General features: G+C 51.2%; 64 protein-coding genes, 1 other RNA gene, 1 pseudogene and 1 other annotated feature (1 of these 67 only partly in view). Of the genes and pseudogenes, 22 read left to right on the forward strand and 44 right to left on the reverse strand.

Translation table 11 applies throughout. The features are described from left to right. Positions 1-190: 190 nt before the first annotated feature. The 3 genes from clpB to rluD form a co-directional block, all read right to left on the reverse strand. Entirely contained in the window at positions 191-2,764 is a 2,574-nt protein-coding gene (clpB, locus tag FQ015_RS15235; protein ID WP_002431841.1) for an ATP-dependent chaperone ClpB, read from the reverse strand. Between the two features lie 129 nt (positions 2,765-2,893). After that, the gene (gene yfiH / locus FQ015_RS15240; RefSeq protein ID WP_000040132.1) at positions 2,894-3,625 is read right to left on the reverse strand and encodes a purine nucleoside phosphorylase YfiH; all 732 of its coding nucleotides are present in this window, start codon (positions 3,623-3,625) and stop codon (positions 2,894-2,896) included. Next, on the reverse strand, positions 3,622-4,602 hold the full coding sequence (rluD, locus tag FQ015_RS15245) for a 23S rRNA pseudouridine(1911/1915/1917) synthase RluD (RefSeq protein WP_000079112.1): 981 nt from the start codon (positions 4,600-4,602) through the stop codon (positions 3,622-3,624). The genes yfiH and rluD overlap by 4 nt, the downstream gene beginning before the upstream one ends. A gap of 134 nt (positions 4,603-4,736) precedes the next feature. Here rluD and bamD point away from each other — a divergent pair, with 134 nt between their 5' ends. The 5 genes and pseudogenes from bamD to pheA all read left to right on the forward strand — a co-directional run bounded on the left by bamD (position 4,737) and on the right by pheA (position 8,315). Then, positions 4,737-5,474 carry an outer membrane protein assembly factor BamD gene (gene bamD, locus FQ015_RS15250; protein WP_000197686.1) on the forward strand — a complete coding sequence of 246 codons (738 nt, stop codon included), beginning with the start codon at positions 4,737-4,739 and terminating at the stop codon, positions 5,472-5,474. Positions 5,475-5,595: 121 nt separating this feature from the next. Continuing rightward, a pseudogene (locus FQ015_RS15255) lies at positions 5,596-6,309 on the forward strand (IS4 family transposase). A 254-nt stretch (positions 6,310-6,563) separates the two neighbouring features. Further along, complete coding sequence (raiA, locus tag FQ015_RS15260) at positions 6,564-6,905, forward strand: ribosome-associated translation inhibitor RaiA (protein WP_000178456.1); 342 nt, start codon at positions 6,564-6,566, stop codon at positions 6,903-6,905. A gap of 102 nt (positions 6,906-7,007) precedes the next feature. Beyond that, positions 7,008-7,133, forward strand: a sequence feature (Phe leader region). Continuing rightward, the gene (pheL, locus tag FQ015_RS15265; protein ID WP_001386991.1) at positions 7,009-7,056 is read left to right on the forward strand and encodes a pheA operon leader peptide PheL; all 48 of its coding nucleotides are present in this window, start codon (positions 7,009-7,011) and stop codon (positions 7,054-7,056) included. (Overlaps the previous feature by 48 nt.) 21 nt (positions 7,134-7,154) lie before the next feature. Beyond that, positions 7,155-8,315, forward strand: coding sequence for a bifunctional chorismate mutase/prephenate dehydratase (gene pheA / locus FQ015_RS15270; protein ID WP_160524235.1), 1,161 nt, complete (start codon positions 7,155-7,157; stop codon positions 8,313-8,315). A gap of 42 nt (positions 8,316-8,357) precedes the next feature. Here the strand turns inward: pheA and tyrA are convergent, their stop codons facing one another. After that, entirely contained in the window at positions 8,358-9,479 is a 1,122-nt protein-coding gene (gene tyrA, locus FQ015_RS15275) for a bifunctional chorismate mutase/prephenate dehydrogenase (protein WP_160524236.1), read from the reverse strand. A gap of 10 nt (positions 9,480-9,489) precedes the next feature. Continuing rightward, the gene (gene aroF / locus FQ015_RS15280) at positions 9,490-10,560 is read right to left on the reverse strand and encodes a 3-deoxy-7-phosphoheptulonate synthase AroF (RefSeq protein ID WP_074517646.1); all 1,071 of its coding nucleotides are present in this window, start codon (positions 10,558-10,560) and stop codon (positions 9,490-9,492) included. Positions 10,561-10,769: 209 nt separating this feature from the next. Between aroF and FQ015_RS15285 the strand changes: the two genes are divergently transcribed. The 4 genes from FQ015_RS15285 to FQ015_RS15300 all read left to right on the forward strand — a co-directional run bounded on the left by FQ015_RS15285 (position 10,770) and on the right by FQ015_RS15300 (position 13,517). After that, positions 10,770-11,135 carry a DUF2799 domain-containing protein gene (locus tag FQ015_RS15285; protein ID WP_001353010.1) on the forward strand — a complete coding sequence of 122 codons (366 nt, stop codon included), beginning with the start codon at positions 10,770-10,772 and terminating at the stop codon, positions 11,133-11,135. A gap of 149 nt (positions 11,136-11,284) precedes the next feature. Further along, positions 11,285-11,803, forward strand: a complete 519-nt coding sequence (locus FQ015_RS15290; protein WP_001212403.1) for a YfiR family protein — start codon at positions 11,285-11,287, stop codon at positions 11,801-11,803. Continuing rightward, positions 11,793-13,019, forward strand: coding sequence for a diguanylate cyclase DgcN (dgcN, locus tag FQ015_RS15295; RefSeq protein ID WP_000969055.1), 1,227 nt, complete (start codon positions 11,793-11,795; stop codon positions 13,017-13,019). Before FQ015_RS15290 ends, dgcN begins: the two co-directional genes overlap by 11 nt. Positions 13,020-13,034: 15 nt before the next feature. Beyond that, on the forward strand, positions 13,035-13,517 hold the full coding sequence (locus FQ015_RS15300; protein WP_039021299.1) for an OmpA family protein: 483 nt from the start codon (positions 13,035-13,037) through the stop codon (positions 13,515-13,517). A gap of 76 nt (positions 13,518-13,593) precedes the next feature. On the opposite strand, the gene rplS is transcribed toward FQ015_RS15300, so the two are convergent. The 5 genes from rplS to ffh all read right to left on the reverse strand — a co-directional run bounded on the left by rplS (position 13,594) and on the right by ffh (position 17,094). After that, positions 13,594-13,941 carry a 50S ribosomal protein L19 gene (gene rplS, locus FQ015_RS15305; RefSeq protein WP_000065253.1) on the reverse strand — a complete coding sequence of 116 codons (348 nt, stop codon included), beginning with the start codon at positions 13,939-13,941 and terminating at the stop codon, positions 13,594-13,596. Positions 13,942-13,982: 41 nt separating this feature from the next. Next, complete coding sequence (trmD, locus tag FQ015_RS15310; protein WP_000264781.1) at positions 13,983-14,750, reverse strand: tRNA (guanosine(37)-N1)-methyltransferase TrmD; 768 nt, start codon at positions 14,748-14,750, stop codon at positions 13,983-13,985. 30 nt (positions 14,751-14,780) lie between these two features. Further along, the gene (gene rimM, locus FQ015_RS15315) at positions 14,781-15,329 is read right to left on the reverse strand and encodes a ribosome maturation factor RimM (RefSeq protein WP_000043335.1); all 549 of its coding nucleotides are present in this window, start codon (positions 15,327-15,329) and stop codon (positions 14,781-14,783) included. 18 nt (positions 15,330-15,347) lie between these two features. Then, the gene (gene rpsP, locus FQ015_RS15320) at positions 15,348-15,596 is read right to left on the reverse strand and encodes a 30S ribosomal protein S16 (protein ID WP_000256450.1); all 249 of its coding nucleotides are present in this window, start codon (positions 15,594-15,596) and stop codon (positions 15,348-15,350) included. Positions 15,597-15,732: 136 nt separating this feature from the next. Beyond that, positions 15,733-17,094, reverse strand: coding sequence for a signal recognition particle protein (ffh, locus tag FQ015_RS15325; RefSeq protein WP_000460035.1), 1,362 nt, complete (start codon positions 17,092-17,094; stop codon positions 15,733-15,735). Between the two features lie 166 nt (positions 17,095-17,260). On the opposite strand from ffh, the gene FQ015_RS15330 reads away from it, so the two are divergent. Further along, positions 17,261-18,052, forward strand: coding sequence for a cytochrome C assembly family protein (locus FQ015_RS15330; protein ID WP_001338897.1), 792 nt, complete (start codon positions 17,261-17,263; stop codon positions 18,050-18,052). A 20-nt stretch (positions 18,053-18,072) separates the two neighbouring features. After that, the gene (locus FQ015_RS15335) at positions 18,073-19,359 is read left to right on the forward strand and encodes an HlyC/CorC family transporter (protein WP_010723175.1); all 1,287 of its coding nucleotides are present in this window, start codon (positions 18,073-18,075) and stop codon (positions 19,357-19,359) included. A 54-nt stretch (positions 19,360-19,413) separates the two neighbouring features. Here FQ015_RS15335 and grpE read toward each other — a convergent pair whose 3' ends face one another. After that, entirely contained in the window at positions 19,414-20,007 is a 594-nt protein-coding gene (gene grpE / locus FQ015_RS15340; protein ID WP_001296310.1) for a nucleotide exchange factor GrpE, read from the reverse strand. A 123-nt stretch (positions 20,008-20,130) separates the two neighbouring features. On the opposite strand from grpE, the gene nadK reads away from it, so the two are divergent. The 3 genes from nadK (at position 20,131) to bamE (ending at position 23,246) form a co-directional block, all read left to right on the forward strand. Next, positions 20,131-21,009: an NAD(+) kinase gene (gene nadK, locus FQ015_RS15345; protein ID WP_001059169.1), complete on the forward strand. Its 879-nt coding sequence runs from the start codon at positions 20,131-20,133 to the stop codon at positions 21,007-21,009. 85 nt (positions 21,010-21,094) lie between these two features. Next, a complete protein-coding gene (recN, locus tag FQ015_RS15350; RefSeq protein ID WP_032184939.1) occupies positions 21,095-22,756 on the forward strand; it encodes a DNA repair protein RecN in 1,662 nt (553 codons plus the stop codon). 148 nt (positions 22,757-22,904) lie between these two features. Continuing rightward, on the forward strand, positions 22,905-23,246 hold the full coding sequence (bamE, locus tag FQ015_RS15355; RefSeq protein WP_001203437.1) for an outer membrane protein assembly factor BamE: 342 nt from the start codon (positions 22,905-22,907) through the stop codon (positions 23,244-23,246). A gap of 61 nt (positions 23,247-23,307) precedes the next feature. Here bamE and FQ015_RS15360 read toward each other — a convergent pair whose 3' ends face one another. Both FQ015_RS15360 and ratA read right to left on the reverse strand, forming a co-directional pair. Continuing rightward, positions 23,308-23,598 carry an RnfH family protein gene (locus FQ015_RS15360; protein ID WP_001117842.1) on the reverse strand — a complete coding sequence of 97 codons (291 nt, stop codon included), beginning with the start codon at positions 23,596-23,598 and terminating at the stop codon, positions 23,308-23,310. Continuing rightward, positions 23,588-24,025 carry a type II toxin-antitoxin system toxin RatA gene (gene ratA / locus FQ015_RS15365; protein ID WP_001300750.1) on the reverse strand — a complete coding sequence of 146 codons (438 nt, stop codon included), beginning with the start codon at positions 24,023-24,025 and terminating at the stop codon, positions 23,588-23,590. The genes FQ015_RS15360 and ratA overlap by 11 nt, the downstream gene beginning before the upstream one ends. 170 nt (positions 24,026-24,195) lie before the next feature. Here ratA and smpB point away from each other — a divergent pair, with 170 nt between their 5' ends. From smpB to FQ015_RS15380, 3 genes are all read left to right on the forward strand, one after another. Further along, entirely contained in the window at positions 24,196-24,678 is a 483-nt protein-coding gene (gene smpB / locus FQ015_RS15370; protein ID WP_000162574.1) for an SsrA-binding protein SmpB, read from the forward strand. Positions 24,679-24,892: 214 nt separating this feature from the next. Further along, positions 24,893-25,255, forward strand: a transfer-messenger RNA (tmRNA) gene (gene ssrA / locus FQ015_RS15375). Between the two features lie 123 nt (positions 25,256-25,378). Next, a complete protein-coding gene (locus FQ015_RS15380; protein WP_089560393.1) occupies positions 25,379-25,861 on the forward strand; it encodes a hypothetical protein in 483 nt (160 codons plus the stop codon). Between the two features lie 26 nt (positions 25,862-25,887). Here FQ015_RS15380 and FQ015_RS15385 read toward each other — a convergent pair whose 3' ends face one another. The 9 genes from FQ015_RS15385 to FQ015_RS15425 all read right to left on the reverse strand — a co-directional run bounded on the left by FQ015_RS15385 (position 25,888) and on the right by FQ015_RS15425 (position 33,721). After that, positions 25,888-26,106: an ogr/Delta-like zinc finger family protein gene (locus FQ015_RS15385; RefSeq protein ID WP_000980501.1), complete on the reverse strand. Its 219-nt coding sequence runs from the start codon at positions 26,104-26,106 to the stop codon at positions 25,888-25,890. Between the two features lie 68 nt (positions 26,107-26,174). Further along, positions 26,175-27,275 carry a phage late control D family protein gene (locus FQ015_RS15390; protein ID WP_089560394.1) on the reverse strand — a complete coding sequence of 367 codons (1,101 nt, stop codon included), beginning with the start codon at positions 27,273-27,275 and terminating at the stop codon, positions 26,175-26,177. Continuing rightward, entirely contained in the window at positions 27,272-27,757 is a 486-nt protein-coding gene (locus FQ015_RS15395) for a phage tail protein (RefSeq protein ID WP_089560395.1), read from the reverse strand. Before FQ015_RS15395 ends, FQ015_RS15390 begins: the two co-directional genes overlap by 4 nt. Then, positions 27,754-30,831 (reverse strand): phage tail tape measure protein, encoded by a 3,078-nt coding sequence (locus FQ015_RS15400; RefSeq protein WP_089560396.1) that lies wholly within the window; start codon positions 30,829-30,831, stop codon positions 27,754-27,756. The genes FQ015_RS15395 and FQ015_RS15400 overlap by 4 nt, the downstream gene beginning before the upstream one ends. After that, a complete protein-coding gene (locus FQ015_RS15405; protein WP_000763311.1) occupies positions 30,824-30,943 on the reverse strand; it encodes a GpE family phage tail protein in 120 nt (39 codons plus the stop codon). Before FQ015_RS15405 ends, FQ015_RS15400 begins: the two co-directional genes overlap by 8 nt. Before the next feature lie 14 nt (positions 30,944-30,957). Next, positions 30,958-31,260 (reverse strand): phage tail assembly protein, encoded by a 303-nt coding sequence (locus tag FQ015_RS15410; protein ID WP_001281009.1) that lies wholly within the window; start codon positions 31,258-31,260, stop codon positions 30,958-30,960. A gap of 54 nt (positions 31,261-31,314) precedes the next feature. Continuing rightward, the gene (locus tag FQ015_RS15415) at positions 31,315-31,830 is read right to left on the reverse strand and encodes a phage major tail tube protein (protein WP_023150386.1); all 516 of its coding nucleotides are present in this window, start codon (positions 31,828-31,830) and stop codon (positions 31,315-31,317) included. A 9-nt stretch (positions 31,831-31,839) separates the two neighbouring features. Next, complete coding sequence (locus tag FQ015_RS15420; protein ID WP_023150387.1) at positions 31,840-33,012, reverse strand: phage tail sheath protein; 1,173 nt, start codon at positions 33,010-33,012, stop codon at positions 31,840-31,842. A gap of 142 nt (positions 33,013-33,154) precedes the next feature. Continuing rightward, complete coding sequence (locus FQ015_RS15425) at positions 33,155-33,721, reverse strand: recombinase family protein (protein WP_000905033.1); 567 nt, start codon at positions 33,719-33,721, stop codon at positions 33,155-33,157. A 30-nt stretch (positions 33,722-33,751) separates the two neighbouring features. Here FQ015_RS15425 and FQ015_RS15430 point away from each other — a divergent pair, with 30 nt between their 5' ends. Together FQ015_RS15430 and FQ015_RS15435 are read left to right on the forward strand one after the other, a co-directional pair. After that, complete coding sequence (locus tag FQ015_RS15430; protein ID WP_089560397.1) at positions 33,752-34,162, forward strand: gp53-like domain-containing protein; 411 nt, start codon at positions 33,752-33,754, stop codon at positions 34,160-34,162. Positions 34,163-34,182: 20 nt separating this feature from the next. Beyond that, the gene (locus FQ015_RS15435; RefSeq protein WP_053891113.1) at positions 34,183-34,626 is read left to right on the forward strand and encodes a tail fiber assembly protein; all 444 of its coding nucleotides are present in this window, start codon (positions 34,183-34,185) and stop codon (positions 34,624-34,626) included. Here FQ015_RS15435 and FQ015_RS15440 read toward each other — a convergent pair. From FQ015_RS15440 to FQ015_RS15465, 6 genes are read right to left on the reverse strand one after another with little or no spacing between them, the layout of a single operon-like run. Beyond that, positions 34,598-35,200: a tail fiber assembly protein gene (locus FQ015_RS15440; protein WP_021542074.1), complete on the reverse strand. Its 603-nt coding sequence runs from the start codon at positions 35,198-35,200 to the stop codon at positions 34,598-34,600. The genes FQ015_RS15435 and FQ015_RS15440 overlap by 29 nt on opposite strands. Then, complete coding sequence (locus FQ015_RS15445; RefSeq protein ID WP_089560398.1) at positions 35,200-36,729, reverse strand: phage tail-collar fiber domain-containing protein; 1,530 nt, start codon at positions 36,727-36,729, stop codon at positions 35,200-35,202. Before FQ015_RS15445 ends, FQ015_RS15440 begins: the two co-directional genes overlap by 1 nt. After that, positions 36,726-37,331, reverse strand: a complete 606-nt coding sequence (locus FQ015_RS15450; protein ID WP_089560399.1) for a phage tail protein I — start codon at positions 37,329-37,331, stop codon at positions 36,726-36,728. The genes FQ015_RS15445 and FQ015_RS15450 overlap by 4 nt, the downstream gene beginning before the upstream one ends. Beyond that, on the reverse strand, positions 37,324-38,232 hold the full coding sequence (locus FQ015_RS15455) for a baseplate assembly protein (protein ID WP_160524237.1): 909 nt from the start codon (positions 38,230-38,232) through the stop codon (positions 37,324-37,326). The genes FQ015_RS15450 and FQ015_RS15455 overlap by 8 nt, the downstream gene beginning before the upstream one ends. Beyond that, positions 38,219-38,578, reverse strand: a complete 360-nt coding sequence (locus FQ015_RS15460) for a GPW/gp25 family protein (protein WP_000177591.1) — start codon at positions 38,576-38,578, stop codon at positions 38,219-38,221. Before FQ015_RS15460 ends, FQ015_RS15455 begins: the two co-directional genes overlap by 14 nt. Continuing rightward, complete coding sequence (locus FQ015_RS15465; RefSeq protein ID WP_001552634.1) at positions 38,575-39,153, reverse strand: phage baseplate assembly protein V; 579 nt, start codon at positions 39,151-39,153, stop codon at positions 38,575-38,577. The genes FQ015_RS15460 and FQ015_RS15465 overlap by 4 nt, the downstream gene beginning before the upstream one ends. Positions 39,154-39,253: 100 nt before the next feature. Between FQ015_RS15465 and FQ015_RS15470 the strand changes: the two genes are divergently transcribed. After that, positions 39,254-39,949 carry a DUF6216 family protein gene (locus tag FQ015_RS15470; RefSeq protein ID WP_001554842.1) on the forward strand — a complete coding sequence of 232 codons (696 nt, stop codon included), beginning with the start codon at positions 39,254-39,256 and terminating at the stop codon, positions 39,947-39,949. A 1-nt stretch (position 39,950) separates the two neighbouring features. Here the strand turns inward: FQ015_RS15470 and FQ015_RS15475 are convergent, their stop codons facing one another. The 11 genes from FQ015_RS15475 to FQ015_RS15520 all read right to left on the reverse strand — a co-directional run bounded on the left by FQ015_RS15475 (position 39,951) and on the right by FQ015_RS15520 (position 45,385). Then, positions 39,951-40,400, reverse strand: a complete 450-nt coding sequence (locus FQ015_RS15475) for a phage virion morphogenesis protein (RefSeq protein ID WP_001554841.1) — start codon at positions 40,398-40,400, stop codon at positions 39,951-39,953. Next, a complete protein-coding gene (locus FQ015_RS15480) occupies positions 40,393-40,824 on the reverse strand; it encodes a phage tail protein (RefSeq protein WP_089560401.1) in 432 nt (143 codons plus the stop codon). The genes FQ015_RS15475 and FQ015_RS15480 overlap by 8 nt, the downstream gene beginning before the upstream one ends. Further along, positions 40,787-41,035, reverse strand: coding sequence for an Rz1-like lysis system protein LysC (gene lysC / locus FQ015_RS24255; RefSeq protein ID WP_226094538.1), 249 nt, complete (start codon positions 41,033-41,035; stop codon positions 40,787-40,789). Before lysC ends, FQ015_RS15480 begins: the two co-directional genes overlap by 38 nt. Then, positions 40,920-41,348, reverse strand: a complete 429-nt coding sequence (gene lysB, locus FQ015_RS15485) for an Rz-like lysis system protein LysB (protein ID WP_097329850.1) — start codon at positions 41,346-41,348, stop codon at positions 40,920-40,922. The genes lysC and lysB overlap by 116 nt, the downstream gene beginning before the upstream one ends. Further along, positions 41,345-41,860: a lysozyme gene (locus FQ015_RS15490; protein WP_001069904.1), complete on the reverse strand. Its 516-nt coding sequence runs from the start codon at positions 41,858-41,860 to the stop codon at positions 41,345-41,347. Before FQ015_RS15490 ends, lysB begins: the two co-directional genes overlap by 4 nt. After that, positions 41,841-42,056: an HP1 family phage holin gene (locus tag FQ015_RS15495; protein WP_000171568.1), complete on the reverse strand. Its 216-nt coding sequence runs from the start codon at positions 42,054-42,056 to the stop codon at positions 41,841-41,843. Before FQ015_RS15495 ends, FQ015_RS15490 begins: the two co-directional genes overlap by 20 nt. Positions 42,057-42,059: 3 nt before the next feature. Beyond that, positions 42,060-42,263, reverse strand: coding sequence for a tail protein X (locus FQ015_RS15500; RefSeq protein WP_000868175.1), 204 nt, complete (start codon positions 42,261-42,263; stop codon positions 42,060-42,062). After that, complete coding sequence (locus FQ015_RS15505) at positions 42,263-42,727, reverse strand: head completion/stabilization protein (protein WP_000673499.1); 465 nt, start codon at positions 42,725-42,727, stop codon at positions 42,263-42,265. Before FQ015_RS15505 ends, FQ015_RS15500 begins: the two co-directional genes overlap by 1 nt. Before the next feature lie 95 nt (positions 42,728-42,822). Further along, positions 42,823-43,473, reverse strand: a complete 651-nt coding sequence (locus tag FQ015_RS15510) for a phage terminase small subunit (RefSeq protein ID WP_000059207.1) — start codon at positions 43,471-43,473, stop codon at positions 42,823-42,825. A 3-nt stretch (positions 43,474-43,476) separates the two neighbouring features. Beyond that, the gene (locus FQ015_RS15515) at positions 43,477-44,535 is read right to left on the reverse strand and encodes a phage major capsid protein, P2 family (RefSeq protein ID WP_000742495.1); all 1,059 of its coding nucleotides are present in this window, start codon (positions 44,533-44,535) and stop codon (positions 43,477-43,479) included. A gap of 16 nt (positions 44,536-44,551) precedes the next feature. Beyond that, positions 44,552-45,385 (reverse strand): GPO family capsid scaffolding protein, encoded by an 834-nt coding sequence (locus tag FQ015_RS15520; protein ID WP_000216247.1) that lies wholly within the window; start codon positions 45,383-45,385, stop codon positions 44,552-44,554. Positions 45,386-45,527: 142 nt separating this feature from the next. Between FQ015_RS15520 and FQ015_RS15525 the strand changes: the two genes are divergently transcribed. Both FQ015_RS15525 and FQ015_RS15530 read left to right on the forward strand, forming a co-directional pair. Beyond that, complete coding sequence (locus FQ015_RS15525; RefSeq protein WP_001098406.1) at positions 45,528-47,294, forward strand: terminase ATPase subunit family protein; 1,767 nt, start codon at positions 45,528-45,530, stop codon at positions 47,292-47,294. Further along, positions 47,294-48,322, forward strand: a complete 1,029-nt coding sequence (locus tag FQ015_RS15530; RefSeq protein ID WP_089560403.1) for a phage portal protein — start codon at positions 47,294-47,296, stop codon at positions 48,320-48,322. Before FQ015_RS15525 ends, FQ015_RS15530 begins: the two co-directional genes overlap by 1 nt. A 30-nt stretch (positions 48,323-48,352) precedes the next feature. On the opposite strand, the gene FQ015_RS15535 is transcribed toward FQ015_RS15530, so the two are convergent. The 5 genes from FQ015_RS15535 to FQ015_RS15555 all read right to left on the reverse strand — a co-directional run. After that, on the reverse strand, positions 48,353-50,005 hold the full coding sequence (locus FQ015_RS15535) for a P-loop NTPase fold protein (protein ID WP_089560415.1): 1,653 nt from the start codon (positions 50,003-50,005) through the stop codon (positions 48,353-48,355). A gap of 288 nt (positions 50,006-50,293) precedes the next feature. Beyond that, complete coding sequence (locus tag FQ015_RS15540) at positions 50,294-50,527, reverse strand: DinI-like family protein (RefSeq protein ID WP_001217575.1); 234 nt, start codon at positions 50,525-50,527, stop codon at positions 50,294-50,296. 10 nt (positions 50,528-50,537) lie between these two features. Beyond that, positions 50,538-50,726 carry a hypothetical protein gene (locus FQ015_RS15545; RefSeq protein WP_001154434.1) on the reverse strand — a complete coding sequence of 63 codons (189 nt, stop codon included), beginning with the start codon at positions 50,724-50,726 and terminating at the stop codon, positions 50,538-50,540. Between the two features lie 153 nt (positions 50,727-50,879). Next, positions 50,880-53,294, reverse strand: a complete 2,415-nt coding sequence (locus FQ015_RS15550) for a replication endonuclease (RefSeq protein WP_097329849.1) — start codon at positions 53,292-53,294, stop codon at positions 50,880-50,882. Further along, a protein-coding gene (locus tag FQ015_RS15555; RefSeq protein WP_089560405.1) for a DNA adenine methylase crosses the window boundary here: on the reverse strand, positions 53,291-53,823 show its 3' portion. 325 nt of this gene lie beyond the right edge of the window; 533 of the gene's 858 nt are visible here — the last part of the coding sequence; the start codon falls outside the window, past its right edge — the gene reads right to left on this strand; the stop codon is at positions 53,291-53,293. The genes FQ015_RS15550 and FQ015_RS15555 overlap by 4 nt, the downstream gene beginning before the upstream one ends.

Consider the following 53,823-nt stretch of genomic DNA (forward strand, 5'->3'; position numbering starts at 1 on the left):
CGCTGACCCGGCGGCGTGTTTGCCGTTGTTCCGTGTCAGTGGTGGCGCATTATAGGGAGTTATTCCGGCCTGACAAGCGAAAAATATAAAAACTTTATCGTTCGCTCATTTTTCAGGCAAAACATCTTGAACATAGTCTTTTCCGTCTAATTTATAGACAAAAACGAGCCCCGAAGGACTCGTTTTATCATTACTGGACGGCGACAATCCTGTCTTCATTAACTTCCAGGCGAATAACTTTACCCGGAACCAATTCACCAGACAGTATTTGCTGTGCCAGCGGGTTTTCGATCTGCTGCTGGATAGCACGTTTCAGAGGACGTGCACCATAGACCGGATCGTAACCGTTCTCGCTCAGCAGTTTCAGCGCCTCGTCAGAAATGTGGATTTCATAACCACGTTCTTCCAGACGTTTGTACAGACGTTTCAACTGAATCTGCGCAATCGACGCAATGTGCTGTTCACCCAGCGGATGGAAGACCACCACTTCATCGATACGGTTAATGAATTCCGGACGGAAGTTATGGCTTACCACACCGAGTACCAGCTCTTTCATGTGCGCATAATCCAGTTCACCGAAGCGTTCCTGAATCAAATCGGAACCGAGGTTAGAGGTCATAATGACAACCGTATTACGGAAGTCGACCGTTCTCCCCTGCCCGTCAGTCAGACGCCCATCATCCAGTACCTGCAACAGAATGTTGAAGACATCCGGATGCGCTTTTTCCACTTCATCCAGCAGGATGACGGAATACGGACGACGACGCACCGCTTCGGTCAGGTAGCCACCTTCTTCATAACCGACATATCCCGGAGGCGCACCAACCAGACGAGACACCGAGTGTTTCTCCATAAACTCGGACATATCGATACGGACCATCGCCTCGTCGCTATCAAACATAAAGTTCGCCAGCGCCTTACAAAGCTCAGTTTTACCCACACCAGTTGGGCCAAGGAACAGGAATGAACCAATCGGGCGATTTGGATCCGCAAGCCCCGCACGGCTACGACGAATAGCGTTAGATACCGCATCAACCGCTTCGTTCTGACCAATAACGCGATGGTGCAGTTCTTGCTCCATACGCAGCAGTTTTTCGCGCTCGCTTTCCATCATGCGAGAAACCGGAATCCCCGTCCAACGCGCCAGCACTTCAGCAATTTCGGCGTCGGTCACTTTATTACGCAAGAGACGCATAGTTTTGCCTTCGAGCTGCGTTGCGGCTTCCAGTTGCTTTTCCAGTTCTGGAATTTTGCCATATTGCAGTTCAGACATCCGCGCCAGATCACCCACACGGCGAGCCTGTTCAATGGCGATTTTCGCCTGTTCCAGTTCCGCTTTAATGGTCTGCGTACCAGAAAGCGACGCTTTCTCAGCTTTCCACTCTTCTTCTAACTCGGAATACTGACGTTCTTTGTCACTCAGTTCTTCGTTGAGCATATCCAGGCGTTTTTTACTGGCTTCATCAGACTCTTTCATTAACGCCTGTTGTTCCAGTTTGAGCTGGATGATACGACGATCGAGTCGGTCGAGTTCCTCTGGTTTTGAGTCAATCTGCATACGAATGCTGGATGCTGCTTCATCGATCAGGTCGATGGCTTTATCCGGCAGCTGACGGTCCGCAATGTAGCGATGAGACAACGTCGCCGCTGCAACAATTGCCGGGTCAGTAATTTGCACATGGTGGTGCAGCTCGTAACGTTCTTTCAGGCCACGCAGAATAGCAATGGTGTCTTCCACGGTTGGCTCGGCAACAAACACTTTCTGGAAACGACGTTCCAGCGCAGCATCTTTTTCGATGTACTGGCGATATTCGTCCAGTGTCGTGGCACCTACGCAGTGCAATTCACCACGCGCCAGCGCCGGTTTCAGCATGTTGCCGGCGTCCATTGCGCCATCGGCTTTACCCGCACCGACCATGGTATGTAATTCGTCGATAAACAGGATGACGTTGCCTTCCTGTTTGGCGAGATCGTTAAGCACGCCTTTTAAACGTTCTTCAAACTCACCGCGATATTTCGCCCCAGCCACCAGCGCGCCCATATCCAGCGCCAGTACGCGGCGGCCTTTCAACCCTTCCGGCACTTCGCCATTGATAATACGCTGAGCCAGACCTTCAACGATGGCTGTTTTACCAACGCCTGGTTCACCAATCAGCACCGGGTTATTTTTAGTACGACGTTGCAGTACCTGAATGGTACGGCGAATTTCTTCATCACGGCCAATCACCGGATCGAGTTTGCCTTGTTCGGCTCGTTCGGTGAGGTCGATAGTGTATTTTTTCAAAGCCTGACGTTGGTCTTCAGCTCCTTGATCGTTCACGCTTTCACCTCCACGCATTTGTTCAATCGCTTGAGTAATGTTGGCGGTGGTCGCCCCTGCTGCTTTCAGGATGTCGGCCAGCGTGCCGCGAGACTCAAGTGCCGCCAGAACGAACAGTTCTGACGAGATAAAGTTATCACCACGTTTTTGCGCCAGCTTGTCGCAAAGATTAAGAACGCGCACCAGATCCTGTGAGGGCTGGACATCGCCACCAGTGCCTTCAACCTGCGGTAAACGATTTAATGCCTGATTGATATCTGTGCGCAACTGACCAGCATTGATGCCGGCGGATGTTAATAAAGGACTAACCGAACCCCCTTCCTGATTCAGCAGGGCGCTCATTAAATGAAGTGGTTCGATGAATTGGTTGTCGTGCCCGAGTGCAAGTGATTGGGCATCGGCAAGAGCAAGCTGGAATTTATTAGTAAGACGATCCAGACGCATAACTCCTCCCATAACGGATCAAAGTTGCTACTGGAGATTAAATGAGGTCATCCCTCAATTATTCAAGGTTATTGACCAGATTAATGTGAAAAGAAAATCACGCGTACCGGATCGTCTTGATTCTTTAGGTTATATCAGCCAAATGAAACTTGCCATACGACCAGTGGTCTTGTCGCGACGATAAGAGAAGAATGTCTCATTTTCCGTATATGTACAACGGTCGCCGCCGAAAATTTGCTCAACACCAACGTTCGCCAGACGCTGCCGGGCAAGCTGATAAATATCCGCCAAATATTTATCTCCATGCTGAATGAAAGCTGCACTCGCTTTGGCGTCTACTGCCATAAACGCCTCGCGAACCTCCGCTCCCACTTCAAACGCGCGTGGACCAATTGCCGGCCCTAACCAGGCGAGAATGTTTTCGGGATTATCAGCAAAACAGGAAACCGTCTCTTCCAGCACGCCTGCGCACAGTCCACGCCAGCCAGCATGAGCGGCGGCGACTTCCGTTCCCGCTCGATTGCAAAACAGCACAGGGAGGCAGTCAGCCGTCATCACGGCGCAAACCGTGCCGGGCGTATTGCTATAAGAGGCATCCGCTCGTTTTGAGGCATAAGGTTCGCCAGTAAGCTTAAGCACATCTTTGCCGTGTACCTGCTCAAGCCAGACCGGTTTTGAAGGCAAATTGCCCGCAGCAAAAAGTCGCTTACGATTTTCCTCGACGTGATCCGGGTTATCGCCACAATGGGCACCGAGGTTGAGCGAGTCATACGGCGGCAAGCTCACGCCGCCGATACGGGTAGAGCTACAGGCCGCAACACCTTTTGGCAGCGGCCACTGCGGGACAATCAGCTTACTCATAACCAGTCCACTTCATCCTTATGCTCTTCGAAATCGGCGCGCATCACCTCAATCAGCTCCACCATATCTTGTGGAATAGGCGCATGCCATTCCATTTCGATGCCGGAGATCGGGTGATAAAGACGCAGCATGGTTGCATGAAGCGCCTGGCGGTCAAACTTACGCAGCGTGGAGATAAACGCTTCCGAAGCACCTTTTGGCGGACGCGGACGGCCGCCATAAACCGGATCGCCCACCAGCGGATGAGTGATATGGGCCATATGCACGCGGATCTGGTGCGTACGTCCGGTTTCCAGACGCAACCGCAGACGCGTGTGCACACGGAAGTGTTCCATGATGCGATAGTGAGTGACCGCCGGTTTACCCATCGGATGCACCGCCATGTGAGTACGTTTGGTCGGGTGACGGCTGATTGGTTCATCTACTGTACCGCCAGCGGTCATATGACCAATTGCCACCGCTTCATACTCACGAGTAATTTCACGCCGTTGCAAAGATTCGACTAAACGCGTCTGAGCCGGAACGGTTTTTGCCACAACCATCAGGCCGGTGGTGTCTTTATCCAGACGATGGACGATGCCCGCACGCGGTACATCGGCAATGGGCGGATAATAATGAAGCAACGCATTCAGTACCGTGCCATCCGGGTTACCCGCGCCAGGATGTACCACCAGGTCGCGTGGTTTATTAATGACGATGATATCTTCATCTTCATAGACGATATCCAGCGGGATATCCTGCGGTTCAAAACGCGCTTCTTCTTCAATCTCAGCGTTGATGGCCACCTGCTCGCCACCCAATACTTTTTCTTTCGGCTTATCACAAACTTTGCCGTTAACCAGCACGCGCTGGTCGAGGATCCATTCTTTTATTCGCGAACGTGAATAATCCGGGAACATTTCGGCCAAAGCCTGATCTAAGCGTTGACCGAGTTGGTTTTCGGACACCGTTGCAGTGAGCTGTACTCGTTGTGCCATATATACTGCTTCTTCGTTTATCGTTGGGGTTTTACGGCTTTGCCGTTTAATATAGTGTGCTATTGTAGCTGGTCTTAACCGGGAGCAGGAACAGAGAATCTCCCGTATTACATTTTGAGGAAAGTCAAAACGTCATGACGCGCATGAAATATCTGGTGGCAGCCGCCACACTAAGCCTGTTTTTGGCGGGTTGCTCGGGGTCAAAGGAAGAAGTACCTGATAATCCGCCAAATGAAATTTACGCGACTGCACAACAAAAGCTGCAGGACGGTAACTGGAGACAGGCAATAACGCAACTGGAAGCGTTAGATAATCGCTATCCGTTTGGTCCGTATTCGCAGCAGGTGCAGCTGGATCTCATCTACGCCTACTATAAAAACGCCGATTTGCCGTTAGCACAGGCTGCCATCGATCGTTTTATTCGCCTTAACCCGACCCATCCGAATATCGATTATGTCATGTACATGCGTGGCCTGACCAATATGGCGCTGGATGACAGTGCGCTGCAAGGGTTCTTTGGCGTTGACCGTAGCGATCGCGATCCTCAACATGCACGAGCTGCGTTTAGTGACTTTTCCAAACTGGTGCGCGGCTATCCGAACAGTCAGTACACCACCGATGCCACCAAACGTCTGGTATTCCTGAAAGATCGTCTGGCGAAATATGAATACTCCGTTGCCGAGTATTATACAGAACGTGGTGCATGGGTTGCTGTCGTTAACCGCGTAGAAGGCATGTTGCGCGACTATCCGGATACCCAGGCTACGCGTGATGCGCTGCCGCTGATGGAAAATGCATACCGTCAGATGCAGATGAATGCGCAAGCTGAAAAAGTAGCGAAAATCATCGCCGCAAACAGCAGCAATACATAACAGAAACCTGAAACACAAAACGGCAGCCTTGAGCTGTAATGCCGATCAGTTAAGGATCAGTTGACCGATCCAGTGCCTGTGTAAGAATCCGGAAACGCTCACTCGTTTCCGGATTTTTTTTATGCTCATTGGACAGGCCCTTGATTTGGTATCCCGTTACGATTCTCTGCGTAACCCACTGACTTCTCTGGGGGGTTACCTCGACCCCGAACTCATCTCTCGTTGCCTTGCCGAATCAGGTACTGTAACGCTACGCAAGCGCCGTCTTCCCCTCGAAATGATGGTCTGGTGTATTGTTGGCATGGCGCTTGAGCGTAAAGAACCTCTTCACCAGATTGTGAATCGCCTGGACATCATGCTGCCGGGCAATCGCCCCTTCGTTGCCCCCAGTGCCGTTATTCAGGCCCGCCAGCGCCTGGGAAGTGAGGCTGTCCGCGCGTGTTCACGAAAACAGCGCAGCTCTGGCATAACGCCACGCCGCATCCGCACTGGTGCGGCCTGACCCTGCAGGCCATCGATGGTGTGTTCTGGCGCACACCGGATACACCAGAGAACGATGCAGACTTCCCCCGCCAGACACATGCCGGGAACCCGGCGCTCTACCCGCAGGTCAAAATGGTCTGCCAGATGGAACTGACCAGCCATCTGCTGACGTCGATGACGGACGCCATGCGCTTCACCGGGACGTATACCGGAGCTGATGCGCGATCTTGCAAGTATGGGACAACTTGTGAAATTACCGACAAGAAGGGAAAGGGCCTTCCCGAGAGTGGTAAAGGAGAGGCCCTGGAAATACCCCACAGCCCCGAAAAGAGCCAGTCAGTTGCTTAACTGACTGGCATTACAGCCTTGAGCTGCCGTTTTTTTATTCTGTTAGTTGTGAAACTGAAGCGATTTAGTCACTATCGATCTCATCAAATATGGCTCGCTTTGAGATATTCCTCAAGTAAAAAACACCTCTTCCTGCGATTTCTCACAAAAAAGATTCGTTGACAAAAAGTGACAAAATTATGAGATTTCCATCACACATTTTGACATCAGGAACGGTATGCTGAATTCACCAAGACGGGAAGACAAGAGGTAAAATTTATGACAATGAACATTACCAGCAAACAAATGGAAATTACTCCGGCCATCCGCCAACATGTCGCAGACCGTCTCGCCAAACTGGAAAAATGGCAAACACATCTGATTAATCCACATATCATTCTGTCCAAAGAGCCACAAGGTTTTGTTGCTGACGCCACAATCAATACTCCTAACGGCGTTCTGGTTGCCAGTGGTAAACATGAAGATATGTACACCGCAATTAACGAATTGATCAACAAGCTGGAACGGCAGCTCAATAAACTGCAGCACAAAGGCGAAGCTCGTCGTGCCGCAACATCGGTGAAAGACGCCAACTTCGTCGAAGAAGTTGAAGAAGAGTAGTCCTTTATATTGAGTGTATCGCCAACGCGCCTTCGGGCGCGTTTTTTGTTGACAGCGAGAAAACAGTACGGGTACTGTACTGAAGTCACCTAAGGAAACAAACATGAAACACACGCCGTTTTTCTTCGCATTCTTTTTTACCTTCCCCTGAATGGGAGGCGTTTCGTCGTGTGAAACAGAATGCGAAGACGAACAATAAGGCCTCCCAAACCGGGGGGCCTTTTTTATTGATAACAAAAAGGCAACACTATGACATCGGAAAACCCGTTACTGGCGCTGCGAGAGAAAATCAGCGCGCTGGATGAAAAATTATTAGCATTACTGGCAGAGCGGCGCAAACTGGCCGTCGAGGTGGGAAAAGCCAAACTGCTCTCTCATCGCCCGGTACGTGATATTGATCGCGAACGCGATTTGCTGGAAAGATTAATTACGCTCGGTAAAGCGCACCATCTGGACGCCCATTACATTACTCGCCTGTTCCAGCTCATCATTGAAGATTCCGTATTAACTCAGCAGGCACTGCTCCAGCAACATCTCAATAAAATTAATCCGCACTCAGCACGCATCGCTTTTCTCGGCCCCAAAGGCTCCTATTCACATCTTGCCGCTCGTCAGTACGCTGCGCGTCACTTTGAGCAATTCATTGAAAGTGGCTGCGCCAAATTTGCCGATATTTTTAATCAGGTGGAAACCGGCCAGGCCGACTATGCCGTCGTACCGATTGAAAATACCAGCTCCGGTGCCATAAACGACGTTTACGATCTGCTGCAACATACCAGTTTGTCGATTGTTGGCGAGATGACGTTAACTATCGATCATTGTTTGTTGGTCTCCGGCACTACTGATTTATCCACCATTAATACGGTCTACAGCCATCCGCAGCCATTCCAGCAATGCAGCAAATTCCTTAATCGTTATCCGCACTGGAAGATTGAATATACCGAAAGTACGTCTGCGGCAATGGAAAAGGTTGCACAGGCAAAATCACCGCATGTTGCTGCGTTGGGAAGCGAAGCTGGCGGCACTTTGTACGGTTTGCAGGTACTGGAGCATATTGAAGCGAATCAGCGCCAAAACTTCACCCGATTTGTGGTGTTGGCACGTAAAGCCATTAACGTTTCTGACCAGGTTCCGGCGAAAACGACGTTGTTAATGGCGACCGGACAACAAGCTGGTGCGCTGGTTGAAGCGTTGCTGGTACTGCGCAACCACAATCTGATTATGACCCGTCTGGAATCACGCCCGATTCACGGAAACCCGTGGGAAGAGATGTTTTATCTGGATATTCAGGCCAATCTGGAATCAGCGGAAATGCAACAGGCGTTGAAAGAGCTAGGTGAAATCACTCGCTCGATGAAAGTCCTGGGCTGTTACCCAAGCGAGAATGTGGTACCAGTCGATCCGGCATAATGAAATCGTGCCGGGTGAAACACGCCACCCGGCACTGGATTATTACTGGCGACTGTCATTCGCCTGACGCAATAACACGCGGCTTTCACTCTGAAAACGCTGTGCATAATCGCCGAACCAGTGCTCCACCTTGCGGAAACTGTCAATAAACGCCTGCTTATCGCCCTGCTCCAGCAACTCAATCGCCTCGCCGAAACGCTTATAGTAACGTTTGATTAACGCCAGATTACGCTCTGACGACATAATAATGTCGGCATACAGTTGCGGATCCTGGGCAAACAGTCGCCCAACCATCGCCAGCTCAAGGCGGTAAATCGGCGAAGAAAGCGCCAGAAGTTGATCAAGCTGAACATTTTCTTCTGCCAGGTGCAGCCCATAAGCAAAAGTAGCAAAGTGGCGCAGTGCCTGAATAAACGCCATATTCTGATCGTGCTCGACAGCGCTAATACGATGCAACCGAGCGCCCCAGACCTGAATTTGCTCCAGAAACCATTGGTATGCTTCCGGCTTACGTCCATCACACCAGACCACAACTTGTTTTGCCAGGCTACCGCTGTCCGGGCCGAACATCGGGTGTAACCCCAGCACCGGACCATCATGCGCCGCCAGCATGGCCTGTAATGGTCCATTTTTCACCGATGCCAGATCGACCAGAATACAATCTTTCGGTAAAGGCGGTAATTTGCCAATAACTTGTTCAGTAACGTGGATGGGCACACTAACAATCACCATTCCGGCATCGGCAACAATATCAGCCGCTCGATCCCAGTCATGTTGCTCCAGAATCCGCACATGATAACCCGAGAGTGCCAGCATCTTCTCGAACAGACGTCCCATCTGACCGCCACCACCGACGATAACCACCGGACGAAGAGACGGACAAAGCGTTTTAAATCCTTTGTCGTTTTCACTGGAGTAAGATTCACGCATCACCCGACGCAAAACATCCTCAATCAGATCTGGCGGTACACCCAGAGCTTCCGCCTCTGCACGCCGCGAGGCCAGCATAGATGCCTCGCGCTCCGGAACATAAATAGGCAGTCCAAAGCGGCTTTTCACCTCGCCAACTTCAGCAACCAGTTCCAGACGCTTCGCTAATAAATTCAGCAGCGCTTTATCGACTTCATCAATTTGATCGCGTAATGCGGTCAATTCAGCAACCATAATAAACCTCTTAAGCCACGCGAGCCGTCAGCTGCCCGTTCAGATCCTGATGAATTTCACGCAGCAAGGCATCGGTCATTTCCCAACTAATGCAGGCATCGGTTACGGATACACCGTATTTCATTTCACTGCGCGGTTGCTCGGAAGACTGATTGCCCTCGTGGATATTACTTTCGATCATCAGACCAATAATTGAGCGATTGCCATCTTTGATTTGAGCAACCACGGATTCTGCCACCGCAGGCTGACGGCGATAATCTTTATTGGAATTACCGTGGCTGCAATCTACCATCAGAGACGGGCGCAGTCCCGCCTGTTCCATCTCTTTTTCACATTGCGCAACATCCGCAGGGCTATAGTTCGGCGCTTTACCACCGCGCAGGATCACATGCCCGTCCGGATTCCCCTGAGTTTGTAGCAACGCAACCTGCCCTGCCTGGTTAATGCCAACAAAACGGTGCGGCTGGGCGGCGGCACGCATAGCGTTAATAGCCGTTGCAAGGCTGCCGTCGGTGCCGTTTTTAAAACCAACCGGCATGGAAAGCCCGGAGGCCATTTCACGGTGTGTCTGCGATTCCGTTGTACGAGCACCAATTGCTGACCAGCTAAACAGATCGCCCAGGTATTGCGGGCTATTAGGATCTAACGCTTCCGTCGCCAGTGGCAGTCCCATATTCACCAGCTCAAGCAGCAATTTACGCGCGATCTGCAGCCCGGCTTCTACATCAAAAGAGCCATCCATATGGGGATCGTTAATCAACCCTTTCCAACCGACAGTGGTACGGGGTTTTTCAAAATAGACGCGCATTACCAGATAGAGGCTATCGCTGACCTCTGCGGCAAGGGCTTTAAATCGACGAGCATATTCCAGAGCAGTTTCCGGATCATGAATGGAACAAGGACCACATACTACCAACAGACGAGGATCGCGCCCGGCGATAATATCTGAAATGGTTTTACGCGAGTCAGCAATCTGGGCTTCCTGTTGCAAGCTTAATGGAAAAGCGGCCTTCAGTTGTTCCGGAGTCATTAAAATTTGTTCGTCGGTAATATGTACGTTATTCAGCGCGTCTTTTTGCATGATGGCGATCCTGTTTATGCTCGTTTGCGATAGTTGATCCTCAGCGAGGATGACGTAACGATAACACATAAAGTAAAGTTTTCAATCCATATTTCGTACATTTTTCTTTACACAAGCAATTTGTTCGCGCTTTTAACCCTTGTTTGTGTATAAATAAATTTACACCGCCTTTGAAAACAATCCGCTATGCTTTGAAAAAGGAGAAAGAAATGATGAAAAAGTTTATCGCCCCCTTGTTGGCTTTACTGGTTAGCGGATGTCAGATTGATCCTTATACTCACGCGCCAACCTTGACCAGCACCGACTGGTATGATGTTGGTATGGAAGATGCGATATCGGGCAACGCCATAAAAGATGACGATGCATTTAGCGATTCACAGGCGGATCGCGGTCTATACCTTAAAGGATATGCCGAAGGACAAAAGAAAACTTGCCAGACCGATTTTACTTATGCCCGAGGACTTTCCGGTAAAAGCTTTCCTGCCAGCTGCAACAATGTTGAAAATGCCAGCCAACTGCATGAAGTATGGCAAAAAGGGGCTGATGAAAATGCCAGCACAATACGATTAAATTAATTAAACCCCCACAAATAAATTAAACATGAGATTCTACTCATTGTGTTTTATTTCTCAAATTGATGACGACCGCATGAAAGAATGATATTTTAATGAGCATTCTGAAAAAATATCGATGCATTTCGAGCGAAGATGGTGAGGATCCCTGAATGCGTTTTTCTCACCGACTGTTCTTACTGCTGATTCTCCTGCTGACGGGAGCACCAATACTCGCTCAGGAACCTTCTGACGTTGCGAAAAACGTGCGTATGATGGTTTCCGGTATTGTCAGTTACACCCGCTGGCCCGTGCTATCAGGGCCACCAAAGTTATGTATCTTTTCATCTTCACGTTTTAGTACCGCCCTACAAGAGAATGCCGCGACATCTTTGCCTTATTTGCCTGTCATCATTCACACTCAACAAGAGGCGATGATTTCAGGCTGCAATGGTTTTTATTTTGGCAAGGAGTCACCGACATTCCAGATGGAATTAACCGAACAATATCCGTCAAAGGCGTTATTATTGATTGCCGAACAAAATACCGATTGCATTATTGGTAGCGCCTTTTGTCTGATCATCCACAATAATGACGTCAGATTTGCCGTAAACCTGGATGCCTTATCGCGTAGCGGTGTAAAGGTCAACCCGGATGTCTTAATGCTCGCACGGAAGAAAAATGATGGATAACGATAATTCTCTTAATAAGCGCCCCACGTTTAAAAGAGCATTACGCAACATCAGCATGACCAGCATATTTATCACTATGATGCTGATCTGGTTGCTGCTTTCCGTGACCTCGGTGCTGACCCTGAAACAGTACGCGCAAAAAAACCTGGCACTGACAGCAGCAACAATGACTTACAGTCTGGAAGCAGCGGTCGTTTTTGCCGATGGCCCTGCAGCAACTCAAACACTGGCAGCGCTGGGGAAGCAAGGGCAATTTTCAACTGCAGAAGTGCGTGATAAGCAGCAAAATATTCTGGCATCCTGGCATTACACCCGTAAGGATCCAGGCGATACTTTCAGCAATTTCATAAGCCACTGGCTCTTCCCTGCCCCCATCACTCAGCCGATTCGTCACAATGGTGAAACCATTGGCGAAGTACGCTTAACCGCTCGCGACAGCTCGATCAGCCATTTTATCTGGTTTTCGCTCGCTGTCCTGACCGGTTGTATTCTGCTGGCATCAGGCATCGCAATTACCCTCACCCGCCATTTGCACAATGGCCTGGTGGAAGCGCTGAAAAATATCACCGATGTCGTACATGATGTGCGTTCCAACCGCAATTTTTCCCGACGAGTTTCGGAAGAACGTATCGCTGAGTTTCACCGCTTCGCTCTCGACTTCAACAGTCTGCTGGATGAAATGGAAGAGTGGCAGCTTCGCTTACAGGCTAAAAATGCGCAGCTGCTACGTACCGCGCTACATGACCCATTAACCGGGCTGGCGAACCGGGCTGCGTTTCGTAGCGGCATCAACACGTTGATGAGCAGTTCCGACGCCCGAAAAACGTCGGCGTTACTATTTCTTGATGGCGATAATTTCAAATATATCAATGATACCTGGGGTCATGCGACGGGCGATCGTGTCTTGATTGAGGTAGCAAAACGGTTAGCTGAATTTGGCGGGCTGCAACATAAAGCATACCGCATAGGCGGCGATGAATTTGCGATGGTCCTCTTTGGTGTACAATCGGAATCCGAAGTACAGCGGATTTGCTCAGCACTGACACAAATCTTTAATCGCCCGTTTGATCTTCATAATGGTCATCAGACCACCATGACATTAAGCATTGGTTACGCGATGACCATTGAGCATGCCTCTGCGGAAAAATTACAAGAGCTGGCCGATCACAATATGTATCAGGCCAAACACCAGCGTGCCGAAAAGCTGGTGAGATAACAAGGATATATCGATATGATAAAGCACCTGGTAGCACCCCTGATTTTCACCTCGCTAGTACTGACTGGCTGCCAGTCCCCTCAGGGAAAGTTTACTCCTGAGCAAGTTGCCGCTATGCAATCTTATGGATTTACTGAATCCGCCGGCGACTGGTCGCTGGGATTATCAGATGCCATTCTGTTCGCAAAAAATGACTACAAATTGCTCCCGGAAAGCCAGCAACAGATCCAAACCATGGCAGCCAAATTGGCCTCGACAGGGCTAACGCATGCCCGTATGGATGGACACACCGACAACTATGGTGAAGACAGTTACAACGAAGCCTTATCATTGAAACGGGCGAATGTTGTGGCCGATGCATGGGCTATAGGTGGACAAATTCCGCGCAGCAACCTCACCACACAGGGTTTAGGAAAAAAATATCCCATCGCCAGTAACAAGACCGCTCAGGGCAGAGCCGAGAACCGCCGCGTCGCAGTGGTGATTACTACACCTTAAAACACGATCAAACAGATAAAAAAAGGGCCAGCCAATTGGCCAGCCCTTCTTAACAGGATGTCGCTTAAGCGAAATCTTAGTTAAGACGCTCTTTGATACGAGCAGCCTTACCAGTACGCTCACGCAGGTAGTACAGTTTAGCTTTACGAACAGCACCACGACGTTTGACAGAAATGCTGTCAACTACCGGAGAGTGAGTCTGGAAGACACGCTCAACGCCTTCGCCGTTGGAAATTTTACGAACAGTGAATGCAGAGTGCAGACCGCGGTTACGAATAGCGATAACCACGCCCTCGAATGCCTGCAGACGTTTTTTGGAACCTTCAACAACCCATACTTTCACTTCCACGGTATCACCCGGACGGAAGGAAGGTACGTCCTGCTTCATCTGCTCTTGTTCAAGTTGCTTAATAATGTTGCTCATAATTTAATCTCTTATCCTGGGTAAACTGATATCTCGGGGGCTTACGCCATCCCATCATGTTTATGTTGCTGTTGTGCGTGTTCCGTTTTGAACTCCGCCAGCAACCTTGCTTGCTCTTCAGTCAGAGCCAGGTTTTCCAGAAGTTCAGGTCTTCTAAGCCAGGTACGGCCCAGCGACTGTTTCAAACGCCAGCGACGTATCTCAGCATGGTTGCCCGACAGTAACACTGACGGAACCTCCATCCCTTCTAACACCTCAGGCCGCGTATAGTGCGGGCAATCCAGCAATCCTTCAGCAAAGGAGTCTTCCGTTGCCGAAGCTTCATGTCCCAGTACTCCCGGAATAAACCGGGAAACAGAGTCAATCAGCGTCATTGCTGGTAACTCACCACCACTGAGAACGTAATCGCCGATTGACCATTCTTCGTCAATTTCGGTTTGGATCACGCGCTCATCTATACCTTCGTAGCGACCGCACACCAGAATCAATTTTTGATTCGTTGCCAGTTCGCTGACGCCTGCTTGATCAAGCTTGCGCCCCTGCGGTGACAGATAAATCACCTTTGCGCCTTCACCCGCCGCGGCTTTTGCTGCATGAATGGCGTCCCGTAAAGGTTGCACCATCATTAACATCCCCGGTCCGCCGCCGTAAGGACGATCGTCCACGGTACGGTGCCGGTCATGCGTGAAGTCACGAGGACTCCAGCTCTGGATGCTCAGCAGGCCATTTTTAACTGCCCGGCCAGTTACCCCGTAATCGGTAATTGCGCGGAACATTTCAGGAAACAGGCTAATTATGCCAATCCACATAGCGCCGTCTTTTACCGTTTATCCGGTGGTTTAAAAACCAGGATCCCAATCTACTTCGATTGAACGAGTAGTGAGATCGACTTTCTTGATAACCTGCCCATCGAGGAACGGTACGAGACGTTCCTTGATACCAAACGCATCTTTCAGGTTTGCCTTAATGACGAGAACGTCATTAGATCCGGTTTCCATCATATCGACGACTTTACCGAGATCGTAGCCTTCAGTGGTTACTACCTGGCAGCCCATCAGGTCTTTCCAGTAGTAGTCACCCTCTTCAAGCTGAGGCAGCTGCGATGAATCCACGACAATTTCACAATTCGTCAGCAGGTTCGCCGCATCACGATCGTCAACGCCTTTCAGCTTGATGATCATGTCCTGATTGTGGTGCTTCCAGCTTTCCAGCTGGACTTGCTGCCACTGACCCGCCTTCTGGATAAACCAGGGCTGATAGTCAAAAATGCTTTCGGCGTCTTCGGTGGAAGAAAACACTCTGAGCCACCCACGAATACCGTAAGACGAACCCATTTTTCCCAAAACGATGGGATCAACAGGTGCTTGCGCGGTGAGTTGTTTGCTCATCATGACCACCGTGACAGATTAAGCTGCTTTGTTTACTTCTTTGATCAGCGCAGCAACGCGATCAGAAATAGTTGCGCCCTGGCCAACCCAGTGAGCGATGCGATCCAGATCCAGGCGAGTGCCTTCTTCTTTTTCGCTAGCGATTGGGTTGAAGAAACCAACGCGCTCAATGAAGCGACCGTTGCGTGCATTACGGCTGTCAGCGACAACAACCTGGTAGAACGGACGCTTTTTAGCGCCGTGACGTGCTAAACGAATAGTTACCATAACATCCTCTTGTGTGAATAAAACAACCGGACCCCATCGAGGAACGGAGTCCGGTGTCATATTAAAAGCCCGAAAATTTTACTGATTTCTGGAGAAAATGCAATCAGCAGTTAATAACTCTGTCGAATAAGGTCATTTAGCGACCAGGAAATCCCGGCGGCATCATCCCCTTCATACTTCTCATCATCTTCGCCATTCCGCCCTTCTTCATTTTCTTCATCATGCGCTGCATGTCGTCGAACTGCTTCAGAAGGCGGTTAACATCCTGCACCTGCATACCGCAACCGGCAGCGATACGACGTTTACGCGAACCTTTGATGATTTCTGGCTTAGCGCGCTCTTTCATCGTCATCGAGTTGATGATGGCTTCCATACGCACCAGCACTTTATCGTCCATCTGCGACTTGACGTTATCCGGGATCTGCCCCATGCCCGGCAGTTTGCCCATCAGGCTGGCCATGCCGCCCATATTTTTCATCTGGCGCAGTTGCTCAAGGAAGTCGTTGAGATCGAAGCCGTCGCCTTTTTTCAGCTTGCTGGCTAATTTCTCTGCCTGCGCGCGGTCAACTTTGCTTTCGATATCTTCGATCAGCGACAGTACGTCGCCCATGCCGAGAATACGGGAAGCGATGCGGTCCGGATGGAACGGCTCCAGCGCCTCGGTTTTCTCGCCAACACCGAGGAACTTGATCGGTTTGCCCGTAATGTGGCGAATAGAGAGCGCCGCACCGCCACGAGCATCGCCGTCGACTTTAGTCAGTACCACACCGGTCAGCGGTAGCGCTTCATTGAATGCTTTTGCCGTATTGGCCGCATCCTGACCAGTCATGGCATCAACCACAAACAGGGTTTCAACCGGATTAATCGACGCATGGACTTGTTTGATCTCGTCCATCATCGCTTCGTCAACATGCAGACGACCGGCGGTATCCACCAGCAACACGTCGTAGAATTTCAGTTTGGCTTCTTTCAGCGCCGCGTTAACGATATCTACCGGCTTCTGACCAACATCAGAAGGGAAGAAATCAACGCCCACCTGCTCTGCCAGCGTCTCAAGCTGTTTGATTGCCGCCGGACGATAAACGTCGGCAGAAACCACCAGCACTTTCTTCTTGTGCTTCTCGCGCAGGAACTTACCGAGTTTACCCACGCTGGTTGTTTTACCGGCACCTTGCAGGCCCGCCATCAGCACCACCGCAGGCGGTTGCGCAGCCAGGTTCAGGGTCTGGTTCTCTTCGCCCATCGCCGCAACCAGTTCGTTACGGACGATTTTGACGAACTCCTGCCCCGGCGTCAGGCTCTTATTAACTTCATGACCAACCGCTTTCTCTTTTACGCGATTGATAAACTCACGCACTACCGGCAGGGCGACGTCCGCCTCCAGCAGCGCCATGCGCACTTCGCGCAGCGTATCTTTTACGTTGTCTTCAGTGAGGCGTCCACGGCCACTGATATTGCGCAGCGTGCGCGACAAACGATCGGTTAAATTATCAAACATTGTCTCTCGCCTGGGGTGGAAACGGTTGGCCGCAATCGCGACACATCATCAGTATTTTGCCGCAGTATAACATGAAGGCGTCTTTGTTGTTATGCAACGGTTGGAGCAGCGTTCACCTGACGCTATACTGCTTCTCTTTCTTATTGCTCAAACTGTCGACATTACTATGCCCGTTTTTGCTCTGCTCGCGCTTGTCGCCTACTCCGTCAGTCTTGCGCTGATTGTTCCCGGTCTGCTGCAAAAAAACGGCGGCTGGCGGCGCATGGCTATTATTTCTGCGGTCATCGCGCTGGTCTGCCACGCAATCGCTCTGGAAGCCCGCATCTTGCCCGACGGTGATAGCGGACAAAACCTCAGCCTGCTGAACGTTGGTTCGCTGGTCAGTTTGATGATCTGTACGGTAATGACCATCGTGGCTTCCCGCAATCGTGGCTGGTTGCTGCTACCCATTGTCTATGCCTTTGCGCTTATCAACCTGGCGCTGGCAACCTTTATGCCCAATGAATACATCACCCATCTGGAAGCAACGCCTGGGATGCTGGTGCACATTGGCTTATCGCTCTTTTCCTATGCCACGCTGATTATCGCCGCTCTGTATGCATTACAACTGGCGTGGATTGATTACCAACTGAAGAACAAGAAGCTGGCGTTTAACCAGGAAATGCCGCCGTTGATGAGTATCGAGCGTAAAATGTTCCACATCACGCAGATTGGCGTGGTGCTGTTAACGCTCACTCTTTGCACTGGCCTGTTCTACATGCACAACTTATTTAGCATGGAAAATATCGACAAGGCCGTGCTCTCTATCGTGGCGTGGTTTGTCTATATTGTGCTGCTGTGGGGACATTATCATGAAGGATGGCGTGGACGCCGCGTCGTCTGGTTTAACGTTGCGGGTGCGGTCATTCTGACACTGGCCTACTTCGGTAGCCGAATTGTCCAGCAGTTAATCAGCTAACCCCAGAAAAGGAGTTTCCCCTGGAACACATATCTACTACCACGTTGATCATTATTCTGATCATCATGGTGGTCATTTCAGCCTATTTTTCCGGGTCCGAAACCGGAATGATGACCCTCAACCGCTATCGTCTGCGGCATATGGCGAAACAGGGTAATCGCTCGGCCAAACGTGTCGAAAAATTGCTGCGTAAGCCAGACCGCCTGATAAGCCTGGTGTTAATCGGCAATAACCTGGTCAATATTCTTGCCTCCGCGCTCGGCACTATTGTGGGGATGCGTTTGTACGGGGATGCGGGCGTGGCAATTGCGACTGGTGTGCTTACTTTTGTCGTACTGGTTTTTGCTGAAGTATTGCCGAAAACCATTGCCGCGCTGTACCCGGAAAAAGTCGCCTATCCAAGTAGTTTTCTGCTGGCACCGCTGCAAATTTTGATGATGCCGCTGGTCTGGTTGCTGAACGCTATTACCCGCATGTTAATGCGCATGATGGGCATCAAAACCGATATTGTGGTCAGTGGCTCTTTAAGCAAAGAAGAATTACGCACCATTGTGCACGAATCGAGGTCACAAATTTCCCGTCGCAATCAGGATATGCTGTTGTCGGTACTCGATCTGGAAAAAATGACTGTCGATGACATCATGGTGCCGCGCAGTGAAATTATCGGTATTGATATCAACGATGACTGGAAATCGATTCTCCGCCAACTCTCCCACTCACCTCACGGACGCATCGTGCTCTACCGTGACTCGCTTGACGACGCCATCAGTATGCTGCGAGTGCGTGAAGCCTGGCGGTTGATGTCGGAGAAAAAAGAGTTCACCAAAGAAACCATGCTACGCGCCGCGGACGAAATCTATTTTGTCCCGGAAGGTACGCCGCTCAGCACGCAGCTGGTGAAGTTTCAGCGCAACAAAAAGAAAGTCGGCCTGGTCGTCAACGAGTATGGAGATATTCAGGGTCTGGTGACGGTCGAAGATATTCTCGAAGAGATTGTTGGTGATTTCACCACGTCGATGTCGCCAACGCTCGCCGAAGAGGTCACGCCGCAAAACGACGGTTCGGTGATTATCGATGGCACTGCCAACGTGCGGGAAATCAACAAAGCCTTTAACTGGCATCTACCGGAAGATGATGCTCGTACTGTTAACGGCGTCATTCTGGAAGCGCTGGAGGAGATCCCGGTAGCAGGCACCCGCGTGCGTATTGGCGAGTACGATATCGATATTCTCGACGTACAGGACAATATGATTAAGCAGGTAAAAGTTTTTCCTGTGAAACCGCTGCGTGAGAGTGTGGCGGAGTAACGAAAACGGCCCGGCATTCGCATGCAGGGCCGTGACTTATGACGAAAACAGAAATTAAGCTTTTGCCTTCGCTACAGTAACCATCGCCGCACGAATCGTACGACCGTTCAGCGTATAACCCTTCTGCATAATGCCCAGTACGTTACCTGGCGCAACGTCATCAGATTCCACCATTGCGATGGCCTGATGCACATTCGGGTCCAGCGGCACGTTAGTTTCGGCGATCACTTCAACGCCAAACTTACGCACAACATCCAGCATCGACTTCAGCGTCAGCTCAATACCTTCAACCATCGCGGACATATCCGGGTTAGCTTTATCAGCCACTTCCAGCGCACGATCCAGGCTATCAATCACCGGCAGCAATTCGTTGATGAATTTCTCCAGCGCGAATTTATGTGCTTTTTCGATATCCAGTTCAGTACGGCGACGCAGGTTTTCCATTTCGGCTTTTACGCGCAAAATGCCGTCACGTTCACGGGTCTGGGCTTCAGCCAGCTGAGCTTCGAGATTCGCAATTTTTTCATCGCGCGGATCCACCTGCTCAGCAGAAGCTTCTGGCTCAACTGCCTCAATCTCTTCGTGCTGATCCATGATAATTTCTTCCGGGGCTTGCCCCTCAGGCGTTTTCTGTTCTTTACTACTCATGAATTTCTCCGCGTTTTTTTTCGCATTCATCTCGCTAACTTCGCTTATTATGGGGATCAGTTTCAGGGTTTCAAGGGAAGCACTCACATTGTCATCAATCTTCGCAACAAGGACCTCGGAAAAATGAATAATCATTTCAAGTGTATTGGCATTGTGGGACACCCACGGCACCCTACTGCACTGACAACACATGAAATGCTCTACCGTTGGCTGTGCACAAAAGGTTACGAGGTCATCGTCGAGCAACAAATCGCTCACGAACTGCAACTGAAGAATGTGAAAACTGGCACGCTCGCGGAGATTGGGCAACTGGCTGATCTCGCGGTAGTCGTTGGTGGCGACGGTAATATGCTGGGCGCGGCGCGCACACTCGCCCGTTACGATATTAAAGTTATTGGAATCAACCGTGGCAACCTGGGTTTCCTGACCGACCTTGACCCCGATAACGCTCAGCAACAATTAGCCGATGTGCTGGAAGGTCACTACATCAGCGAGAAACGTTTTTTGCTGGAAGCGCAAGTCTGTCAGCAAGATTGCCAAAAGCGCATCAGCACCGCGATAAATGAAGTGGTGCTTCACCCAGGAAAAGTGGCGCATATGATTGAATTCGAAGTATATATCGACGAGATCTTTGCGTTTTCGCAGCGTTCCGATGGCCTGATTATTTCGACACCAACAGGCTCTACTGCCTATTCTCTCTCGGCAGGCGGTCCAATCCTGACGCCTTCTCTGGATGCAATTACCCTGGTGCCCATGTTCCCGCATACGTTGTCAGCACGACCACTGGTCATAAACAGCAGCAGCACGATCCGTCTGCGTTTTTCACATCGCCGTAACGACCTGGAAATCAGTTGCGACAGCCAGATAGCACTACCGATTCAGGAAGGAGAAGATGTCCTGATTCGTCGCTGTGATTACCATCTGAATCTGATTCATCCGAAAGATTACAGCTATTTCAATACATTAAGCACCAAGCTCGGCTGGTCAAAAAAATTATTCTAATTTTACGCCAGCCTCTTTACTGTATATAAAACCAGTTTATACTGTACACAATAACAGTAATGGTTTTTCATACAGGAAAACAACTATGTTGGCACAACTGACCATCAGCAACTTTGCTATCGTTCGTGAGCTTGAGATTGATTTTCACAGCGGCATGACCGTAATCACCGGCGAGACCGGCGCGGGTAAATCTATTGCAATAGATGCCCTGGGCCTTTGTCTCGGCGGTCGCGCTGAAGCCGACATGGTGCGTACCGGAGCTGCTCGCGCAGATCTGTGCGCCCGTTTTTCTCTGAAAGATACACCCGCAGCACTGCGCTGGCTGGAAGAAAACCAACTGGAAGATGGCCGTGAATGCCTGCTTCGTCGCGTAATCAGTAGCGATGGTCGCTCTCGTGGTTTTATCAACGGTACAGCTGTTCCACTGTCACAACTGCGCGAACTGGGCCAGTTGCTCATTCAGATCCATGGTCAGCACGCCCATCAATTACTCACCAAACCCGAGCACCAAAAATTCCTGCTTGATGGCTATGCTAATGAAACCTCTCTGCTTCAGGAAATGACCGCACGTTATCAGTTGTGGCATCAAAGCTGCCGCGACCTCGCGCATCATCAACAGTTAAGTCAGGAACGCGCCGCTCGTGCGGAGCTGCTGCAATACCAATTAAAAGAACTGAACGAATTTAATCCGCAGCCCGGAGAGTTTGAGCAAATCGACGAAGAGTACAAACGTCTGGCGAACAGCGGTCAATTGCTGACCACCAGCCAGAATGCATTGGCATTAATGGCCGACGGCGAAGACGCAAACCTGCAAAGCCAGCTTTACACGGCTAAACAACTGGTGAGCGAATTGATTGGCATGGACAGCAAACTGTCCGGCGTACTTGATATGCTGGAAGAGGCTACCATCCAGATTGCTGAAGCCAGCGACGAACTGCGCCACTACTGCGATCGTCTGGATCTTGATCCCAACCGACTGTTTGAACTTGAACAGCGCATCTCAAAACAGATTTCGCTGGCACGTAAACATCACGTCAGCCCGGAAGCATTGCCACAGTATTATCAATCACTACTGGAAGAGCAGCAGCAACTGGACGATCAGGCCGACTCACAAGAAACGCTCGCGCTGGCGGTAACGAAACATCATCAGCAGGCACTGGAAACGGCGCGCGCGTTACACCAGCAACGCCAGCATTATGCAAATGAGTTGGCACAGCTGATCACCGACAGTATGCATGCACTCTCTATGCCGCATGGGCAGTTTACGATTGATGTTAAATTTGACGAGCATCACCTGGGCGCTGACGGCGCTGATCGTATTGAGTTTCGGGTAACCACCAACCCAGGTCAGCCAATGCAGCCTATTGCCAAAGTCGCATCTGGTGGTGAATTGTCCCGCATCGCATTGGCAATTCAGGTCATCACAGCGCGTAAAATGGAAACCCCGGCACTGATTTTTGATGAAGTGGATGTAGGGATTAGCGGTCCAACAGCGGCAGTTGTCGGCAAACTGCTGCGTCAACTCGGCGAATCAACTCAGGTGATGTGTGTTACCCACCTGCCACAAGTCGCGGGATGTGGTCATCAACACTATTTTGTCAGCAAAGAAACCGATGGTGCGATGACAGAAACGCATATGGAGTCGCTGGACAAAAAAGCGCGGTTACAAGAGCTGGCGCGCCTGCTTGGTGGCAGTGAAGTCACACGTAACACACTGGCGAATGCGAAAGAACTGCTTGCGGCGTAAACTTTTTTCCTGCTTCACGGTCAGAGTAAACAGCAAAACGCCGTAAGACCGGAAAGCAAAAGGTTTTAAAGTGATGAAAGGTCTATTATCATCGGCATATTACAGATGAGCCACGTACTGCTCGGGCCCGAAAAGGAATCAAATCACTATGCGCTGTAAAACGCTGACTGCTGCAGCAGCAGTACTATTGATGTTGACCGCAGGCTGTTCCACTCTGGAGCGAGTGGTTTACCGTCCTGACATCAACCAGGGGAACTATCTGACCGCTAACGACGTATCCAAAATACGTGTTGGCATGACGCAACAACAAGTTGCGTACGCATTGGGTACACCGCTGATGTCCGATCCATTTGGTACGAATACCTGGTTCTATGTCTTCCGCCAGCAACCAGGTCATGAAGGTGTAACGCAGCAAACGCTGACGCTGACCTTTAACAGTAGCGGGGTGTTGACCAACATTGATAACAAACCTGCGCTGAGTGGTAACTAATAATAAAGTTGCTCTCAAAGACGTTAAAAAAGGTGCTCAATGAGCACCTTTTTTCTGTCTGTTATTTATTCGCTGATTTTTCTGCTCGTTGCCTGCGAAGCTCTTTCGGATCGGCAATGAGAGGACGATAAATCTCCACCCGATCGCCATCATGCACGGTATCGCTCAGTTTTGCCGGACGGCTGTAAATGCCGACTTTGTTTTTAGTTAAATCGATATCGGTACGCAATTCCAGCAAGCCACTGGTGCGAATAGCTTCTTCAACCGTCGCGCCCTCCTGCAGCGTCACGCGCTGCAGGTACTGCTTCTCAGGTAGAGCATAAGCCACCTCAACGGCAATTTTACCTGGCACTGTAAACCTCTTTCGCACGAACCGTAAAAGCCTGGACCATATTAGCCGCCAGCTCTTTAAACACGCGGCCAAAGGCGAGTTCAATCAACTTATTGGTAAACTCAAAGTCGAGATGAAACTCGATACGACACGCCTCCTGGCTCAGCGGCGTAAACTTCCATCCACCGATCAATTTCTTGAACGGCCCATCCACCAAATTCATAAGAATACTTTGGTTACTGGTCAACTGGTTGCGGGTAGTAAACGTTTTGCTGATCCCAGCCTTAGAGACATCTACCGCCGCGGTCATCTGCCCAGGAGTGGACTCCAGAATCCGACTTCCGGTACAACCCGGCAAAAACTGAGGATAAGACTGAACGTCATTCACTAACTGATACATTTGCTCCGCGCTGTAGGGTACCAGTGCGGTCCGGCTAATCTGAGGCATAACAATTTCCATCAACAAAAATCCAACAAATAATATCATTTATCCTGCTGTAAAAAAAACGCTATCCCGGCGCTGGGTAACATCGGGTTCATGCTAAGATAGAGCCTTGTCCCCCGCAGGATTGATATGGGGTGTTTTCGATTTCAGATTACCGATGATTCACGACGCTTATGACGAAGAAAAAAGCACATAAACCTGGTTCAGCGACCATCGCGCTTAACAAGCGCGCCCGTCACGAATACTTTATCGAAGAAGAGTTCGAAGCGGGACTTGCCCTGCAAGGCTGGGAGGTTAAATCCCTGCGCGCAGGAAAAGCCAATATCAGCGACAGCTACGTCCTTCTACGTGATGGAGAAGCATTTCTGTTTGGCGCTAACATCACGCCAATGGCAGTGGCATCCACGCATGTGGTGTGCGATCCTACCCGTACCCGCAAGTTACTTCTCAACCAGCGCGAACTGGACTCATTGTACGGTCGCGTCAATCGAGAAGGCTATACCGTAGTGGCGCTCTCCCTGTACTGGAAAAATGCCTGGTGCAAAGTGAAAATCGGCGTCGCTAAAGGTAAGAAACAGCACGATAAACGTTCAGACATCAAAGAACGCGAATGGCAGGTGGATAAAGCGCGTATCATGAAAAACGCCCACCGTTAAATCTGCACTCCAATTATTGACCAGTTCCTCACCGCGCCACCCTCTCCGGCGGCGCGAATGAACATCTTATTGGCTATCACATCCGACCCAAATGTTGCCATCCCATTGCTTAATCGAATAAAAATCAGGCTACATGGGTGCTAAATCTTTAACGATAACGCCATTGAGGCTGGTCATGGCGCTCATAAATCTGGTATACTTGCCGTTACACATTGGGGCTGATTCTGGATTCGACGGGATTTGCGAAACCCAAGGTGCATGCCGAGGGGCGGTTGGCCTCGTAAAAAGCCGCAAAAAATAGTCGCAAACGACGAAAATTACGCTTTAGCAGCTTAATAACCTGCTTAGAGCCCTCTCTCCCTAGCCTCCGCTCTTAGGACGGGGATCAAGAGAGGTCAAACCCAAAAGAGATCGCGTGGAAGCCCTGCCTGGGGTTGAAGCGTTAAAACTTAATCAGGCTAGTTTGTTAGTGGCGTGTCCGTCCGCAGCTGGCAAGCGAATGTAAAGACTGACTAAGCATGTAGTACCGAGGATGTAGGAATTTCGGACGCGGGTTCAACTCCCGCCAGCTCCACCAAATAAATCAAGGGGTTACGTGAAAGCGTAGCCCCTTTTTCTTTGGTAGTGGCGGCAAAATGGCGACAGACTTTTGCGTCCATCTTGCCTGTCGCCATCTTGAAATCATGCAAAGAGGTTTCACATGGAAGAACTTCACTTTGTTTACATCAATGCAAATGGTCGTATCGGTGTTCACTCTATACAGAGCATCAGTTATAGCGAAAATCATATACAGGGCATTTGTAAGAACACCGATCGAATAAAAACCTTCCGAAAAGACCGCATTCTTAAACAGTACGATTCTCCAGAACAAGCCATTCAGGAATGCGCGTCATTCCTCCCCGAAAACTACTCACATCTCACCAAGCAGTCTGGTCCGAAAAAAAATACATTCGATGTGTGTTTCACCGGATTTAAGAAAGCAGATAAAGAAAGATTGGTTGATAAGGCGAATGAACAAGGATTAACGGTAAGAACCTCTGTAACCCAAAGCCTTCAGATGCTCTGTTGCGGTTACAATGCAGGCCCATCAAAAGTATCGGCAGCCAGGATGAAAGGCACAATCATCATAGATGAGACTGGCTTTATACATTTTCTTGAAACGGGTGAGATCCCAGATGAATAAAAACCTGCCGTAGCAGGTTCTCTTTCTCAAAAATTCATATGCCCCTGACCACCTGGCAATGGATGTGGAGGAGCAGTAGCAATCAGTGCGGGTGTCACAATAAACCGGACCACTGTTTCATGGGTAACAAAAGTGCTCCCGCAGTTAATATTTTGGCACTGGCAGTAACGCTCTTTGGTGCTTTCAGTTACTTGAAAACTGCTCCTTGTGTGTGCCGCATGACCACACTTTGGACAATTCATCATATCCAGATCCCTACCTTTGCTATCAGAATCATTGTAATGATACACAAAATATCAATATTGAGAACACTTTATTTCATTTCAAGATCATCAATCTTCACTTCGAGTTCAATACTGGTTGTAAAACCGTTATCCGGGCTGACGGTATGTGTCAGAGTCGTAATGGTCCATTCCGCATCATCTATCGGCTGTTTAAAACCACTGACCTTCACAGGCATTTCCGTGTAGAGATCTGCCCGCCCTTCCGCCAGTTGTAGCGAGAATGACGCAACGCCACGTTGCAGGCGTTCCCACTGCATTTTCGCTGCCCGTTCAGCGTTGCTCCGGTTGGCATAAGTGCGATTAAGTAACAGCACGTTTTCATCCGTCCCCACCAGGTAATCGCCCTGCTTCGCTTCCGGCTCTTTCTTCTGCTTCTTAGTCCTGCGCTTACGCTTCACCGTAGTGCTTTCTTTCTTCGCGGGTTCGCGGGTATGCAACCAGCTGGCAATTACCCCCGTGTAAGCTCCGCGATCTGCCAGGGTAAAGCGGTGACTGTCGCCGTCCTTACGTGTGATAGTAATCACCGGCAGTGGTTTACCGCTGGCGCTTTTGCCCTGTCCCTGCCGGATGAATAACAGATTGCCATTTTTCACCGATGCAATGGCACCGTACTGGCGCGCCAGCCGCATCAAAAAACTGCCGTCACTCTCATTAGTCTGGTCTATATGCTCCACGGGCTTATCCGACAGGTCTTTACCCAGTGCCATCTTCAGCTTGTGCCGCGCGGCTATTTCCTTCACCACTTCCCCGATGGTGGTGTTATGCCACGATTTTTCACGGCGGGTATTCAGCGTTTCCCGAAAATCAGCACTTCGCGCCCGGATAGTCAGGCGGTCCGGTGCGCCAGTGTGTTCAATCTCGTCCACCGTGAATGCCCCTTTTGGGAAAAGCGGCTGCCCCTTCCAGCCCAGCGCCAGCGTAATGACCGCACCACGGCGCGGCAGCACGATTTTTCCGTCGGCGTCGTCCAGCTCCAGATCAAGCTGGTCCGCTTCAAAGCCCCGGTTATCCGTCAGCGTAAGCCCCATCAGGCGTTTGTCCAGCACAGTGGTGATATCCTTCCCCTCAATACTGATGCTGAATGCGGGAGTTTTGTTGCCTTTGTTAAGCAGTTCAGAGCTGAAATTCACGACAGCAGCCCTCCCACCGTTTTACTGATATCGCTTAAGGCAGACGTTGCCGTATCCTGCAGATTATTCAGCTGCGCACTGAGATCACCGAACATATCGGACAGGGATTCATCCACCCGTTTGAGCGACAGGGTGAACTCAATCCGGCGCGGCATACCGTCGCGGAAAAACTCCGTTTTAGTCAGATTCAGTCCCTCAATCACATACATGCCGTAAATCGTGCCGCTGCCTTCAATCAGGGGCCATGCTTTTCCCTGTTCTGCCATCTGCTCCAGAGCCAGCAACGACAGCCTGCCGCCCGTTATCTCCGGCATAAGAACACCAGAAAGCGTCAGCATGTCGTTGTCCGGTCCCAGAAACTGCGTGGATGGACGACGGTTTACCCGGCTGTTTGCCGCATGTCGCCAGCTGCGTTGATACTGCAGTTCCTGATACGGAACGGTGCGCAGCATAAACACGTACAATCCCAGCACCATCATCATGCGTCGTATCCCCCCTGATCGCTGTAGTTACTCCTGGCTTTTGCCTTCAGCCTGCGTTCACGTTCATCAAGCTGGCGTGCCACCTCCCGCGCAATATCCTGCGCACTTTGTCCTGGCTGCGTCTGAATGATGATCTGCGTCGGTGCCTCAATCCGGTGAACGGGCGGCACAGTGGCTGCACGACTCACCATCGCTTCGCCGCCTTTCGCGGGAAGTGCCAAAGGATGCAACGGTGGAAGCTCTGCAGGCGCGGCAGCAACGCCCATCATTCCGGCAACAACGGCAGCCAGTGCAGCTGTATTTCTCCGGCTGGTCACATTTGCCGGGCCGTTAACAATTTCCGGCCCGTTTTCACCGACGATGCCAAACTGCCCGCGCGGGATATAGCCGCCGCTGTCATACATCCCCGCAAAGCCATATCCCCATGATGGAAAACCACCCGATGGCATCATCACTTTACCGTCTGCATTCACCGTCGCAGGTTGCTGACGCGTCACGCTTTCCGGCAGTTTCGCCTTTGCAGCTTCTTTACTGACAATGCCGAGTTTATCCAGCAACCAGGAAACACCGGATTTCAGGGAGTCCAGCGGATGCATGACCATATTCAGCCCCTCCGCCAGAGCCTCCCCGAATCGTCGCCCCATTGCCGCTGCGCTCTGCAGTTCGGCAGAGGTCGACTTAACAGGCGTCAGCAGATCAGTAAACCAACCCCACAACGCCTGCACTTTGTCGCCAATCCACTGAAACACAGGCTTAAGTGGTTCGAATGCAGCACTGATGGGACCTGCCGACGCTTTGAATCCTTCCACCACGCCACCGAGAAATGCGGTGATGGGTTGCCAGTATTTCCAGACAACCAGCGCCACACCCGCCAGTGCAGTAACCACAAGACCTATCGGACTGAGCAGAGCACCTAACAGACCAGATATGGCATACAGGGCAACGCGCAGCATCGCCAGCGGACCGGATGCCAGTACTCGCAGCACCGCGCCTGCGGCAGCCAGTCCACCGCGTAGTGCTGCCAGTGGATTCATAAACATCACAGCAACAGCACGTAAACCGGATAATCCAGACCGCAACAGTGCAACCGGCACACCTGCTACAGTTTTCAGGACATTCCCCGTCAGTGATGCCGTGCGGCGCAAAGACGACAACGGCGCAGTAAGTAAACCCGCTGCGTTGCCCGATGAAGCAAGCCCGCGTCGCAGCAGTGCCAGTGGTGCGCCAGCCAGCCAGGACAACGCGCTGCTGGTTCGAGTTACTGCTGCCGTAACGGAAGATAACGTTTTGATACCCAACACAGAGAATCCCAGACGGATCACTGCCAGCGGCCCCAGCACTGCAGCCAGCGCCACCGCTAAGGTGCCGAGGCCGACGGTAACCGCAGCCACAACAGCCGATGCTTTCATCAGTGTGCCTGTCAGTTCCGGGTTAGCTTCCACCCAGCGACGCAACGCCCCCGTGACGCTTTTCACCGTGTACAGAATATCCATCAGCGGCTGGCGCAGCGTTTCGCCCAAGCTGCTGAAGGTGTTCTGCGCTCCGGTTTTGACCAGCAACCACTGCGCAGAAAGTGAATCCTTGTTAATGTCGGATTCTTTCTGCATGGAGCCAAGCGCATCATTGCCCGCTGTCAGTTTTAACTGACGCTGCAGTTCCGGCAGGTTGTTTGCCAGTTTCGCCGCGTCATCGCCAAACTCTTTACCAAACAACATAGTCATGGCAGACAGGCGCTTGTCCTGCGGCAGCGCGTTTACCTTCTCCAGCACGCGCTGGATGGTTCCCATCGCATCCTTCGTCATCTGCTTTTCAATCACTTCAGGATTGAGTTTCAGCAGATTCATCCCTTCAAAGAAACTCTTGCTTTGCATGGTGGCAATGGACAATTCACGCACCATCGCGTTTGCTGCACTGGCTGCAACCTCTGGCGCAGCGCCCAGTGTCAGGAAGGTGGAACCCAGCGCCGCCGCTTTACGATAATCCAGACGGTCAGCCACACCGCCCAGACGTTGCATCACATCAATGATGTCTGCCCCTTTCGACATGGCGTTATCATCCAGATAGTTCAGCGCATCACCGAGCTGTTCAATATTGCGGGTGGGGATTTTGTAGAGCTGGGCGATTTTCCCCAGACTTTCTGACAGTTCATCCGCTGGCAGCTCAAAGGCTGTTGCCGCCTTTGCTGCCGTACTGGCGAAGGCCAGCAGGTCACGTTTCTGATCTTCCCAGCTGTCGTCAGGGTTTGCGACGTTCATGCGCGCACCACCTTCAACCAGTGCAGCGAAGTCCACCGCACCGTTTTCCATCGGCAACTGTTCGCTGGCAGCCTTGATGGCATCCTGCATTTCATAAAAACGTGCAGTGCGGTTGCCATTATCGTCACGCAGACCATTGACCTGCTTTGCCACACCTTTCATGGCATCTTCCATGCTGGTATAGCTTTTTACTGCCGCCATCACTGGCGCACCCATTGCCAGCCCTGCAGCCGTGGTGGTGGCTCCGGCACCTGCAATACGATCACGCACCTCCAGCGAACGGGCATAACTGGCACGCGCTGCATTCATCCTGCGCTGAGCTTCCCCCAGTCGCTTCAGCCGCGCCTCCTGTTTCGAAAGTTCCTGGTTATAACGTGATGTTTCACGGGCTAAACGGGCAGTTGCTCCCGCATCGTCTTTCGCAGAAATTCCCGCCCGGTACAGTTCAGCACGCACAAGCGCCGTCTGCTGCTGCAGCTTTTTCTGGCGTTCTTCCAGGCGCTGAACAGCCAGCCGTTGACGGCCCAGAGCAACAACCTGACGTTGCGAAGGCGGCCCCATCGCTCCCAGTTCCTGACTGAGCAAATTTGCACGCTGGCGGGCATAGTTCAGCCTGTCGCCTAATTTCTGATTTTCTGCCAGCAGCTTTCGGAAGCTGTCCAGACTGCTCCCGGCCTGATCAAGCTGCTTTATTGCATCGCGGGATTTTTTGACAGCAGCAGCCAGTTCTCTTGAACTGGCCTGCGCAGATCGAAATGGGCGGGTGAGCTTGTCAACCGCATTAAGAATGACCTGCAGACGCAGGTTGTTATCACTCATCGTTGGCCCCGCTTCTCTGAATCGCTTTATACCGCCATTCCAGCACTTCGGTCAGCGGCATAACGTCAGTAACGGATGGCGGCCAGTGAAAAATAGTGGCGATATCTGCCACCAGATCGTCAACCGTCAGGCTGTCGGTAAACCGGCAAGCACCGACTTCTTCAACAAAAAAGTGACAACCTCAACCGACATGGCAGTGAGATCTGCCGGGTCCATCTCTGCAATTTCCTGTGCAGTCAGTGCCGGACTGGAGATGCGGGGGATCACGGTCATCATCGCGTTTACATCCATATCCATAATGGCCTGCAGGCGTGTACCGCGCAGCGCACCGGACTGCGGTTTACGCAGCACAATTTCGGTGATTTCTGTTTTACCGCGCTTGATGGGGGTATCCAGTTGAATGGTCTTTTCAGTCTGCTTATCGCTCATTTTGCTGTCCTGTCAATTGGGTTCTGGCGCGGAATCCCGCGCCGTTCAGATACATCAGAGGCCGAGGGCGTTGCGGTGCGCTTCCATCAGGTCCACACCGTCCACAATTTCCACCATGTTGATAAGGTCCACTTCATAGAGCACCTCACCATTGATGGTCAGCTTCGCGTAGCTGTTGGTACTGGTCACTTTGGTGGTGTTGCTTTCGCCCGTCTTCCACTCGCCGGAATCCACTTCTTTGTGACGTCCACGCACCACAAGCTCCACGGCCTGCACTTCTCCGGTATCGTCACGCTGGATAGAGCCGGTAAAGCGCAACTGGATGCCATCCACCGTGGCTTTGCCCATCTGCTTAAACAGCAGCAGTTCAGTACCACCAATGGAAAATTCTGTGTCCAGCGCACTTTCATCAAGCCCCAGATCCACATCAACTGCACCAGGCATTCCGCCGCCGCGATACTTCTCATATTTGCGGGTGAATTTCGGCAGCGTCAGCGACTCTACGATCCCCTGCCAGTTGTTCCCGTCGTTAAACAGGTTCAGATGTTTTAATTTGCGTGGTAAAGCCATGTTGTCCCCTTACGCGCTGACCTGGCTGGCGAAATTCACCAGGTACTGATCGGTGATGCGCTGGCGCAGCATCAGATTTTCAAGTGGCGGCACTGGCGTGTAGTCGTAGTCGATGGTGAGTTTTCCGGCTTTCAGGGTGTCTTTGTCGTTCACCGACTCGTCCAGCCAGCAATCACCACCAATGAGATACCCCTGACTTACCAGGCTGCGCATTTTGGCGCGGATACCCTCGATAATGTCGCGCGCCAGCGACGGGTTCAGCGGTTTGTCCACCGCCCACATGTGCGCTTCTGCCATTGTGTCCGTCAGCACCTGCGCCGTGCGGGTGTAGTTTTCGAAGGCAAAGAGTGGGTCATCACTCAGGCAGCGGGAACCCCAGAAGCGAAAGCCGTCTTTGCGGATAAGTGTGGTAACATCGTTCTGGTTAAGCAGCCCCGCATCAGTTGCCGGGTCCTGCAGATCCCAGAACACATCAGCAGAAATTCCGGTGACACCGTTCACGCCCACGTTGGACAGGCTTTTGTGCCACCCTGTCTGCTCATCAATTTTGGCACGCAGACCAAGCGCACGGGCGGTGGCATATGCCGTTGCGTCGGCATTCAGCACCGTGTCCCAGCCAGTAAAGTCAGGCCAAATCAGCATTCCTTCGCGCTGGCTGAAGTTTTCACGGTAAGTGATCGCCTCCTGTACCGTCTTGCAGCCATACGCTGACAGGTAAGCAAACCCACGCAGGCTTTGCGCCACGCTCAGCAACTCAGTCGCAACGGCTTTGTTATCGTGACCTGGCACGCCGAGAATGCGCGGTTTAACGCCGAGCTGTGACTGGGCAGATAGCAGGGCTTTCATGCCTGTTTTTTTACCTTCAGCAGTCACAGCGCCGATGATATTGGTCGTGGTTTCGTCTTCCGTTTCACCCTGCGGCACACGCACAACAACGGTCACGGGTTTTGCCTGATCAGCGATGGCATCCAGCGAACGGGCCAGAGTACCGGACTCACCCGCTTTACCGCTGGCAGTCAGCACATCAGTGATCAGCACGGGTTTATTAAGAGGAAACATTTTTGCATCGGCATCATCGCCCGTGCAGACCATACCCACGATGGCGGTGCTCACCGTGGTAATGGATCGGGTGCCTTCGTTGACTTCAACAACGCGCACCCCGTGGTGGTAATCCTGAGCCATAGTGGCGAACCTCCTGATTGGATTAGGCTTCGCCCTATGTTGAAGTGATTGTGCCCGACAAACAGCTAAGTGTAGTTGTACAGTTATTCACACAAAATGACGGTATTTGTCTGCTTGCAGGGATAATCAAAATTATGCTGATTCAGGGGGATTCATTGCTCTTATTTGCCGGAAATTTTCTATAAATGGTAGAAACGCCTACATCAAAAATCAGTGCAATACGCTGTCTTGATTCTCCGGCCTCGAGTAAACGTCCAATCTGTGCCCACTGTTCGGTGGTCAACTTAGGACGGCGTCCACCTACTCTGCCTTTGGCGCGAGCTGCAGCAAGCCCCGCCCTGGTACGTTCAACTATCAGTTCGCGCTCCATTTCAGCCAGGGCCCCCATGACATGAAAAAAGAAACGGCCCATTGGGGTGCTGGTATCAATACTGTCAGTCAGGCTTCGGAAATTCACGCCACGCTGACGCAACTCTTCTATCAGCGTAACAAGATGCCGCATACTGCGTCCCAACCTGTCCAGCTTCCAAACAACCAGCGTGTCTCCTGCCGATAGTGTCCTGAGTAGTTTTTTCAGCCCCGGTCTGTCGGACTTAGTGCCACTGATTTTGTCCTCAAAAATCCGCTCACATCCCGCGCAGTTCAGTGCATTACGTTGCAAATCGGTGTTCTGGTCATTTGTTGACACGCGTACATAGCCAATAAGCATGATCATTCCCCTGAATAAAAACCGGAGATGATGCCAGTTAGCTGTTACCTCTGCATTTTCATAAACGTTGGTTTGGGAGAAGCAGCGAAACGGGGTGTGGGAACAGGGGAAAATCAGATACCGGACATGGCTTCTTTTGCCAGTGGTGATGGATGGATGAAATTACCCAACGGTAAAATTCTGCAATATGGTCGAGGTGAGGCTATGCCGAAATTATCGACGCAAACAATGAGGATTACATTTCCTATCCCTTTCCCTAAAAAAGCGGACTGCGCCATTCTTACCCATTCTGGTGATGGCGGTGCGCCTTTAGGCGCTGGGCGAGGGTTCGTGATGACTGCAGAAGGCCCTACGTTAACCGGCTTTAATTCTGCTTACAGAACGTCATCAACCAGCGACACGGTATCTATGCATTACAGTTGGTGGGCTGTTGGTGAGTAATTTTATTCAGGGTGATTTATATGAACGAATATGTTTATAGTGCCAAGCATAATGCTTTTTTCCCTGTGGATATGATTGATAAATATAAATCAGTAGGATGGGATTTATCAGATGCTAAGGAGGTGAATCAAAATATTGTCAGTGAGTTTATGGCTGAACCGCCACAAGGAAAAGTCCGTATTGCCGGAGAGGATGGACTACCTACGTGGGCAGATATTCCTCCACCTACTCATGAAGAGCTTATTGAAATTACTGAATCAGAAAGACAGCTACTAATTAACCAGGCCAACGAATACATGAACAGTAAGCAATGGCCCGGTAAAGCCGCTATTGGTCGTCTGAAAGGTGATGAACTGGCGCAATATAATTTGTGGCTGGATTATCTGGACGCACTGGAGCTGATCGATACTTCCGGTGCGCCAGATATTGAATGGCCTACGCCTCCGGCAGTTCAGGCCAGATGACATCCGGCGCTGTGCTGGTATCTGTTGCCGTCACCGCGTCAATGTAATCCAGCACAGCGTTAAGGCGGGTTGTTTCTGCCTGCGTCAGCTTCCGTCCGGCCTGTAATTTCAGTTGAATCAGACTGATGGAGGCCATTGCAGTATCAATCAGCGACTGGCGCAGTGCTTCTGCTGCATCTACTGCTGCGCCGTGCTGTGCCTCGGTATCTGTCACCCATTTCTCACCATTCCATTTATCGTATGGCGTTAACGGGGCGATAGTGGTTGTATTTTCAGGATAATCACCCGGAGCTGTGATTTCTTTCGATTCTCCTGTTTCGGTGCTATAGACGATTTCACCGCGATGATCTGGCACATATTCCCATGAATTTAAATCCATCGAACGGCAGATAGCATAACCCGCCTTATGTGTGCCAGGGGCATCTAAACAGGAATATGCAGGGATACCGACACCAATGGCAAGATATTCATTTGAAGTGGAAATATATTCCCGAGTTTCACCATCATAGTTATAGACGGTAATATTCCCCGCCTTCGTGGCAATAAGCTCGCTATTTAATACGGCGTTATCCATTATGCAGCCCTCACGATAAAGTTAAATGCAATATTTCGTGGACGGGTTTCACTCCCGCCAGTATTACCGATACTCCCTCGTGAATGAAGTGTCGGTGATGGGATCAGACTCCCTCCTGTATTTGTGGCATCAAGTCCCCGTCCTTGTGTGTATGTCTTTTTGAAAATCGTAGCCAGTTCCCATTCATCTTTTGTGTCGTAACCATCATTGGCAACAACAATATGACGGTGCTTTTCCAGCATCCCAGCCTGAAGGCTCAATAAAGCACGTCCTGCATCAATACCGCGCCCATCATCCCAGCCACGAATAAATTCACCTCGTAAATCAGGCAATTTATTTGTCGGGTAAGCCTTTGCCAGTTCCGGGTATTCTTCAGCAGAAAAAGCCGCCCCGTTGCATTTCAGCCAGCCTGTTGGAGGTGTCTCTGAAGGCCACGGAACAGGCGCACCAACAGGTAATGCTGAACCTTCTCCCAAACCAAGGTATGCGAGAAGACCAGCTACATCCTTTCCACTCAAATTAGTCAGCGTATTGTCCAGCGGTTGTTTACCTGCTAGCGCATTAAGCATTGTCGTGGCAAAGTTCGGGTCATTCCCCAGCGCCGCCGCCAGTTCGTTCAATGTATCCAGTGCCGCAGGTGCAGAACCCACCATTCCTGCAATCGCCGATTTCACAAAAGCCGTAGTGGCAATCTGTGTATTGTTGACCGACTGTGCCGCAGTAGGTGCTGTTGGCGTTCCGGTAAGTGCCGGACTCGACAGCGGCGCTTTCAGTGCCAGCGCATTATTAATAGTGGTACTGAATTTCGGGTCATTGTTAATGGCTGCGGCAATTTCTTTCAGTGTGTCCAGCGTGGCTGGCGCACCGTTAATCAGAGCAGTAATAGCGGCCTGAACAAACTCTGTGGTCGCAATCCGAGTGGTGTTATTTCCTGCTGCAGGCGTCGGCGCTTTTGGTTCTCCGGTAAATGTCGGATTATGTTTCTGCGCATACTGGGTATGAGGATCTTGTGCGGCAATGTGGTTTCTCATCTGGTCATCCACATACAGCTTTAATTCCAGGACTTTATCATCCACGTATTTACGGGTTGCCAGCACTACAGCAGGGTCGATTTTCAGGATGATATTGTCCGTACTGCTGGTAATCAGCACCATGCGCACGGTCTGGGTACGCCCGCTGCCTTCAGCCAGTTGCGGCTTATAGCTTTCCGGGCAGTTTCCCACGGCAATCAATGCCCCGGACTCATCAAACAGGCCCACTTCACGTATCCACCAACCGCCCTCGTTTTCAGGGATCACCTGTTCAGCAATAATCTGGCTACTGTTCTGCGGGTCGATATAAAGCATATTCAGCGCAGCCCGGCGTTTCTCATTTACCAGTGCCGTCTGCGTTGCGTCCGGCGTTGGCAATACTCCGCCGCCATCGCCCACCGCCATATGGGTAATTTTTAGCGGCACACCGAGCGCGGCGGCGCTGGCAAGTTTCGCCGCGCCAATATCCGTCAGCAGGGTATAAAATTTTGTGCTCATGGATTCACTCTCATTGTGTCAATAACATGGACCGCCCCGCCTTCATGCGCGGTGCCACCGGAAATAATCGTTTCGTTGATATACGGATAGATCGTGATTTCTTCGCCAAGATAGCTGGCGGCTCCCACCCAATGCGGGCCGCTGGTCTGCAGATTGATGGACATGCCGATCATGTGGCGGCTACATGGTTTGGCATCGCTTATCAGTCGCTCAAGTTCCAGATAGGTATCTTCAGTGATGCCCTGGTCCTGCACGCCGATATCCAGGCGAAACGTGCCCGGTGTTTCTCCGGTCTGCCACCACTCAATAATGCGGATCAGGAATCCGAACGGTTCCACTACCCGCCGCACTGCACTGGTGGTTCCTTTATGCTGATGAATATAAAAAGCATCCTTCACCACCTGGCGTTTGACGCTTTCAGTCCAGCCCTCGTCCCAGCGATCCACAGAGAACGCCCAGGCGAGATAAGGCAGGAAGCTGACCGGACAGGTCACCGGATTCCACAAGTCACGAAGCGGCACCTGCAGATCAGAAATCCCGCTGCAGGTTTGCGCCAGTCGGCGCTCCAGTGGTGTTGAACCCGGTGGCAGCAGACTATTCATCCGTTCCTCCGTTGGTTACGCTCCACTGCGTACATGATGCCGCCTGCGTTTTGTTCAGGACCACATCCGCCAGAGGAGATGCCAGCTCCACACGCTGCACCCCCTCAACATGCAGGGCGGCAAAGATGGCGCTACGGCGAATATCCCGACCAAGACGCGTCTGACTGGCGATGTACTTCTGCAGGCTGGCTTTTGCCGCTGCCATTACCGGCTCTGCTTCCGGTCCCGGATAGAGAAAAATGGTGGCTTTCACGCGATACGGGATGATTTCTGCGCTGCGAACCGTAAGACGGTCAGCCACCGGGCGGACGTTCTCACTGTTCAGAGCTTTTTCCACCACGTCCAGCAGGTCTTTTTCTGCAGTTCCATCGCCTTCGCGGCTAAGGACAGTCAGCACCACCTCTGCAGGTGCCGGGCTGGTTGCACTGGCATCCGCCACCCGACCGTCGGCGCTTCGGGCATGAAATTCATAAGCTGCAGTTGGCCCCGCAACTGAAAGCCCTTCAAAGGCTGCAGGCACACGCAGGCGTAACGCTTCATCGCTTTCCATCACAGCTGCAACGGGCGGCACAGCGTCATTATCAGCAGGCGTCACCGTCAGGCGTTTCACGTTGTAGTTGGCAGCGAGCTGGTCAAGATCGCTGCCCATCGCGTAAGCCACCATCACAGCCTGCGCGGCTTCGTTAATGCGCTGGCGCAGAAGCAACTCACGGTAAGCGTTCTCCTGCAGCAATTTGGTGACGGGTTCAGATTCCAGTTCCAGCGTGCGGATCACTGCTTCCTGCTCATCTTTCGGATGAAGCGCAACAAATTCGGCCTTGCGTTCGGCAAGCAGCGTCTCAAAGTCCGGCACATCGACAATCTGCGGCGCAGGCAACTGCGAAAGGTCAATCACTGCCATTCTCTGCTCCTGTTGATACGGAAAGGGAAACAGGCACACCGTTATTACGCCGCCCGGTCAGCCCCACCACCATTGAACCGTCAAAATTGCTGTTGATGGTGATGGAATCCAGCGTCAGCCGTGGCTCCCAGCGACTCAGCGCCACATACACTGCCGACATGACCTGCAGGCGTAATGCCGGATTTTGTGGCTGATCTATCAGTGCCGACAGTAGGGAACCATATTCCCGACGGGCAATGCGGCTACCCTGCGGCGTCAGCAGAATGTCCCGCACCGACTGGCGCAGATGGTCAATATCAGTAATGACTTTGCCGCTGGTATTGTTCATCCCGCTATAAAGCGTCATACCGGGCCTCCGGTTGTGTCGCCGCCTTTCAGGACGCCAGTATGCTGATGTGCATCAACCACAATTCCGTTAGAACTCATTGCACCGCCGCCCTGGGTAACACCACCATTGATCACTACTTCGCTGTTAATACGCGTGCGGTCAGCCTCCAGCACAAACTCACTGGTTTTCAGGGTGATGTTGTCGGCAGCCTCAATGACCATGGATTTGATGCCCCTGACATACCAGCGCCCGGTGGCGGGTTCGTATTCAAACCAGCCACCGTCAGGATGTTCTGTCACGCAGGCGTCCGCCGACGTCGAAGGTGGCGCGAACTGATTCGAATAGACAGCGGGCAACGCAAAGGCGGTTTCCAGATTGCCTCCCAGACTCAGCAGCACCACCTGCTCACCTTCCGATGGTTTCCACCATGTGCGGGCATTACCCGCGCGCAGCGTCAGCCAGTTAATCCAGTTGGTTTCAAGGTCGCCCGTTTTCACCCGGCAAAGCCAGTTTTCCCGGTCCACTTCGGTGACTACACCAGTGCGGATCAGGTTGGTGATAAGGCGCATGATTTCGGTTAATTGTGCGTTCATGAAGAAAGAATGCCCGTGATTCCTATTTTAACGAACCTCGCTTCATTGTTCTGTCTCTCATACATATAATCCCAGATAGCTCAACCAAAAGGGGATCTATATGGAAATCGATAAAATAAATACATTTTTAGCTACGGCCATTGGTGGTCTTATATTTAAATGGCTTATAGGTGGCATCTCGGCTTTTTGGTCATGGTTAAACACATCCTATCCAGAAGAAGACTTTTTGATATCAAAGATTGGAATATCAAAGCCAATTATTAGACTTAGTCTTTGCAAATATAAGTTAAGCACAAAACCCCATATTAAAAAACATAAAATATTTATCGTCTCATTTGGAATTGCAGTCATTATGACCTCAGCACTTTGTTTTTATAAATTTACCTATTTCATCGCCAAAGAACCCGTAAATTGGGTTGAAATCACACATAGAGAAACAAAAGATTCCTTTTGGATGAAACCAGAACACGCACAAAACATACCATACACACCTGAATGGAATATCACACCAGATGTATGTGTTGACAAGTCACAGCTTGATAAGATCACTTCAATCCAACAAGCCACAAAAGATTTCATTTGTAGCTACTTGCTAATTCCTGAAAAGAAAGAAGAGTTAGCAAAAACGACAGACAAGAACAAATTTACAATTATGATTGCCACCCCCATTATTTATTTAAGCATTCTATTTATATTTATGATAGGGATAGCAATGTTCATAGATTTATACATTGATTCAAAGATAACCAAATTTCACAAACTTGAAATTGATAAAAGTTATCAATATTTGACATGAATTAATATTGGCTTAGCCAACGTAGCAAAATATCACGAATATTTGCTTCAACATCATCATTTACACCCAGCAGGCGACGCTCTGCGTAACGGACCTCCGGTCCCTTACGACTGACACGATCGCGCAGGCCGTAGTGATGAACGCGGGCAATGCGCTGCACCTTACCTTCAAACTGCACGCTGGCAGAATCGGCGCTGGCGGCAGTTTTCAGATATTTTGTGGTGCGCAGCTTTGCAAACATCTGACGTTTGATACGCCCCTTTTTACTGCGTGCTGTTACCCGTCGCGGTTCATAACTACTGCCATCTGGATTGCGCTGCATCTTGATGTTCTTCTGTTGTGTCCGGCGCAGTTCCTGCGCCAGCTGGCGCATCATGCGACTTCTCGTGGCTGGTTCCAGATTCGCCAGCAAGGCACTCAACCAGTCGTCCACCTTCTGCAGTTCAGCCACGTTTCACCGTCCACATTTCTTCAGGTTCATCGGGTTCCGCTACAGCTTCAACGCTGGACACAGTGCCGTCAGTGCTGACCAGCACACGTTCCGTCAGTTGCAGGTTAAGGCTGATATCACAGACATCGTTGCGCAAAATATCCACCTCAAAGGTGAATAACTTTTCCCGTAACACCGGGTTATTGATTGCATCGGGCTGGTTATCCCGCAGCCACAGCAAAACCGGGGCCATCAACAGATTCTGGTCGCCGCTGAAATCCTCTATCACTACGTTCAGGGTGTAACGATACTCCCATGACATGGAGCTGGCTCCCGTGGCAACCAGCGAACCGTTATCCACAAACAGATGCAGTTTGTCCGGGTTATTTCGGACATAAGGCACTGCTTTATTGAGGGCGTGGCGCAGGGATTGTGGTTTGTTCACTGTTTCGCTCCTGACACGCAATAATCATGTCCACTTTGTCTGCACAGACCGCCCAGGCGGCCTCCGTTTCATCCAGCAATGCGTTCAGATCACCGTTAGTGCGCGGCGCTGCCTGATCCAGCCGACACGGCGTCACTCGCGGACAACCACTGACGGTAAGCTGCACCTCCGGTGAGTGCCGGTCGTTCCCGCAGCCGGATAATGTCAGCAGGCAAAGGAGTATCAGCCCAGCGGCGTAAATCCTCTTTCTCACGTTTCAGTTCCTCAATCCGGCGTTGTCGTTGTCTCAGTAGTGCGCTGGTCTGTTCTGCTTCGGCATAGAGCCGCGCCTGCTCCCGGTTATTGGTTTCAGTCAGAATGGACAGGCTGATAAGCTGGCTGTTTTTCTTCGTCAGTTCCTGCGCTTTACTTTTCAGCGCCGTGCGCTGCGTTTCGATGGTGTGGCTGGCGCTGTTAAGCCGCCACGACTGCCAGCCCAGCGCAACGAGTGCCAGTGCCACCACTACTGCCAGCGCACGCGTCATAGTCCAGCTCCTTTAAGGCACCAGGCCATCTCCCGCGCACGGCGGTTATCCAGCCCCTGATTAAACACACCTTTCACATAAACCCAGCGCGGCAACTGTCGGCACGCATCCGCCCAGCGCCGCTGATTGAGCAATTTCACCAGCGTGGAACTGCAGGCATTGCCCGTACCCACGTTGAAGGCAAACGACACCGCAGCGTCATACACCTTCTGCGGCGGCTGTTGCTTCACACACCTTTCCAGCGCCCGCTCCACACGCAGCACGTTGGAGATCAGCCCTTCTGCTGCCTGTCGCTCCGTAATGGTTTTGCCGGGAATGACGCCCGACGTATTACCAATGCCGTCGGTCCAGACACCCGCGCTGCACTGATACGGCTGCAGACGACAACCTTCGTAATCGGCAATCAGTTTCAGCCCTTCCACGGAGGTGTGAAGCTGCTGAAAACCCGGCAGCGTGGCAGCAATAGCCAGCACGGCCCCGACAAGGCAGCGTTTAACGATTGATGGATTCATAATCCTCCCGCGAGATCTGCCCGTCGCGCAGAAGCTGGTAGGCTTTGTGTTTGTAGTACCAGTTGATAGCCAGCATCAGCACACCAATCATCAGGCCGCCCAACGTTGAGGCATCCTTGATGGACAAATCGCCCAGCCAGGCCAGCACGACGGCGATGCAATACGTGATAAAGGCGCTGATTCGCTCAAGCGTCATAATTCAGTCCCATAGCTGGACGGTCTGCACGGTGGTGGTTGTCGGAATGTCCGGCAGCTCCACCTGCAGCCCGTGAGGTAAAAAGGGGCCGTATTCGGCAAGCCCCGGATTTGCCTTCAGTACCTGCTCCGTGACACCCTGCGTGCGCCCGTAATGACGCCAGCAAAGCGCGTCCACCGTGTCATACTGATGCGCACGCACTTTCATCAGATAAGCTCCACTGTGCAGTGCGGCGCATCCTGCACCCGGCTGATGGCCCAGCGGGCGTCACGCCACAAATCACCGCTTGCTTCCGCCAGTTCCTCGCCCCGCTTCACACCGGATGCCGTGGCGTCATAGTCCTGGTATCGTTCGTTGAGCATGGCGCGTGCCCAGCAGTAAACCGCGTTGAAATAGTGCTGAATGCGCTCACTTTTGCCGTCCAGCTGCTCCGCCGGAACCTCTGCCAGCGAGGCATATCCCAGCATCTGCTGGCGTCTGCGAAACTCATACAGCTCTGCGTTGACCTCCGAAATTGCCGACAGCGCAACCTGCTTTAAACGCGGCTGCGTCACCGTGCCGTCAGTGCGCATCACGCTGCGAAACTCCGACAGGTCCACATCAGGCCAGAACGGCGTATTTATGATGATTTCCGCCTGTTCCGGTGCCTGTTCTGGCGCAACAAACTTCATGCTGCTTTCTCCTGAAATAAAGGGCGGTGGACGGGGTTTTGATCTGGCAGTGCCTTTCGCCACCCCGTGCCGCCCGTGCGCGGGGGCACGTTCTGTCAGCGGCTGTCATTGCGCAGTCTGCGCTCCAGCTGCTGTTTGTCTTTTTTCACGCCACAGCGGGGATCGAGCTGTAACGCATGGTTGAGATGATTAAGGGCGGAAGCCGGATTGCTTTCACTCAGGACAGCGCCAATCGCTTTATGCAGACGTGCCCGTGACTGGTCCGGCATATCCAGACCGTCTGTCAGCTCCAGCGTCTGCAGCAACAGATCAGCATCAAAGCCGGTGGCGGCAAGCATTGCGCTCTGCGCCGCGTCAGCCATTTCCTCTGCCAGCACGGTCTGCACATTGCGGTTACCCAGCGGCATCACCCAGCCATGACGCAGGGCATGACGCCCGATCTCCAGCGCCCCGGCATAATCTCCGGCATCAATGCGCCACAGCATCACGTACATCAGCACGTCATCCTGTTGAGCGCCTCCGGCAACCAGGACACCCTCCGCCCAGGCGGCGTACTTCGGCAGCAGCTCCACCTTGATTTCCGCTTTTTTGACTGTGGACTGAACGCCCTTGAGACGGCGGCGGTCTTCCGCCAGTTGCAGCAGCATCAGGTCATAGCCCGACGCGTGGCGAACACTGCCACCCTCGCGAGCGGCCTGTTCAGCCTGAACGCGCAGGCGATGCTGCCGTGCGGGACTCAGGCTCATGAATTACGCTCCGGCTTCTGCTGCGGCGGCGCTGAAATCACCAATCTGGATGTTTTCCACCAGTGCGGCACAGCGGTAGTCCTCAACCACATAGGCTTCGTTAACGGATTCAAAATTTTCAATCCGGTCACGTTTCGGGTTGTCGATAACTGAACGGCGGCGGGTGTCTTCCTGCCAGTAGATGGACAGGTTATCCAGACGGGTGATCAGCAATGCATTCGGCGGGAAGAACGGCGCACGTACGGCCTGCAGGCCACCCATGCGCTTCTGACTGATAATCATATCGGCAGCCAGTTTTTCACTGTTTTCCTGCTCTTTGTTGACCAGCGGGAAATACTTGTCAGACAGCAGTTCACGACCGCAAATCACCACCAGATCGTCATCGTCCTGGTAGACCACATCGATAAGCTCATTGACGGCATCCATCACCACGGCGTCCAGGTTGGCATATTCGCCACCTTTACCTACTTTCACCGCACCCGGTGTGGTTTCACCGCCCGTGGTGGTGCTGCCCATGACGTGATCCGGTGCATCCTCACGGATTTTCTGCAGCCAGCCTTTGTTCACATCCTGCAGCAGCGGGTTTTCGCTACGGTTGGAGGTTTTCGCACGCTTCACGCCGTTAAAGCCGATCATGATGCGGTCCAGTGCCTGACGTTTCACGATGGCGTCACGGATACGCACCTGGAAATCCTGAAACTTCGCCCACAGGTCCAGCTTCGCGTAGGTCAGCACCGTGTCAAAGTTGGTCTGTTCGCATTTGTATTCCACATCGACCATCAGCGTCGGATCGACAGGTTCACGCTCTTTCGCAGTGGTGTCAGTGGTTCCGGCAATGGTGCTGCCAACACCCAGCCCCAGCAGCTGACCGGACTGCTCAGTCACTGGCGCGACGTTAATCAGCGTCAGGAAAGCGGCGGACTGCTGGATCTGGTCTTCCAGCGTCTGCTGCACAGACGGCTCCACAGTGAACTTGCTGGACAGTTCTTCAACTGCCACACCGTTCAGACGCGCCAGCTGCTGCAGGTAAGCGTTAAAAGCAAAGCGGGTATTCTTCTTCATCAGGTTTTGTGCTCCATCAGCAATTGGTCAGAGTGTCAGCGGGGGCGTTACCGCCTGTTGCACGCTGGCGGTAGTCCTGGCGGCTGTCTTCATGGCTCAGCTTGTCCACCAGTTCGTTAAAGGCGGTCTGCTGTGCCTGCAGGGCAGTCTCCAGCTCAGACAGGCGTTCTTCCTGCTCAGACAGGGATTTTTCGGTGCGCGCACTCAGGTTCTGCTGCTCAGTGGCGACCAGCTCCACGGCCTTATGCACATCAGAGAACCGGGCGTCATCGGACTGCTCTTTTTTGGTGAACAGCGCCGTGACACGGGCAAACAGGGACGGCTTGTCCTCCTGGATTTCTTCCAGTTCGATCACCGTTTCCTCTGCGGCTGTAAAGAGATTGGCGGGATTCTGCTTGCGGTTTGCCAGCGGGTTATGGGCTGCACTGGCGCTGAATGTCAGCATTTCAGTGCCCAGACTGGCAGGGTCATCAGTGGCAGCCAGGCCGACCAGGTAGGCTTTGCCCGTATCAGCAAACTTCGGGCTGACTTCCATAGAGGTGAATAATTTCTGGCCTTTTTTCACCAGTTCCACCAGGGACTCCGTTGGCTCAACGTCGGCATACAGCGCCATCTTGCCTGCCAGCGGACCTTCCGTGATTTCTTCAGCAAACAGCGCCGTCACCTTGCCGTAGCGGTTAAAGGTGCTGTCCGGCAGATAAGACTTGATGTGCTCAAGGTTAATCAGCGCGGTATACACCGCCGGGTTATAGCTGGCTGCCATCTGTTCCAGCCATTCACGCTGGATTTCGCGTCCGTCGGTGGTGGCACCTTCCACCCCGATGCGAAAACGCTTTGCTTTCACTGTCATGAGCCGTGCTCCGTTAGAAAAAACTTACTGGAGCCTTATGGTTGCGGTGATAGGGGCAGTGAAACAATGCGCGGTATTTGTACCGACAACCACACAAACCGCAGGCGGGGAAAGCCTTCATTCAAGGCTGTAGGTTTGTGCCATGAACACCACACTGACACCCGCAGATCTCGATCCCCGTCGGCAGGCCATGCTGCTGTACTTTCAGGGATACCGCGTAGCCCGCATTGCTGAAATGCTGGGCGAGAAAGTTGCAACCGTTCACAGCTGGAAAAAACGCGACAAGTGGGGTGACTATGGGCCTCTGGATCAGATGCAGCTCACCACCGCCGCACGCTACTGCCAGCTCATCATGAAGGAGCACAAAGAAGGGAAAGATTTCAAAGAGATTGACCTGCTGGCGCGCCAGTCTGAGCGCCACGCGCGGATCGGCAAGTTTAACAATGGCGGCAACGAAGCCGACTTAAACCCTAACGTCGCCAACCGCAACAAAGGCCCACGCCGTCAGCCTGAAAAGAATGTTTTCACCGATGACCAGATTGAGAAGCTGGAAGAAATTTTCCATTCCTCCATGTTCAACTACCAGCGCCACTGGTGGGAAGCCGGAAAAACCAACCGCATCCGCAACCTGCTGAAGTCACGCCAGATCGGCGCGACCTTCTATTTTGCCCGTGAAGCCCTGATTGACGCCCTGCTTACCGGACGTAACCAGATTTTCCTTTCTGCCAGTAAGGCACAGGCCCACGTCTTCAAACAGTACATCATCGACTTTGCCAAAGAAGTGGAGGTGGAGCTGAAAGGCGATCCGATGGTGCTTCCCAACGGGGCCACACTGTATTTCCTCGGCACCAATGCCCGCACGGCGCAGAGTTACCACGGCAACCTGTATCTGGATGAATATTTCTGGATACCGAAATTCCAGGAGCTGCGCAAAGTGGCTTCTGGTATGGCTATTCACAAAAAATGGCGACAGACCTATTTTTCCACGCCATCCAGCCTGACACACAGTGCTTATCCGTTCTGGTCCGGTGCGCTGTTCAACCGTGGGCGCAACAAAGCCGATAAGGTGGACATCGACCTGTCCCACAGCAATCTGGCCCCCGGCCTGCTGTGCGCAGACGGGCAATACCGCCAGATAGTCACCGTGGAAGATGCGGTGCGCGGCGGCTGTAACCTGTTCGACCTCGACCAGCTACGCATGGAGTACAGCCCGGACGAATACCAGAACCTGCTGATGTGCGAGTTTGTGGACGATCTCGCGTCCGTGTTCCCGCTCAGCGAGCTGCAGGCGTGCATGGTGGACAGCTGGGAAGTCTGGACCGACTTTCATGCACTGGCCCTGCGCCCGTTTGGCTGGCGCGAAGTGTGGATCGGTTATGACCCGGCAAAAGGTACGCAGAACGGCGACAGTGCCGGATGCGTGGTGGTGGCTCCGCCAGCCGTGCCGGGTGGTAAGTTCCGTATTCTTGAGCGTCACCAGTGGCGCGGGATGGACTTCCGCGCTCAGGCTGACGCCATCAAAAAACTCACCGAACAGTACAACGTTACGTATATCGGTATCGACTCGACCGGCGTTGGTCACGGGGTTTATGAGAACGTGAAAGCGTTCTTTCCTGCCGTCCGGGAGTTTGTCTATAACCCCAATGTTAAAAATGCCCTGGTACTCAAGGCCTACGACATTATCAGCCACCGCCGTCTGGAGTTTGACGCCGGACACACCGACATTGCGCAGTCATTCATGGCAATCCGTCGCGCAACCACCGCCAGCGGCAACCGCCCGACCTATGAAGCCAGCCGCAGCGAAGAAGCCAGCCACGCCGATCTGGCCTGGGCAACAATGCACGCACTGTTTAACGAACCGCTGCAGGGCGAATCCGCCAATACCAGCAATATTGTGGAGATTTTTTGATGGGAAAGAGTAAGAAGAACCGCGCTGCGGCGACGAAACAGATCCAGCTTAAAAGCCAGACTACAGCCGAAGCATTCAGCTTCGGCGATCCCGTTCCTGTTCTGGACCGCCGCGAACTGCTGGACTATGTGGAATGCGTACAGATGGACCGTTGGTATGAGCCGCCCGTCAGCTTTGACGGACTGGCGCGCACCTTCCGCGCTGCCGTGCATCACAGTTCCCCGATTGCAGTAAAGTGCAACATTCTGACCAGTACCTATATCCCTCATCCGCTGCTCAGCCAGCAGGCTTTTTCGCGTTTTGTGCAGGACTATCTGGTATTTGGTAACGCCTACCTGGAGAAACGCACGAACCGATTCGGTGAAGTTATCGCCCTTGAGCCTGCGCTGGCAAAATACACCCGACGCGGGTTAGACCTGGATACCTACTGGTTTGTGCAATACGGTATGACAACCCAGCCGTATCAGTTCACGAAAGGCAGCATTTTTCATCTGATGGAACCGGACATCAACCAGGAGATCTACGGCCTGCCCGGCTATCTTTCTGCCATTCCATCCGCCCTGCTCAACGAATCCGCCACGCTATTCCGCCGGAAGTATTACATTAACGGTAGTCATGCAGGCTTCATCATGTACATGACCGATGCCGCGCAGAACCAAGAGGATGTGAACAACCTCCGCAATGCGATGAAAAGCGCCAAAGGCCCTGGCAACTTCCGCAATCTGTTTATGTACTCGCCTAACGGCAAAAAGGACGGACTTCAGATTATCCCGTTGTCAGAAGTCGCAGCGAAGGATGAGTTTCTGAATATCAAAAACGTGAGCCGTGATGACATGATGGCTGCGCACCGCGTGCCGCCGCAAATGATGGGGATAATGCCGAATAATGTTGGGGGGTTTGGGGATGTGGAAAAGGCTAGTAAAGTCTTTGTCCGAAATGAATTAATTCCGTTACAAAAAAGGCTTATAGAAATTAATACTTGGCTAAATGAAAAAATCATAGCATTTAATGATTACTCATTAAATTAGATAAAAAGGGGTTAATCACCCCTATAAAAATCACAAAAATCGCCTTACACGCATTTTATTAATCGCCGATTCATCTCCAATTCTTATCAAGGCATCCCTTGCCTTTTTCCCTATACGATTCATTCTATCAGAACCATTACTAAAATTTCCGAATTTAAGCGCCGTAGCTATTATTGAATCACCACCATCAAGAATGACATTTTTAAATAATTGATAGTAGTCATCTACTGAAGCAGCATCCAATATTTCCTCATGTCTATCAGACCAACCATTCTGACCTGATAATTTCTTAAGAACATCATATATTGAACCATCAATATTTATAATCTTAGAATAGGCTTGAATTTTTGACAACAACTCAGTATCTCTTACGGGATGAACATTCACATAAATAGATTGAACATATTCCTTTAGAGCATCGTTACCATAATTAATAAACTGTTCAATCAATTCACTCGCCTTAGCATTCTCTCCGAAATCCCTATATAGTCCGACAACATTATCTAAATCACTTGGAGTCACATACTTCATCCCATCAACCACCGCTTGATATAGCTTGTCAACAACCTGATTTTGATTGTCATCAAATGAATTATGAAAGAACTGCCATGCCTCAGATAAGGAACCTCGTTTATTATCACGCGTAATCTCCTCATTCCTTAGGCTTATTTGTCTTTGGAAACTGCTCTTATCAAGATAGCCATATCTAACCATATCAATAAGAACCTCATCAAGATCATTCGTTTTTCTATATCCATATTTAAGCAAGGTATTAAGCCAGATTTTCTCATGGCCTTCTTCCTTGTCATTATAAGTATATATATTCCTCACTCCCCTAATATATTCTAGTGATGGCACATCTCCCTCTGGAGAAAATCCGTAATGGCTCCAACAATACAGAGTTAATGAATGCGCAACTTCATTTGAAATTGTCTCAACATCACCTATAATATTTGGTGTTAAGGACACAAAAAAACGTTCTATCTTTTTTAAGATTCGAATATTCTTGATACCTAAAGAAATGGAATATTTACTTAACAAGTTATAAACATGAGAATCACCTTTATAGGCTATATCTGCGCATTCTTCTGGTGTTGGATTGTAAGTGATATCTCTATCAATGACCTTTTCTTTATAAGTAGAATAATCCTCCATACTAGCTGTGCCATTGTTAAGCAATAGAACCACCTTACAATCCTTCTGCTCTTTTAATAGAGATACTAGCCCTAAAACATCTTTAACATCTAAATTTTTGCCACGCCTTTCTAAGTCATCTATTACTACAATCATTTTAGAAACGGTCAGAAATGACATTGCTTCAAGTGTCGTAGAGAAGTTTTTTACAACAGGAACTTCTTTTAACAAACCTGCTGCTTTTCGAGAAAATGATTCAAAAAGTCCACTTGCGTTTGTTGTTGCTGTCTCCAAATCAGGTTTATTTCCAATATATTCCTTTGTAATTGCATTCTCAAAAATAGAATACTTTAAAGAATCTAGTGAATTTATACCAAAAAGAGAGACATAACTATATCTATTAAATGCAACCTTATCTTTATTATCTTTTAGGAACGTATTCCAAGTATAGGTTTTACCAATTCCCCATTCACCCTGTATAGCCATTACTTCTGGTTCTGTAGATGAGATAAAATCTGACAACTGTTCTTTGATAAACTCTAAGGACATGTGTTTTCTCCTAGAAAGACAGCCCCGTATTATAACCCTAGAATTATAAAAGTAATGAGCGCGCGCTCGTATCCCCGCCACGCCTGCCCGCTTTATGTAGTGGTTTTCATGCACCTGCATGATCTACGCAAAAGCCCGCCAGTTCTGGCGGGCCTTAGCAAAAACGATCCTCAAACGATCATGCGATCTCATGCGGCATAGACATGCACTACAGAGCTAACGCCTCGCAAGGGCTCGTTGTTCAACCTTGCTGACGCCAGAAGCAAGTTCAGACGCCAGCAACGTTTCTTAATGCAGCCAGCTGTCGTCTTCCCACACCTTCTGCATAATTTTCATCACTTGTTTTCTTTCTTCGTCCAGTTGCAGTCCGGTTAGTTCCACACCGTTAGAGCTACCTTTGCGAATGCGAATTACCGTTTTGGGATACAGGGGGCGCAGATTGCGGTAAAGCTCGGATTCAAGGGCGTCCAGGGTAGACTGGCTAATCTTCTGCTCTTTATCGATCATTATTTCAATGCGCATAAAAGTCACCTCAGCTGATGACATCCATTGAGCGGTTGTATTCGTGGGTTCTGATTTTTGCCATGAGTTCATCAGTCAATTCAGAAACCCACTGCAGAGCCAGCCCCTTCTCTTCATCACTACACTCACTAGCCGCTACAAGCTTAAGAAAAAAATCAATGCGCTGGAGCTTCAAAGACTCCAAAAAATAGTCCTGCATCTTTCCTCCTATGACACCACACGCAATGCTGTATGCATAACCACTGTTTATATTTACAGTATATAATAATCTTACTGATGTAAAACGATTTTTTACGTTCATCAGCCTGATATGCCTGGTATTATTAAGAGCACGAATTGTTAACCCGCGTAATTAATACAGGTTCCGCCACTGATCATCTTCCTGCAAACGCTGGTTCCGATAGAAGATACGCAGGCCTGCTCCTGACGGAATACTGCCTCCGCGAAGGAGTAAATCGACCTCTTTCTCGCTGCCATCAAATCCTCTGGACTTCAGCTCATACACGAGCTGCAGTCGCTGATGGTCTGTAATTCGCTGTTTGTAGTCTTTACGCCGTTTCGGTTTCACCAGGCGTAACCTTGCTGCCAGTTCCCGGCGCTCTTTTTTGCTCATACTGTGCAGGTAATCGTGCAACTCCTTGTCATCCATGCTGGTAATGTCCGTTCTGGGGTCCCCATCAGCTGATTTATCTTTCTCCTGTTGGTTCAAATTTTCAGCAAGGGGACAGTTATTGCCACGAGTCCAAGGGGCGCAAGCGCCCTGGTCGGCTGCCGCCTCCTGAACGTCAACGGCCTTACGAACCATTTTCCACTTCACTGCATGAGTGCAGATCTTGCCCTCTGCAATGGGTGACCAGATGCCATAAATACGAATACCGTGATCGCCATAGGCGGTTGGCTCTTCGTTGATTTCATAAGCGGTTCTGATGAGGTGATATTTGCGGGGAACCAGTACGCCGCCCTGCTTCATGATGTAGGTGGCAAAACAACCAGCATCAGCAGCAGCCAGAATGGCATCAAGGCGCGGGTTATCCAGTACCGGCGCACCTGCTTTTTTGTCACCCTGTTGCCTTGCCGCCTGACCAGCCAGCAATCGCAGTTCACGGTAAGCCTGACGCCCCGGAATGCCAAAGAAGCGGAATTGCTGAACACGATGCAGAGACGCCCAGGCATTAACGTATTCAGCGTTATCACGCAGGGATTTCCCCGTTTCCTTACTGATCTCGCCAGCCAGACCACGCCCGTCAATATTCTTACTGATATATTTCGCAATGTAGCTTGTCGGCGTTCCTTTGCGCGGGTTTATCAGCTCAGACTTAAAGCGTGGTCCCGTGTTATTGCCCAGCTCCTCGCGGTCTTCACGGATGGCAAACTTACGCAACAATGCAGTAATGGCGCGGCGGTCTTTTTTGCGCATGAAACACAACAGGTGCCAGTGAACTGTGCCGTCATGATGCGGCTCAGCCACCCGCACGCCATACCAGCGCAACCCGGCTTTGTGCATAGCCTTACGAAATGCAGCAAACATGCCGACCAGATAATCACTGCTTTGTCTTACTGTCGCGTTGGTCCAGGTCGGGTTTGGCCTGCCGTTATTTAGCGTGGAATGGAAACGTGACGGACAGGTGATGGTGTAGAAAACGGCGCAGTCACCGCGCATTTCCGCGATAAGCTCCAGACCTTTAACACAGGCCATCATCTCATTGCGGCGATGCGCAGGGTTGCTGCTGCTGGCGTTTACCACATCCTCCATGTCCAGCGTGTCGCCGTCTTCGTTCACCAGTTCATGAGAACGAAAAAACTCCAGCGACTTACGGCGCTGCTCACGTTTATGCATCACGGCTTCATAGCTGACATAGGGAGATGCTTTTTTGCTGACCAGGCAGACAGCACGCAACTGCTCTTCCCGCCATTCGCAACGCATCTTCCATAATTTCCGGTACCACCAGTCGGCGCACAACATACGCGCCAGCGAACCCGGAATGAGTTCATAGGGCACGGGTTTACGGCGGTTTCTTTTCCGGCGGAGTTGATCAAACGCAGGCGGGATGACATCCAGACGCAGGGTTTCCGCTGCCACCTTTTCCCATGTCTTGCGGATTTCTTCTGGCTTAACGTCATCGGTGACATACAAATCGCCACAAGCTGCATCAAGACACATGCTCATATGCGCAGCGACAAGGGTAGACAAGCGTTTCACCTGCTCCTGACTCATTTCAGGCAGGATCAGCAGGCCGTCCAGCCCTTCATGGCTTGCCATAAAGCGAAAAGAAGTGGATAGCTGACTGTCGCGTACATGCTCCAGTCGTTCCAGACATGGCTTAATCGTCTCACGCAAATAGCGGGAATAAGCCTTTGGCCTGCCCAGGCTGCTGAAGTATTCAATACGTTGCATCAGCGGCTTGCTGATATGGGAAGGCTGGGCATTGACGTCCGCCAGAATGACCATATCTGGATTAAAACGCTGCTGCTCATGCGCCAGCTTTGCCCGGCTAATGAGCTTATCCTGCTCCATTTCGCGTTGGACAGGATCACGGGATTCATTAAAGAAATAACGCTCCCAGACCTGATCACTCAGTGCCTCGCGGCGCAGTTGTTCCTGCTCGTTATCGGCAGCGTACAGAGTGATCAGGTTTGAAAGCGCAGAAACCGGCGCAACTTCCGCCGGGTCCAGATAAGGGTTAATGGCCTTTTTCGGGCTGTTCCATGAGAATGCTGCGGCGGCCTCGTTAAAGCCGCTGCAGTTGTTCATATCATCATGGCTCATGCACGCACTCCGTACATGGCAGAACTATCCACGCCACGCGAAGGATCAAATCCCACCCAGCAGCGCGCCCCGGAAACAGCAATGATTTCTGTTGCAGATTTACTCTCGCCAGCCGACACGCCGATGCTGCGTTTTGCCTTGATGTAGTAGTGAGTGAAATTGCGATACAGCGAACGAATCAGGGATGTGTCACTGTTAGAAACAATGACCGGATGACCTTCAGATGATCGATGTTCAAGAACGGATGCCAGGTGATACTGGTCATCTTCAGTGAAGCCATCAGTGTGATAGCCGGAAAACGTACCGTCATAAGGCGGATCGCAATACACCACATCCCCCGCCTTCAACATCGCCAGCGTTTCATCAAAGCTGGCGCAGATAAACGTTGCCCGCTGGGCTTTCTCTGCAAATGCGCGAATTTCTTTTTCAGGGAAATACGGATTTTTATAATTACCGTAGGGAATGTTGAAATACCCGCTCTTGTTATAGCGACATAACCCACGATAACCATGACGATTGAGATACAGAA

Source organism: Escherichia sp. HH26CH (assembly GCF_009820205.1).
In the GTDB taxonomy this organism is placed as follows: domain Bacteria; phylum Pseudomonadota; class Gammaproteobacteria; order Enterobacterales; family Enterobacteriaceae; genus Escherichia; species Escherichia coli_F.

Excerpts from the sequence above, each read along its gene's own strand:
- FQ015_RS15385 (WP_000980501.1), bottom strand. The coding sequence starts at position 26,106 with ATGATGAATTGTCCAAAGTGTGGTCATGCGGCACACACAAGGAGCAGT.
- pheA (WP_160524235.1), top strand. The coding sequence starts at position 7,155 with ATGACATCGGAAAACCCGTTACTGGCGCTGCGAGAGAAAATCAGCGCG.
- FQ015_RS15515 (WP_000742495.1), bottom strand. The coding sequence starts at position 44,535 with ATGAAGAAGAATACCCGCTTTGCTTTTAACGCTTACCTGCAGCAGCTG.
- aroF (WP_074517646.1), bottom strand. The coding sequence starts at position 10,560 with ATGCAAAAAGACGCGCTGAATAACGTACATATTACCGACGAACAAATT.
- FQ015_RS15500 (WP_000868175.1), bottom strand. The coding sequence starts at position 42,263 with ATGAAAGTGCGTGCGCATCAGTATGACACGGTGGACGCGCTTTGCTGG.
- dgcN (WP_000969055.1), top strand. The coding sequence starts at position 11,793 with ATGATGGATAACGATAATTCTCTTAATAAGCGCCCCACGTTTAAAAGA.
- rluD (WP_000079112.1), bottom strand. The coding sequence starts at position 4,602 with ATGGCACAACGAGTACAGCTCACTGCAACGGTGTCCGAAAACCAACTC.
- lysB (WP_097329850.1), bottom strand. The coding sequence starts at position 41,348 with ATGACGCGTGCGCTGGCAGTAGTGGTGGCACTGGCACTCGTTGCGCTG.
- nadK (WP_001059169.1), top strand. The coding sequence starts at position 20,131 with ATGAATAATCATTTCAAGTGTATTGGCATTGTGGGACACCCACGGCAC.
- FQ015_RS15495 (WP_000171568.1), bottom strand. The coding sequence starts at position 42,056 with ATGACGCTTGAGCGAATCAGCGCCTTTATCACGTATTGCATCGCCGTC.
- FQ015_RS15520 (WP_000216247.1), bottom strand. The coding sequence starts at position 45,385 with ATGACAGTGAAAGCAAAGCGTTTTCGCATCGGGGTGGAAGGTGCCACC.
- FQ015_RS15330 (WP_001338897.1), top strand. The coding sequence starts at position 17,261 with ATGCCCGTTTTTGCTCTGCTCGCGCTTGTCGCCTACTCCGTCAGTCTT.
- recN (WP_032184939.1), top strand. The coding sequence starts at position 21,095 with ATGTTGGCACAACTGACCATCAGCAACTTTGCTATCGTTCGTGAGCTT.
- FQ015_RS15510 (WP_000059207.1), bottom strand. The coding sequence starts at position 43,473 with ATGAGCCTGAGTCCCGCACGGCAGCATCGCCTGCGCGTTCAGGCTGAA.
- FQ015_RS15430 (WP_089560397.1), top strand. The coding sequence starts at position 33,752 with ATGCCAGTTAGCTGTTACCTCTGCATTTTCATAAACGTTGGTTTGGGA.
- FQ015_RS15300 (WP_039021299.1), top strand. The coding sequence starts at position 13,035 with ATGATAAAGCACCTGGTAGCACCCCTGATTTTCACCTCGCTAGTACTG.
- FQ015_RS15410 (WP_001281009.1), bottom strand. The coding sequence starts at position 31,260 with ATGAGCGATAAGCAGACTGAAAAGACCATTCAACTGGATACCCCCATC.
- FQ015_RS15400 (WP_089560396.1), bottom strand. The coding sequence starts at position 30,831 with ATGAGTGATAACAACCTGCGTCTGCAGGTCATTCTTAATGCGGTTGAC.
- raiA (WP_000178456.1), top strand. The coding sequence starts at position 6,564 with ATGACAATGAACATTACCAGCAAACAAATGGAAATTACTCCGGCCATC.
- clpB (WP_002431841.1), bottom strand. The coding sequence starts at position 2,764 with ATGCGTCTGGATCGTCTTACTAATAAATTCCAGCTTGCTCTTGCCGAT.
- bamE (WP_001203437.1), top strand. The coding sequence starts at position 22,905 with ATGCGCTGTAAAACGCTGACTGCTGCAGCAGCAGTACTATTGATGTTG.
- FQ015_RS15425 (WP_000905033.1), bottom strand. The coding sequence starts at position 33,721 with ATGCTTATTGGCTATGTACGCGTGTCAACAAATGACCAGAACACCGAT.
- FQ015_RS15450 (WP_089560399.1), bottom strand. The coding sequence starts at position 37,331 with ATGAATAGTCTGCTGCCACCGGGTTCAACACCACTGGAGCGCCGACTG.
- trmD (WP_000264781.1), bottom strand. The coding sequence starts at position 14,750 with ATGTGGATTGGCATAATTAGCCTGTTTCCTGAAATGTTCCGCGCAATT.
- FQ015_RS15505 (WP_000673499.1), bottom strand. The coding sequence starts at position 42,727 with ATGAAGTTTGTTGCGCCAGAACAGGCACCGGAACAGGCGGAAATCATC.
- rpsP (WP_000256450.1), bottom strand. The coding sequence starts at position 15,596 with ATGGTAACTATTCGTTTAGCACGTCACGGCGCTAAAAAGCGTCCGTTC.
- FQ015_RS15395 (WP_089560395.1), bottom strand. The coding sequence starts at position 27,757 with ATGATGATGGTGCTGGGATTGTACGTGTTTATGCTGCGCACCGTTCCG.
- FQ015_RS15435 (WP_053891113.1), top strand. The coding sequence starts at position 34,183 with ATGAACGAATATGTTTATAGTGCCAAGCATAATGCTTTTTTCCCTGTG.
- FQ015_RS15490 (WP_001069904.1), bottom strand. The coding sequence starts at position 41,860 with ATGAATCCATCAATCGTTAAACGCTGCCTTGTCGGGGCCGTGCTGGCT.
- FQ015_RS15545 (WP_001154434.1), bottom strand. The coding sequence starts at position 50,726 with ATGCAGGACTATTTTTTGGAGTCTTTGAAGCTCCAGCGCATTGATTTT.
- ffh (WP_000460035.1), bottom strand. The coding sequence starts at position 17,094 with ATGTTTGATAATTTAACCGATCGTTTGTCGCGCACGCTGCGCAATATC.
- FQ015_RS15455 (WP_160524237.1), bottom strand. The coding sequence starts at position 38,232 with ATGGCAGTGATTGACCTTTCGCAGTTGCCTGCGCCGCAGATTGTCGAT.
- FQ015_RS15540 (WP_001217575.1), bottom strand. The coding sequence starts at position 50,527 with ATGCGCATTGAAATAATGATCGATAAAGAGCAGAAGATTAGCCAGTCT.
- rplS (WP_000065253.1), bottom strand. The coding sequence starts at position 13,941 with ATGAGCAACATTATTAAGCAACTTGAACAAGAGCAGATGAAGCAGGAC.
- FQ015_RS15290 (WP_001212403.1), top strand. The coding sequence starts at position 11,285 with ATGCGTTTTTCTCACCGACTGTTCTTACTGCTGATTCTCCTGCTGACG.
- FQ015_RS15465 (WP_001552634.1), bottom strand. The coding sequence starts at position 39,153 with ATGAACGCACAATTAACCGAAATCATGCGCCTTATCACCAACCTGATC.
- ratA (WP_001300750.1), bottom strand. The coding sequence starts at position 24,025 with ATGCCTCAGATTAGCCGGACCGCACTGGTACCCTACAGCGCGGAGCAA.
- FQ015_RS15535 (WP_089560415.1), bottom strand. The coding sequence starts at position 50,005 with ATGTCCTTAGAGTTTATCAAAGAACAGTTGTCAGATTTTATCTCATCT.
- smpB (WP_000162574.1), top strand. The coding sequence starts at position 24,196 with ATGACGAAGAAAAAAGCACATAAACCTGGTTCAGCGACCATCGCGCTT.
- yfiH (WP_000040132.1), bottom strand. The coding sequence starts at position 3,625 with ATGAGTAAGCTGATTGTCCCGCAGTGGCCGCTGCCAAAAGGTGTTGCG.
- FQ015_RS15380 (WP_089560393.1), top strand. The coding sequence starts at position 25,379 with ATGGAAGAACTTCACTTTGTTTACATCAATGCAAATGGTCGTATCGGT.
- FQ015_RS15550 (WP_097329849.1), bottom strand. The coding sequence starts at position 53,294 with ATGAGCCATGATGATATGAACAACTGCAGCGGCTTTAACGAGGCCGCC.
- FQ015_RS15525 (WP_001098406.1), top strand. The coding sequence starts at position 45,528 with ATGAACACCACACTGACACCCGCAGATCTCGATCCCCGTCGGCAGGCC.
- bamD (WP_000197686.1), top strand. The coding sequence starts at position 4,737 with ATGACGCGCATGAAATATCTGGTGGCAGCCGCCACACTAAGCCTGTTT.
- FQ015_RS15530 (WP_089560403.1), top strand. The coding sequence starts at position 47,294 with ATGGGAAAGAGTAAGAAGAACCGCGCTGCGGCGACGAAACAGATCCAG.
- grpE (WP_001296310.1), bottom strand. The coding sequence starts at position 20,007 with ATGAGTAGTAAAGAACAGAAAACGCCTGAGGGGCAAGCCCCGGAAGAA.
- tyrA (WP_160524236.1), bottom strand. The coding sequence starts at position 9,479 with ATGGTTGCTGAATTGACCGCATTACGCGATCAAATTGATGAAGTCGAT.
- FQ015_RS15445 (WP_089560398.1), bottom strand. The coding sequence starts at position 36,729 with ATGAGCACAAAATTTTATACCCTGCTGACGGATATTGGCGCGGCGAAA.
- FQ015_RS15460 (WP_000177591.1), bottom strand. The coding sequence starts at position 38,578 with ATGACGCTTTATAGCGGGATGAACAATACCAGCGGCAAAGTCATTACT.
- FQ015_RS15470 (WP_001554842.1), top strand. The coding sequence starts at position 39,254 with ATGGAAATCGATAAAATAAATACATTTTTAGCTACGGCCATTGGTGGT.
- rimM (WP_000043335.1), bottom strand. The coding sequence starts at position 15,329 with ATGAGCAAACAACTCACCGCGCAAGCACCTGTTGATCCCATCGTTTTG.
- FQ015_RS15285 (WP_001353010.1), top strand. The coding sequence starts at position 10,770 with ATGATGAAAAAGTTTATCGCCCCCTTGTTGGCTTTACTGGTTAGCGGA.
- FQ015_RS15415 (WP_023150386.1), bottom strand. The coding sequence starts at position 31,830 with ATGGCTTTACCACGCAAATTAAAACATCTGAACCTGTTTAACGACGGG.
- FQ015_RS15420 (WP_023150387.1), bottom strand. The coding sequence starts at position 33,012 with ATGGCTCAGGATTACCACCACGGGGTGCGCGTTGTTGAAGTCAACGAA.
- FQ015_RS15440 (WP_021542074.1), bottom strand. The coding sequence starts at position 35,200 with ATGGATAACGCCGTATTAAATAGCGAGCTTATTGCCACGAAGGCGGGG.